The organism is Streptomyces sp. NPDC002795 (assembly GCF_042888725.1).
Taxonomy (GTDB): Bacteria; Actinomycetota; Actinomycetes; order Streptomycetales; family Streptomycetaceae; genus Streptomyces.
Window position 1 is genome coordinate 512339 of the sequence record NZ_JBIAQB010000004.1, and the last position, 57671, is coordinate 570009.

A 57671-nucleotide genomic window follows, 5' to 3' on the forward strand; every position below is an offset into this window, starting at 1 on the left:
GACGGCCGCACCGTCACCTTCGACGTACGCGAGGACGCCCGGTTCAGCGACGGCACCAGGCTGAACGCGGACGCCGTCGTCACCTCCCTGCTGCGCCACCGTGACCTGGCGGGCTCCGCCCGCGCCACCGAGCTGACCCCGCTGAAGTCGGCCGAGGCCACGGGTCCGTACAGCGTCAAGCTCACCCTGAAGCAGCCGTACGTGCCGCTGACCGCGGTGCTCGCCGACCGCTCCGGCATGGTGATGTCGCCGACCGCGCTCAAGAAGTACGGCAAGACCTTCACCAACCACCCGTCCTGCGTGGGCCCCTACCGGTTCGTCGAGCGCGTCGGAGGCGACCGCATCGTCGTCGCCAAGGACCCGAACTACTACGACGCCAAGGACGTCCACCTGGACAAGGTGATCTACAAGCCGATCCCCGACGGCAGTGTCCGCCTCGCCAACCTGCGCTCCGGCGACGTACAGATCGGCGACCAGATGGTCCCCGTCGACGTGAAGAGCGCGCTCACCGACAACAAGCTGCGGCTCTTCAACTCACCCTCGCTGGGCTACCAGGGCATCGGCATCAACGTCGGCAACGTCAAGGGCCTCGGTCAGGCGCCCGGCAAGGTCGACACCCCGATGGCGAAGGACGTCCGTGTCCGCGAGGCCTTCGAGCTGGCCATCGACCGCGACCTCATCAACAAGGTCGCGTTCCAGGGCATGTACGAGCCCGCCTGCGGCCCGATGTCCCCTGCGTCCGCGATCGCGCCCGGCGTCAAGTCCTCCGAGTGCCCGAAGCGTGATGTCCCCAAGGCCAAGCGGCTGCTGAAGGAGGCGGGGGTCAAGGGCCCCGTGCCCGTCGAACTGAAGATCAACACGACGCCCGAGTGGAGCCGCATCGGCCAGGTCATCCAGGCCATGGTCAAGGACGCCGGATTCGCCCTGAAGCTTCGGCCCACCGAGTACGCCACCATGCTTGAAGAGACCGACAACGGCCAGTACGAGGCCTTCCAGAGCGGCTGGTCCGGGCGCCTCGACCCGGACGGCAACATCGCGAGCTTCCTCCAGACCAAGGGCGCGATGAACGCCTACGGCCTGGGCGACCCCAAGATCGACGCTCTGATCAAGCGCGGCCGGACCGAGTCCGACCCCGCCGAACGCGACAAGATCTACGCCGAGCTGATCCGCAAGGTGAACGCCGAGCACACCCTGATCTACCTCTACCGCCAGAAGAACTACATCGTCACCGGGAAGGACGTCGCGGGCCTGCACGTCTACGGCGACGGCCTCGTCCGAGTCAAGAACGCGGGGTACGCCAAGTGACGACCGCTGAAGCAGTCCCCGAAAAGGCCACGCCGAAGAAGTCCGGGCTGTTCGCCGGGCATCCGATGGCCAAGTACGTCCTCACCCGCATCCGGCAGTCCGTCATCACGATGTTCCTCGTGTCGATCGTCGTGTTCGCCGGCATCCGCGCGCTGCCCGGTGACCCGGCGCTCGCGCTCGCCGGTGAGGAGCGCAGCCCGAAGGCGCTGGCCGCGATCCGTGCCAGTTACGGGCTCGACGACAACATCGTCGTCCAGTACGCCCGGTTCATCGGGCACGCGCTCCAGGGCGACCTGGGCAACTCCTCGCGCACCGGGCTCCCGGTCTCCGACGCCATCGCGCAGGCACTGCCCGTCACCCTCGAACTCGCCGCGCTGTCCCTGCTGTTGGCGATCGTGCTGGGCGTCGGCGCCGGTGTCGTCGCCGCCGTGCGGCGCGGCAAGACCGCCGAGTGGATCGCCAACGCCCTTGCCCTGCTCGGGCTTTCGGTGCCGACGTTCTGGCTCGGCATCGTCCTCGTCCTCGCCTTCGCGATCGCCGTGCCGGTCTTCGCGGCCTCCGGCTTCGTCCCCTTCGGCACCGACCCGATGGACAACCTGCGCCGCATGGTGCTGCCCGCGATCGTCCTCGGCTCCGGGCTCGCCGCCGTCGTCATGCGCCAGACCCGCGCCGCGATGCTCGACTCGCTCTCCGCGGACTACGTGCGCACGGCCCGCGCCAAGGGCCTCTCGCGCCGCGAGGTGATCGGCGGGCACGCGCTGCGCAACTCGCTCGTCACCGTCGTCACCGTGCTCGGCCTGCAACTCGGCCACCTGATCTCCGGCGCTGTCGTCACGGAGCAGATCTTCGTGCTCCCCGGCTTCGGCAAGCTCACCATCGACGCCGTCTTCACCCGTGACTACGCGACGCTGCAAGGCGTGGTGCTGTGCACGTCGTTCGCGTACATCTTCATCAACCTGCTGGTCGACGTGGCGTACTCGGTCATCGACCCGCGCATCCGGCTCGGAGGTGCCCGGTGACCACGCTGGCTCTCACAGGAATACGCGCCCGGGCCGCCGGGAACGCCAAGCTGCGCGCCCTGCGCAAGAACAAGCTCGCCATGACCGGCGCCGTCATCGCCGTGATCTTCGTACTCGCCGCGCTGTTCGCGCCGCTCGTCGCCCCGTACGACCCCGCGCGCGCCAACTTCGACGACGTGCTCGCCGCGCCGAGCTGGGCGCACTGGCTGGGCACCGACGACCTCGGGCGCGACCAGCTGTCCCGCGTCGTCTTCGGGGCCCGCGCCTCGATGCAGGTCGGCGTGCTCGCGGTCGTGCTCGCCTTCGTCGTCGGCGTCCCGCTCGGGCTGCTCGCCGGGTACTACGGCAAGGTCGCCGACAGCGTCGTGTCCCGCGTCACCGACACGATGCTCGCCTTCCCGTTCCTGGTGCTCGCCGTCGGCCTCGCCGCCGTCCTCGGCCCGTCGCTCACCAACGCGACCATCGCGATCGGCATCTCGCAGATCCCGGCCGTCATCCGCATCTCCCGCGCCGAGACGCTCCGCCTCAAGCACGTGGACTACGTGGCCGCGGCCATCGCCAACGGAGGCGGCGACGGCACCGTCCTGTTCCGGCACATCCTGCCCAACGCCACCTCGGCGCTGATCGTGCAGGCCACCGTGGGCATCCCCACCGCCATCATCGGCGAGGCCCTGCTCAGCTTCCTCGGCCTCGGTGTGCAGCCGCCCGAGCCGTCCCTCGGCGTGATGCTGTCGTCCGCCCAGGCCTTCCTCGCGCCCGCACCCTGGATGGCGGTGTTCCCCGGCCTCGCGGTCGTCGCCGCGACGCTGGCGTTCAACCTGCTAGGCGACGGCCTGCGCGACGTCCTCGACCCCCGTGGAGCGACCCGATGACCTCTGAACCCGTCCTCAGCGTCCGGGACCTGTCGGTGTCCTTCCGCTCCGACACCCGTACCGTGCACGCCGTCGACCAGGTCTCCTTCGACCTGCGCGCCGGTGAAGTGCTCGCCGTGGTGGGGGAGTCGGGCTGCGGCAAGTCCGTCACCTCCATGGCCGTCATGGGACTCCTCCCGCCCACCGCGCACATCACAGGATCCGTCCGGATCGGCGAGAAGGAACTCGCGGGCGCGGACGACAAGGCGTACGGGAAGATCCGCGGAAACGACATCGCGATGATCTTCCAGGAGCCCATGACGTCCCTGAACCCGGTGCTCACCATCGGGCGGCAGATCGGCGAAGTGCTCCGCCGCCACCAGGGCCTGAACAAGAAGCAGGCACGCGCGCGTGCCGTCGAACTCCTCGACCTCGTGGGCATCCCGGCCCCCGCCGAGCGCGTCGACGAGTACCCGCACCAGCTGTCCGGCGGCATGCGCCAGCGCGTCATGATCGCCATCGCGGTGGCCTGCGACCCCGCCGTCCTCATCGCCGACGAGCCGACGACCGCGCTCGACGTCACCGTGCAGGCGGGCATCCTGGAGGTGCTTCAGTCGCTGCGCGAGCGGCTCGGCACGGCCATCGTCCTCATCACGCACGACCTCGGCGTGGTGGCCGACACCGCCGACCGGGTGCTCGTCATGTACGCGGGCCGGCCCGTCGAACAGGCGCCGGTGCACGAGCTGTTCGCCGACCCCAAGCACCCGTACACCCGCGGGCTGCTCTCCGCCGTCCTCCGCCCCGGCGGCGAGGGCAAGCGGCGCCTCCCCGAGATCCCCGGGCTCGTGCCGAGCCTCGACTCGCAGCCCGACGCCTGTACGTTCGCGCCGCGCTGCGCCCGCGCCGACGACACCTGCACGTCGAGCCGTCCCGGCCTCAAGGCCGTCGTCGCCGACGCCGGGGCCGACGCCCCGCACCGCGCCGCCTGCTGGCACCCGCACACCCTCCAGGAGACCGCTTCATGAGCCCCGACAAGCCCGGTCAGAGCGCACCGGTCCTTGAACTCGTCGACCTGGAACGTCACTTCGCGGGCTCCTCCGGCACCGTGCGCGCCGCCGACGGCGTCACCCTGACCGTCGGACGCGGCGAGGTCGTCGGCCTCGTCGGCGAGTCCGGCAGCGGAAAGTCGACCGTCGGGCGCTGCGCCGTCCGCCTCGACGACCCCACCGGCGGCACCGTGCGCATCAACGGCACCGACGTGACCACCATGTCGCGGCGCGCCCTGCGGCCGCTGCGCAAGGACTTCCACCTGGTCTTCCAGGACCCGTCGTCCTCGCTCGACCCGCGGATGACCGTCGGCCAGATCGTCGCCGAGCCGCTCAAGCTGCACGGCATCGCGAAGGGCGAGGCGGCACGCGCGCGTGTGGCCGAACTCCTCGACCAAGTCGGGCTGCGCCCCGAGCACGCCGACCGGCACCCGCACGAACTCTCCGGCGGCCAGCGCCAGCGCATCTCCATCGCCCGCGCACTGTCCGTCGAGCCGGATCTGCTGATCGCCGACGAGCCGACCTCCGCGCTTGACGTGTCCGTGCAGGCCTCGGTCCTCAACCTCCTCGCCGACCTCCAGCGCGACCGCGGCTTCGGCTGCCTGTTCATCACGCACGACCTCGCGGCCGTCGAGTACCTCGCCGACCGGATCGCCGTCATGTACCTGGGCCAGATCGTCGAACAGGCGCCCACGCGCGAGCTGTTCGCGAACCCGAAGCACCCCTACACACAGGCGCTGCTCTCGGCCGCGCCCGTCCCGGACCCGACCACACAGCGCAGCCGCGAACGCATCGTCCTCAGCGGCGAGTTGCCCAGCCCGCTGGCACCTCCGGCCGGCTGTCGATTCCACACGCGCTGCCCGCTCGCCGTCGACCGCTGCCGCACCGAAGTCCCGGTGCTGCGCACGCTGGAAGGCGGCCGCGAGGTCTCCTGCCACCTCGTCGCCGAGGACGGCACCGCGCCGGACGCCGCTTCCGCGGCACCGGAGGCGCTGTCGGCAGCGTCTCGTACGATCCCCAACACCCGCACCGCCACCAGCTAGGAGCCTCCTTGTTCACCACCCGCCCGACCCTCCAGGGCACCTTCGGCATGGTGTCCTCCACGCACTACCTCGCCTCCCAGTCCGCGATGGCCGTCCTGGAGGACGGCGGCAACGCCTACGACGCCGCCGTCGCCGCGGGCTTCGTGCTGCACGTCGTCGAGCCGCACCTGAACGGGCCCGCAGGCGAGGTGCCGATCATCCTGGCGCCGACCGGGGGAGAGGTGCAGGTGCTGTGCGGGCAGGGCGGGGCCCCGGAGGGCGCCACCGTCGCGCACTACAAGTCCCTGGGCCTGGACCTCGTCCCCGGCACCGGACCGCTCGCGGCCGCCGTGCCCGGCGCGTTCGACGCCTGGATGCTCCTCCTGAAGGACCACGGCACCAAGACCCTCGCCGACGTCCTCAAGTACGCCATCGGGTACGCCGAGGACGGGCACGCGCCCGTGGAGCGCGTCGGCGAGACCGTCGAGACGGTGCGCGAGCTCTTCGAGACCGAGTGGCACTCGTCCGCCGAGGTCTACCTCGTCGACGGCAAGTCCCCCAAGCCCGGTGAGCTGCTGCGCAACCAGCAGCTCGCCGCCACCTGGAAGCGCCTCATAGCCGAGTCCGAGGAGGCAGGCGGCGCCGACCGCGTCGCCCAGATCGAGGCCGCCCGCAAGGTGTGGCGCACGGGCTTCATCGCCGAGGCGCTGGTCCGCCAGTCGCAGCGGCCCACGAAGGACACCAGCGGCGAGCGCCACGTCGGCACGCTGACCGCCGAGGACCTCGCCACCTGGTCGGCGACCTACGAGGCCCCGGCGACGTACGAGTGGAACGGCTGGACGCTGTGCAAGGCCGGTGGCTGGAGCCAGGGCCCCGCCTTCCTCCAGCAGCTCGCCCTGCTCCCGCCCGAGCTGCCCGCCTACGGGTCCGCCGACTACGTCCACCTGCTCGTCGAGGGCTGCAAGCTCGCCATGGCGGACCGTGAGGCCTGGTACGGCGACGCGGATCCTTCGGGTGTCCCCGTGGAGGCGCTGCTCTCCAGCGAGTACAACGCCGCGCGCCGCGCCCTGATCGACCCGGAGAAGGCCTCCCACGAGCTGCGTCCGGGCAGCCCGCTCGGCACCGAGCCGCGCTTGAGCACCCACGCCCACGCGGTCGCCGCAGGCGAGGAGGGCTTCGACGCCATGGGCGTCGCCGGGGCGGGCGAGCCCACCGTGCAGAAGTCGTCCTCGGACGAGGAGGTGTCCGCGAACGGCGCCACCCGCGGTGACACCTGCCACATCGACATCGTCGACCGCTGGGGCAACATGGTCGCCGCCACGCCCTCCGGCGGCTGGCTCCAGGCCAACCCGGTCGTCCCCGAGCTGGGCTTCCCGCTCGGCACCCGCCTCCAGATGGCCTGGCTGGAGGAGGGCCTGCCGAACTCGCTCACGCCCGGCAAGCGCCCCCGCACCACGCTCACCCCGTCCCTCGCCCTGAAGGACGGCGTCCCGGTACTGGCCTTCGGCACGCCCGGCGGCGACCAGCAGGACCAGTGGCAGGTGCACTTCTTCCTGGCGGTGGCGCTGCGCGGGGCGGTGCGCGGCGGGCTCGACCTGCAAGGCGCCATCGACGCCCCGAACTGGCACAACGACTCGTTCCCCGGCTCCTTCTTCCCGCGCGGCATGCGGCCGGGCTCTGTCACCGTCGAGTCCCGCGTCGGCGAGGAGGTCGTCGCCGAGCTGCGCCGCCGCGGTCACGACGTGACCGTCGGTGACGCCTGGTCCGAGGGCCGCCTGTGCGCCGTCGCCCGCGATCCGCGCACCGGCGTCCTGTCCGCGGCGGCGAACCCGCGCGGCATGCAGGGCTACGCGGTCGGTCGCTGACCCGTCACGGACGGTGGGCGGCACCCGGATGTCTTCGAGGTGTCGCCCGCCGTTCATCTGCCATGGGGGTGTTGTCAGTGGGCTGTGTTCTCATGGAGACATGATCGAAACGAAGACGGAAAGCATCGAAGACTTTCTGAACACGCACATCAACCACAAGCTCATGACCGGCGTCGAGGACATCGTCCGCGCCGCCGCTGCCGCCGAGATCACCCCGCGCTTCCGCCGGCTCGACGCCGCGGAGATCGAGGAGAAGAGCGCGCCGCACGACCTCGTGACGGTCGCCGACAAGCGCGCCGAGGAGTACCTCACCCGCGAGCTCGCCGCTCTCCTGCCCGGCTCCGTGGTCGTCGGCGAGGAAGCGGTCGCCGCGGACCCGGCCTCCTACGAGGCGATCCAGGGCAGCGCCCCGGTGTGGATCGTCGACCCGGTCGACGGCACCCGACAGTTCGTGCACGGCGACCCCGGCTTCTGCACCCTCGTCGCCCTCGCGCTCGACGGCGTGGTGCTCGCCTCCTGGACGTACGCGCCCGCGCTCGGCGAGATGGCCGTCGCGGTCCGCGGCCGGGGCGCGCGGCTCAACGGAGAGGTGCTGCACGCCGGACCCCCGGCGCCCGGCACCGACCTGCGGGTCGCGACCTCGCACCCCGACTTCACGACCGACGAGCAGAAGCGCTCCCTGCTCGGCCTGCGCACGGACGGCGTCGCGCCGCGCCCGTGCGGCTCCGCGGGCCTGGAGTACCTGGGCATCGCCCGCGGCACCGTCGACGCGATCGCGTTCGGCTGGGAGCTGGCCTGGGACCACGCGGCCGGGATCCTGCTGGTCGAGGAGGCCGGCGGCGCACACCTCACGCGTGACGGGATCCCGTTCTCGATCCGCGGCGGGAACGCGCTGCCGTTCACGGCCGCGCGGGACGCGGATGCCGCGCGGCGGGTGGCGGGATTGCTGGCGGCCTGACCCGCGCTCCTGCGCTGTCGGTGGCCCGGCATATCCTGTCCGGGCAGTGGCCATCGGCTGACAAAGGAGTCCGAAGGTGCCGTCGATGCTCGATGCCGTCGTGGTGGGTGCGGGGCCCAACGGGCTGACCGCAGCCGTTGAACTGGCCAGGCGCGGCTTCTCCGTTGCCGTGTTCGAGGCCGAGGACACGGTCGGCGGCGGCGCACGCACCGAGGAGCTGACGCTCCCCGGCTTCCGCCACGACCCGTGCTCGGCCTCGCACCCGCTGGGCATCAACTCCCCGGCGTTCAGGGACCTGCCCCTGGAGCGGTACGGCCTGGACTGGGTCCAGCACGAGCTGCCGATGGCGCACCCCTTCCCCGACGGCACGGCGGCGACGCTGTCCCGGTCCGTCGCCGAGACCGCCGCGTCCTTCGGCCCGCGCGACGCGGGCGCGTACCGCCGCCTGATCGAACCGCTGCTGCCGCACTGGGACACGCTGGTCAAGGACTTCATGTCACTGCCGCTCAGCGCGCTCCCCCGCGACCCGGTGACCCTCGCCCGGTTCGGCCTCGTCGGCCTGCCGCCGTCGACGTGGCTGATGCGCCGCTTCCGCGACGAGAAGGCCCCCGCCCTGCTCTCGGGCCTCGTCGCCCACGTCATCGCGCCGCTCGGCGGCTTCGCGACCTCCGCGATCGGCCTGGTCTTCGCACTCGCCGCACACGCGCGCGGGTGGCCCGTCGCACGCGGCGGCTCCCAGTCGATCTCCGACGCGCTCGCCGGGTACCTGAAGGACCTCGGCGGCGCCATCCACACCGACTACGAGGTGAAGCGGCTCGACGACCTGCCGCCGGCCCGCGCGTACATCTTCGACACGTCGCCGACGGCCGTCGCCAGGATCGCCGGACTCGGCCGCTATTACGACCGCTTCCGGTACGGGGCGAGCGTCTTCAAGGTCGACTACGCGCTCGACGGACCGGTGCCGTGGACCGCGAAGGAGGCACGCGTCGCGGGCACGGTGCAGGTCGGCCCGTACCGCTCGGACATCGCCAGGGCGCTGAACGCCGCGTCCCGCGAGGGCCGAGGACCCGAGGCGCCCTTCCTGATCACGGTCCAGCCGACCGTCGCCGACCCCACGCGCGCCCCCGAGGGCAAGCACACCTTCTGGGCGTACGGACACGTGCCGAACGGCTGGGACGGCGACCTCACCGACGCCATCGAGCGCCAACTGGAGCGCTTCGCACCGGGGTTCAGGGACCTGGTCCTCGCGCGCGCGACGGCGGGCCCACCCGAACTCGCGGTCCGCAACGCGAACTACGTGGGCGGCGACATCGCCTCCGGCGCGGCCAGCGGCCTCCAGCTGCTCCTGCGGCCCAAGCTCTCCCTCTCCCCGTACACGACCCCGCACCCCGCCGTATACATCTGCTCCTCCGCGTCCCCACCGGGCCCGGGAGTCCACGGCATGTCGGGCCACAACGCGGCGAAGGCGGTGTGGAGGAGACTGCGGGCCCACTAAAGCCCCTCCAATTCAAGCCCCGCCGGCGATTGAGGCGCGGGGTCCGGGGCAGAGCCCCGCGACCGCAACGACGGCCGACGTCCATGTCGAATTTCCGCCAGCCATCCGCCTCACCTTGCCCGATGCTAAAGACATGCACACCGACACAGACCGCTGCGTACGCGCCGTGCAGGCCAAGGACACCCGTTTCGACGGAGTCTTCTTCACCGCCGTGGTCACCACCCGCATCTACTGCCGTCCCGGCTGCCCGGTCGTGCCGCCCAAGCCCCGCAACATGCGGTTCTACCCCAGCGCCGCCGCCTGCCAGCAGGCCGGATTCCGGGCCTGCAAGCGGTGCCGCCCCGACACCACCCCCGGCTCCCCGGAGTGGAACGTACGGGCCGACCTCACGGCCCGCACGATGCGCCTCATCGGCGACGGCGTGGTGGACCGCGAGGGCGTCGCCGGGCTCGCCCGCCGCCTCGGCTACAGCGCCCGCCAGATCGAGCGGCAGCTCCTCGCGGAGCTGGGCGCGGGCCCTCTCGCCCTCGCCCGCGCGCAGCGCGCCCAGACGGCACGCCTGCTGATCGAGACCACTCAACTCCCGCTCTCCGACGTGGCGTTCGCGGCCGGCTTCGCCTCGATCCGCACCTTCAACGAGACCGTCCGAGAGGTCTACGCGCTGTCGCCGACGGAGCTGCGCACGCGCGTGCCCCAAGGGCGCACGGGCGCTGCGGGAGTGCTCACGCTGCGGCTGCCGTTCCGCAAACCCCTCAACCCCGACAACCTCTTCGGCCACCTCGCCGCCACCGCCGTACCCGGCGTGGAGGAGTGGCGCGACGGTGCGTACCGGCGCACCCTCCGGCTCCCGTACGGGCACGGCATCGTCGGCCTGACCCCCGGCGCCGAGCACATCGCCTGCCGCCTGATCCTCACTGACCAGCGCGACCTCGCCGTGGCCATCAGCCGATGCCGCCGCCTGCTCGACCTCGACGCGGACCCGGTGGCGGTCGACGACCAGCTCCGCACCGACCCGCTCCTCGCCCCGCTCGTCGACAAGGCGCCGGGCCGCCGCGTGCCGCGCACCGTCGACGAGGCCGAGTTCGCCGTACGCGCCGTCCTCGGCCAGCAGGTCTCCACGGCCGCGGCCCGCACCCACGCCGCCCGCCTGGTCCTCGCCCACGGCGAGCCGGTCGACGATCCCGAGGGCGGCCTCACCCACCTCTTCCCGTCCCCGGCGGCCCTGGCCCGCCTCGACCCGGAAGCGCTCGCGCTGCCCCGAAGCCGCCGCACGACCCTCACCACCCTCGTACGCCAACTGGCCGACGGAGGGCTGGCCTTGGGCCCGGAGTCCGACTGGGACGAGGTCCGCGCGCACCTCGCCGGGCTGCCCGGCTTCGGCCCCTGGACCGTCGAGGCGATCGCCATGCGCGCCCTCGGCGACCCCGACGCCTTCCTCCCCACCGACCTCGGAATGCGGCGCGCCGCACAGGAGTTGGGCCTGCCCCACACCCCCGCGGCGCTCACCGCGCGGGCCGCGGCCTGGCGCCCCTGGCGTGCGTACGCGACCCAGTATCTGTGGGCGACCGACTCCCACCCCATCAACTTCCTTCCCGCGTAAGGAATCCGGACCATGCAGCAGAAGCGGCACACCCTCATCGACAGCCCCTACGGCCCCCTCACCCTCGTGTCCACGGACGGCACACTCTCCGGCCTCTACATGACCGACCAGCGACACCGCCCGCCGCAGGAATCCTTCGGCGCCCGCGACGAGCGTCCCTTCGGTGCGGCCATCGACCAGCTGACCGCCTACTTCCAGGGCGAGTTGACGGAGTTCGACCTGCCGCTGCACCTCCACGGCACCCCGTTCCAGCGCTCCGTCTGGGCGGAGCTCCAGCGGATCCCGTACGGCGAGACCCGCACGTACGGGGAACTGGCCGAAGCCCTCGGAAACCCGAACGCCTCCCGGGCGGTGGGCCTCGCCAACGGCAAGAATCCCGTCGGCGTCATCGTCCCCTGCCACCGCGTCATCGGCGCGAACGGCGACCTCACCGGTTACGGCGGCGGCCTCGACCGCAAGCGGCAATTGCTGCACTTCGAGCGCACGCGCGCCGGATTCCGCGCGTCCTCTGGCGCCCCGACCCTGTTCGGCTAGCGTGCGCCCGCATGGGGCGATGCCTGAAGCAGCGGACCACCGGCACGCAGGAGATCCGCTGGGCCGACGAACCGGAGACCGCGCCCGCCGTCGCCTGGATCCACCTGGAGGTGGAGGGCCCGGTGGAGCGGATCCTGACCCTGTGGGCGGACGAGGCGCACAGCACGCCGTACGCGCGCGTCGAGGCGCTGTGCCCGACGCCGGGGCAGCCGATCACCTACCGCGTCCGCGCCCCCGACGGCGACGTGCTCGGCACGATCACCCGGGACCCGGCGCTGCGCGGGCGACGGCTGCGGACCCGCTGGAACGTACGGCCCGAAGGGCTGCCGGCCGCGGTGGGGCGCCAGGGACCGCTGTGGCTGTGGACGCTGTGGTGGGTGATCCTTCCCTTCCAGTCGGTGGTGGTGCTCCTCGGGCTGATCGGAGGCGCCTTCTCCGGCGCCGTCCCACCACCCCAGCGCATCACGTGGCGGGCACAGGGCACGACCGTACTGACCTACACGGACCGCAACGCGGGCTGCCACGTGGAGCTGCACGACCCGGCCCATGACCCGCGCCTGGTGGCCGGGCTGCTGGCGGTGCGGACGTACCACCGCTCGCCCGAGGCGTACCGCGCGCGGGCCCGCAGCCTGGAAACCCGAGATGCGTCAGAAACGCCCTAGGGCCTGTCTTCAAACTCCCGCCTGCCCGGCGACGCCGGGCAGGCGGGAGTTTGAAGACAGGCCCTAGCCCGGATACACCCCGTACGCCGGCAGCCCCGCCGTGTCGAACACGTGCACCGACAGGCCGCCCGCCGTGGAGCGCTGGCTCACCGGGCGCAGGCCCGCCGGGGTGCCGTGCTCCGGGAAGAGGCGGCGGCCCCGGCCCACCACGACGGGGGCGATGGCCAGGCGCAGCTGGTCGACGAGGCCCGCCGCGAGCAGCGACTGCGCGAGCCGTGAGCTGCCGTGGATCTGCAGTTCACGGCCCGGCTGCCGCTTCAGGGCGTCGACCTCGGCGGCGATGTTGCCGGTGAGGACCGTGGTCGGGTTCCAGTCGGCCTCGGTCAGGCTCTGGCTGGCGACGTACTTCGGCAGGCCGTTCATGACCGCCGCCATGGGGTGGTCGGTCATCGTCGGCCAGTCCCGGGCGAAGTTCTCGTAGGTCCGGCGCCCGAACAGCAGCCCGTCCGCCTGCCCGAGCCAGCCGTCGGCGATCTCCATGAACTCCTCGTCCACGTACGGCACGAACCAGCCGCCGCGCGTGAATCCGTCGCTGGTGTCCTCGTCAGGGGCGCCCGGCCCCTGCGACACACCGTCCAGCGTCAGGAACTCCTGCACCACGAGCTTCACTGAGCACCACTCCCTCGTCAGTCCTTGGCCTCCGCGTGCACCGGCTTCGGGATCAGCAGCGACGCGAACAGGGCCGCCACGATGAGCACGAGCCCCGCCACGACACCGGCACTGTAGCCGCCGACCGAGGTGCCGCCGGTGGGGGCGACCGAGTCCATCGCCGCGTACAGGACCACGAAGCTGAGGCCCGCGCCGAGGTTGAAGCAGCCCGCGTTGAGGCCCGGCAGGAAGCCGGGGTTCTCGGGCGGGGAGAGCACGATGCCGAGGCCGTTCAGCATGATGTTGGCCATGCCCGCGTAGGTGACGCCGAGCAGGATCGACACCGTCAGGAGCAGGCCCGCCGAGTCCGTCTGGAGCGTCAGCAGCGCGACGACCGTGGAGACCGCCGTGGCGATCAGGCCGGTGCGCAGGACGCGGCCGTAGCCGAACGTCGCCGAGAGCCGTCCCGAGATCGGGCCCATGGCCAGGCCCGCGAGCGCGTACGGGGTCAGCGTCCACCAGGTCGCGCCCTCGGCGCCGAGGCCGAGACCCACGGAGGTGTCCTGCGCGAAGCCCGGCAGCAGACCGTTCATGATCGCGAAGACGCCGGTCATGGTGAGCATCGTCGACAGCAGCAGCGACCAGGTGGCGCGGCGCTTCAGCAGGTGCGTGGTGACCAGTGGGTGCGCGGAACGGTTCTCGAACCGCCAGAACGCCCAGAACGCGAGCCCGGCCACGACGAGCAGCCCGATCGCGAGCGGCCAGTTCGCGGCGGCCAGCTTGCCCGCCTCGTTGAAGGCGATCAGGAGCGCGCCCACGGAGATCACCAGGAGCAGTACGCCCGGCCAGTCCATGGGCGGCCGCTCGGCCGCGCGGGACTCCGGGGCGCAGAGGCGTACGAGCACGGCCGAGAGGACCGCGAAGGCGGTCATGACCCAGAAGATCGACGCGTAGCCGTAGTGCTCGGCGAGCGAGCCGCCCGCGAACGAGTCGACGCCCGCGATGCCGCCGTTGACGGCGGTGACGACGCCCATGAGCGTGCCGTACCGCTTCGGGTCCGGGACCTCGACGCGGAGCATGATCAGGGCGAGCGGGATCGTCGGGCCCGACGCGCCCTGGATGACACGTCCCACGGCGAGCATCCCGACGGAGGTCGCGAGCGCGGAGATCACACACCCGACGGCCATCAGGACCATCATCGCGGTGAGCACCTTGCGGCGGCCGATCAGGTCGCCGAGGCGCGGCAGGAAGAGCGAGAACAGCGCGGCGGCCGTGAAGAACGCGGTCTGCGTGACACCGATCGCGGACGCGGTGGTGTCGAGCTCTTCCGCCATCGTGGCGAGCGCCGGGCTGAGCATCGAGGCGTTGAGCTGGAAGGCGAAGCTGGCCGCGAGCAGCGCGACCATGAGGGCGCCGATCCGGACCGGGCGCCTCGCGTCCGGGCCACCGGCCGAGGAGTCGGGGGAGGCGGCGACGTTCATGCTGCGGGCGCCCCGTTCCCTCCGGGCTCGCCGATGCGCTGGAGCGCGTCCACGACGAGGTTCCAGAACCGCTCGTGGTCCAGGTCGACGGCGACCTGGGTGTGGCAGTCCTCGGGCGCGGGCGCGCGCAGGTCGGTGACGGTCATGCCGAGCGTGAGGGAGCCGCGCAGCTCGATGTCGACGGGCGCCTTGCGGACGGTCATGACGCTCGGGTCGATGACGTACGCGACGGCGCAGGGGTCGTGCACGGGCGGGTGCTCGAAGCCCTGGTTCTCGCGGTAGGCCGCGCGGAAGAACTCGAGCAGTTCGAGCACGAATTGCGCGGGCTTCGTCCCGACGGCGGCGATCTTCTTCTCCACCTCGGGGGTCGCGAGGGCCTGGTGGGTGAGGTCGAGCCCGACCATGGTGACCGGCCACGGCTCGTTGAAGACGATGTGGGCGGCCTCGGGGTCGATCACGATGTTGAACTCGGCGACCGGGCTCCAGTTGCCCTCGTGGTAGCCGCCGCCCATGAGCACGACCTCGCGCACCCGTTCGACGATGCGCGGCTCCTTGCGGGCGGCGAGCGCGATGTTCGTGAGGCCCGCGGTCGGCACGATGGTGATCTCGCCGGGCTCGTGCGCCATGACCGTGTCGATGATCAGGTCCACCGCGTGCCGCTCGTCGAGTTCGAAGAGGGCGTCCTGGAGCGCGGGTCCGTCGAGGCCCGTGTCGCCGTGGATCTCGGGCGCGGTCTCGATCGTGCGGATCAGCGGCCGCGGGCAGCCCGCCGCGAACGGCACCCCGGTGATTCCGGCGATCGCCGCCACGGAGAGGGCGTTGCGCGTCACCTTCTCCAGGGTCTGGTTGCCGACGACGGTGGTCACGGCGACCAGCTCGACGTCGGGGTTGCCGTGCGCGAGCAGCATGGCGACTGCGTCGTCATGACCCGGGTCGCAATCGAGGATGATCTTCCTGGCCAACGGTACGAGCCCCTTTGCTCTGGTTACGAAAACTGTCCACGGAAACATCCCTCGCCGCCACACGAGATGTCAACGCGCGTAGATGCGTGGATGCTCACGTCGCGGCCGGCTTCTCGACCGGCCAGGTGTCCGATCAGGTGTCCGGCCAGGTGTCCGGCCACGCCACGTCGTCGATGGCGAGCCAGGGCGCGCGGGCCACGGCCGCCGGGGTGAGCCCGGTGAACTCCCTGACGTCGCGGTGCAGATGGGACTGGTCGACGTAGCCGCTCGCGGCGGCGACGTCGGCGGCCGGGCGCCCCGCGGCCAGCAGATGGGCGGCGTGGTCGAACCGCACGAGGCGGGCGGCGCGCTTGGGGGCGATGCCCAGCTGGGACCGGAATCGGGCGCACAGCCGCCCCCGGCTCCAGCCGACCTCGTCAGCGAGGCCTTCGACCCGCACCCGCCCCCGGCCGGCCAGCGTGCGCCGCCAGACGTGGGCGACCTCCGGATCGACGCGTCGGGAGGTGTCGAGGCGACGGCCGATGAGCTCCGTCGCGATCGCGAACCGCTCGTGCCACGAACCGGCGGCGCGCAGCCTGTCCTCGGCCCGCCCCGCGTGGCGCCCCCACACGTCGTCGAGGGACGCCAGGGTCCCGCTGAGCTCCGCCGCGGCGCCGAACACCGCGGTCGCCAGGGCCGGTTCGAGACGGATCTGGAGGCACGTGCCCACCCGGCCGGAGGCCCGGAGCTCGCCGGGGAGCAGCCCGATGACGGCGCTGCCGCGCCCGGCCTTGCCGTGGGCGTCGTAGACGATGCCGTCGCCCTCGCTCAGGTCGATGAGCAGCGTGACGGAGGGGTGCGCCACCATGCTGATGTCCATGGGCGCGGGGACCCGCTGGCTGAACCCGGCCATGCTGATCCCTGGCAGCCGAAGCGCCGGGGGCGGGACCGAGATGTCCATCGAGTCCCAGTCGGGCGGTGTCCCGATGGCTGTCCCGATCGGCGGCATATGGCGAGTCTAGAACTCTGCCTGCCGAGCCGTCCCTGCGAAGTCCAGCAGGAGTTCTCCCGTCGCCTCGGGCGCCTCCAGGAGGGGGAGATGTCCGACGCCGGGCAGCAGCTCCACGCGCGCGTGCGGCACCGTGCCGTAGTCCTGGGCGGACGCCGGGTCCCAGCGCGGGTCGGCGGCGCCGAAGACGGCCAGGACCGGGATGCCGAGCGGGGTGAGGCGCTCGGGCACGCTCCGCTCGGTGAGGTACGCGCTGTTCGCGCCCAGGACCGCCCGGAATGCTCCGTACGTGATGCCCTGCACCCCGGCGATCAGCTCGTCCGGGACGTCCAGGGGGCGGGCGGCCGTCGACCCGATGCCCCGGCGGACCATGGCGTCCGAGCGCATCGACCAGATGAGTCGGCCGAACGGCGGGCCCGTCAGGAAGCGCAGGATGAACGGCTGCGGAAGCAGCGCGTCCATGCGCGGGCCCGTACTGATCAGGGTCAGCGAACGCACCAGTTCTGGACGCCGCTCGGCGAGCGCGGTGGCGACGTAGCCCCCGCTGGAGTGCCCGGCCACGGCGACGTCACGCAGGCCGAGGTCGTCGAGCAGCCCGGCCAGCGCGGCCGCCTGCGCGGGCACTTCGTAGGACGGGGCGGGCGGGGAGTGGCCGCAGCCGGGCAGGTCGACCCGGATGACGTGGTGCTGGCCGGCGAGGGCCGGCAGCATCGGGATCCAGCAGCCGCCCGCGGCCCCCGATCCGTGGATGAGCAGGAGGGGCGGCGCCTGTGGCGGACCGTCGTGGACCACGTGCATCCCGTGCGAGAGTTCAACGTCGTACGCAGTCATACGGCGAGGGTGCACGGGCCGCGGGCTCCCGGTCTTGTAAAAATGTCGCCGCACCGGAGCCGGGCACGGCTACGGCAGGCCGCCCTGCGTCTCGGCCAACTCCACAGTCCGCGCGGCCAGTTCACTGATGCGGGCGCCGTCGAAGCCGAAGACGGCGCTGCGCAGCCGGTCCTCCAGGGGGTCGGTCCACTGCGGGGGGATCGCGGCGGCGCCGCACAGCACCCCCGCGAAGGAGCCGGCCGTCGCGCCGTTGGAGTCCGTGTCGAGGCCGCCGCGGACGGTCAGGGCGACGGTGCGGGTGAAGTCCCCGTCCCCGTACAGCAGCCCGGCGGTGAGCACCGCGGCGTTCGGGACCGTGTGGATCCAGCCGAGGCCCGCCGTCTCCCCGGCGACCGTGGACAGCGTCTCCTCCCAGGTCAGCCGCGAGTCGTGCAGGGAGGCCGTGCGGCGTACGACGCGGGCCAGGCGGCTGCTCGCGGGGATCACGCAGAGCGCGGCGTCGAGGGCGGCGCGCGGGGTCGGCGCGGTGAACGCGGCGGAGATCAGGGCGGCGGCCCACATCGCGCCGTACACGCCGTTGCCCGTGTGCGAGAGGACCGCGTCGCGGCGGGCCAGGGAGGCGGCGCGGCGCGGGGCGCCGGGGTTGGTCCAGCCGAAGACGTCCGCGCGGATCAGGGCGCCGATCCACTCCTGGTGGGGATTCTCGTACGTCGCCGTGAGCGGGGGCTTGAGGCCGTTCGCGAGGTTCCGGTAGGCCGCGCGCTCCGCCGTGAACGTCTGGAGGTAGGGCAGGCGCAGCAGCCACAACTCGCCCACCTGCTCCGTCGTGAACGCGAGGCCGTGGGTCTCCAGGAGGTGCAGGCCGAGTACCGCGTAGTCCACGTCGTCGTCGCGGCAGCTGCCGTGGATGCGGCCGCGCACGCACTGGCGCCATTCGGGGCGCAGCGCCGACGCCACCTCGTCCGAAGGCGGTTCGGGCAGATAGTCGGTCAGGGGCAGGGCCTCGGCCTGCCGCAGATAGCGGTCGATGCGCTCGCGCGTCCACACCTCGCCCTGCTCGACCGGCTTGCCGAGCATGTTGCCAGCGATCCGGCCGAGCCAGCCGCCGAGCACACGGTCGGCGAGGGCGCGGTCGGGGAGGTCGCTGAGCCCGGGGCTCGTAGGCGTCATGAGACCGGTGTACCCGCATTTGAAGATCAACGGTCGTGCTGGTTTGCGGCTCTTTGTACGCGTATTCCAGCGACGATCGCCGGTCCGCGGGCCGGACGGCCATGGGCAGCGGCCCCCTCCTGCGGTTAAGGTCGCAGCGGCGCGACTGCCTTGCCCGGAGCAAGGCGCAACAGCAAGGGGAGAGCAAGGTGGCGGACGCTGCACAGGCCGCGCGGCACGTGTTGATCGCGGCGGACAAGTTCAAGGGCTCGCTCACCGCCGTGCAGGTCGCACAGCGTGTGACGGCGGGTCTGCACCGGGTCGCGCCCGAGGTCACGGTGGAGTCCGTGCCGGTCGCGGACGGCGGCGACGGGACGGTGGCCGCGGCGGTCGCGGCCGGGTTCGAGCGCCGCGAGGTCCGGGTGACCGGGCCGCTGGGCGAGCCGGTCGTCGCCGCGTACGCGCTGCGCGAGGGCACGGCCGTCGTGGAGATGGCGGAGGCGTCCGGCCTTCAGCTGCTGCCCGAGGGCGAGTTCGCGCCGCTGACGGCGACGACGTACGGGTCCGGCGAGGTGATCACCGCCGCGCTCGACGCGGGGGCGCGCACGATCGTGTTCGGCGTGGGCGGCAGCGCCACGACGGACGGCGGCGCGGGCATGCTGTCCGCGCTCGGCGCGCGGCTGCTGGACGCGCAGGGTGCGCCGGTCGGTCCCGGCGGTGGCGCGCTCGCTGACCTGGCCTCGGCGGATCTCTCCGGGCTCGACGCGCGGCTCGCCGACGTCGAACTCGTCCTGGCGAGCGACGTCGACAATCCGCTCACCGGGCCGAAGGGCGCGCCCGCGATCTACGGGCCGCAGAAGGGCGCCACCCCCGAGGACGTCGCCGAGCTGGACGCGGCGCTCGCCCACTTCGCGAAGGTGCTCTCCGAGTCGGTGGGTCCGAAGGCGCTGGAGTACGCGGAGTCGCCGGGGGCCGGCGCCGCGGGCGGCATCGGGTACGGGGCGCTGGTCGGGCTCGGTGCGAGCTTCCGGCCCGGCATCGAGATCATGCTCGACGTCCTCGGCTTCGCGCCCGCGCTGGAGCGGGCCGAGCTCGTGATCACCGGCGAGGGCTCGCTGGACGAGCAGACGCTGCACGGCAAGGCGCCCGCGGGTGTCGCCGCGGCGGCACGGGCGGAGGGTGTCGAGGTCGTCGCCGTGTGCGGACGCCTCCAGCTGGCACCGGAGGTCCTCGGCCGGGCCGGTATCCGCCGGGCGTACGCGCTCACCGACCTGGAGCCGGACGTGGCGCGCTGCATCGCCGAGGCGGGACCGATCCTGGAGGACGTGGCCGCTCGCATCGCGGAGGACTTCTTGCGCTGAGCACACTCAAGCCCCGCCGGCGATTGAGGCTTTCCAGCCCCGCCGGCGTTTGAGGCGCGGGGTCCGGGGCGGAGCCCCGTGACGTGCAGGACAGGGCGGGGCTCGGCGACGTACGGCGTGCCCTGCCCCTCGCCGCGCCGCCCCGCGACACACGGCTCACCCCGGTGACAACCGGTACGCGTCCAGCGCCAACGTCATCTCCATCAGGTCCCGTGGCCGCGACAGGGAACGCGACGTCAACTGTTCCAGCCTGCGCAGGCGGTTGAAGACCGTGTTGCGGTGGCAGTACAGGCGGCCCGCCGCCCGCCCCGCCGACCCCTCGCACGCCAGCCACGCGTCCAGCGTCTCCAACAGGACCGCCCGGTCCGCCGGTTCCAGGGTCAGCAGCTCGCCGAAGACCCCCGACACCAGACGCTGCGCCAGGTCCGGCTGACTCACCACCAGGGCCGTCGGCATCCGCTCGTCCAGGCGGACCACGCCTGTCGTTTCCGGCGGGCAGGTGCGCAGCGCCAGTTCGGCCAGGCGGCGGGCGTGGCCCAGCTCGGCGAGGCCCTTGACGACGGGGCTGACCCCGCCGGGGCCCGGGCAGCGGCCGTCGAGCAGTGCCGCCAGATCGTCCAGCGTGCGGCCCGCACCCAGCGCCGCCACCCCCACCTCGCAGTCCGCCCGCATCCGCCACACGAACCGGAACCTCGGGTCCTGGATCCGCCGGTGGAACGCCTCGCGCCCGCCCTGCCGCTCCACCCGGAGCACGACGACGGCGTACGGGCCGTGCTCCGGCAGGTCGAGGCCCGCCGCCGCGCGCGCCGCGAGGCCAGGCGCCGGACGGCCGTCCAGGAGCGCGTCGAGCAGCGCCTGCGTCTGCTCGTCGGTACGGCGGCGCAGCTCCAACTCCGTTGCCCGGTACGCCTCGGAGGCCGCCTCGGCCTGCGCGTCCACCGCCGCCCACACCATCGTCGCCGAACGCATCAGCGCCTTCAGCCGGGCCGGTTCGCCGCCGGCGCTCTCCATCAGGGCGTCCCAGACGAGATAGCCCGCGTTGCGGTACGCGTGGATCAGAAGGTCCAGCGGCAGGCCTTGGCCCGCCCGGCGCCGGCCCGCGTCCTCGGCGTACTCCAGGTCCCTGCGCGGCGAGTCACGGGGCGCCGAGATCGTCTCGACGCCGATACGCATCGCCTGCTCCGCCTCCCGCCACTGGACGTCGTACGGCAGCACGCGCGCGTAGACGTCCGAGTGCGCGAAGAGCTGCCGCAGATGCTCGTCGACGAGCTCCGGAACCCGGTCGAGGAGCGTGCCGCAGGCCTCCTTCAGCAGCTTCCAGTCCAGGTCCGTGCGGTGCTTGCGTGCGCCCATCGCCCCTCCCCAACCACCTGTAAAGCGACGGCAAAGAACCCACCCGCTTGTGCGGAGGATGCCACCCGCCGCCCGTCCCCGGCAGGCCCCTGACACGGGGTCTTGTGCGCGAGCACAACCGGGGCGGGCGGGCGCTGGGCCCACGCAGCGATTCGCGGGCCGCCCGTGGACGGGCCGTCCGCGCGGTGCTGTCGTGAGCGCCACCGGTCCAGGGAGGGACGCACACAGTGACCGATGTGAGCAAGGCAAACGATCAACGGCTCGTCGTCGACGACGTATCCGTCGGCTACGGGCCCGTACGCGCCCTGCGCGGCGTGACCCTGGAGGTACCGCCGGGGTCCGTCGTCGCCGTGCTCGGCGGCAACGGAGCGGGCAAGACGACCCTGCTGCGCGCCGTGTCGCGCACCCTCGGCTTCCACGGCGGGACGGTGACGTCCGGCACGGTGGACTTCGGCGGGCGCCGGATCGGCGGTCTGTCCGCCGACCGCGTGGTGGCCGCCGGGGTCTGCCAAGTCCCGGAGGGGCGGCGGGTGTTCGCGCGGATGACCGTCGCGGACAATCTGCGGGCGGGCGCGCTCGGCTCGCACGGTTCGCGGGCCGAGAAGGCGGCCGCGCTGCGCCGCGTGCACGAACTCTTCCCCGTGCTCGCCGACCGGGCGCAGCAGCGGGCCGGGCTGCTGTCCGGCGGCGAGCAGCAGATGCTCGCCGTGGGCCGCGCCCTGATGGCCGCGCCGAAACTGCTGCTCCTGGACGAACCGTCACTGGGCCTCGCCCCGTTGATGGCCGCCCGGATCGCCGACACGATCCGCGAGATCAACGCCCGGGGCGACCGCCAGGTCTCCGTACTCCTCGTCGAACAGAACGCGGCGCTCGCGCTGCGGCTCGCCTCGTACGCGTACGTCCTGGAGGTCGGCGAGATCACCCTGCACGGCCCCGCCGACGAACTCGCGGGCTCCGACGAGGTGCGCCGCCGCTACCTGGGCGTCGTCGACGAGACGGCCGCTTCGGACGCCGAGGCCGCCACCGGCGGCGCCGCGCACACGCCGACGCTGAGCCGTTGGGGAGGCGCGCGATGACCACACCCGTCATGACGGACGTACCGCCCCTGCACGTACGGGACTTGACCGTACGGTTCGCGGGCCTCACCGCCCTCGACACCATCGGCCTCACCGTGGAACCGGGCACGGTGCACGCCGTCATCGGCCCGAACGGCGCGGGCAAGTCCACCACCTTCAACGTCCTCTCCGGCGTCTACCGGGCCACCTCGGGCACCGTCCACCTCGGCGACCGCGAACTCACAGGCCTGCCCCCGCACCGCATCGCCGAACTCGGCGTCGCCCGCACCTTCCAGAACCTCGCCCTGCCGCCGCACACCACCGTCGCCGACAGCCTGCTGCTCGGCCGGCACCGGCTGACCCGTGCGGGCTTCGTCGCCGCGGGGCTGCGGCTGCCCTCGGCGGTCCGCGAGGAGCGTGCCCACCGCGAACGGGTCCGCGAGATCGCCGAGTTCGTCGGGATTGCCGACCAACTCGCCACACCCACCGGCTCGTTGCCGTACGGCGCGCAGAAGCTCGCCGAACTCGCCCGCGCCCTGTGCATGGAGCCCAAGATCCTCCTTCTCGACGAACCCGTCGCCGGCATGACCGCCGATGAACGCCGCCGCACCGCAGCCGTCATCGCGGGCGTCCGCGACAGCCTCGGCATCTCGATCGTCCTGGTCGAACACGACATGGGAGTCGTCATGCGGCTCGCCGACGAGGTGACGGTCCTCGACTTCGGCCGCCGCATCGCGGGCGGCCCCCCGGAGCGGGTGCAGAACGATCCGGCGGTGGTCCAGGCGTACCTGGGCGCCCCCGAAGAGCCGGAGGCATCCGCATGACCACCTTCCTCGAACTCCTCATCAACGGCGTCTCGATGGGCTCCGTCTACGCCCTCATCGCGCTCGGCTTCGTCGTCATCTTCCGGGCCACCGAGGTCGTCAACTTCGCCCACGCGTCGCTGCTGCTCGCCGGTGGGTACGTCATCGCGTCGCTCCACGACGACATCGGTTTCTGGCCCGCGGTCGGCGTCGGCATCGCGGCCGCGGCGGTCGTCGGCTCCGCCGTCGAGTTCCTCGTGATGCGGCGCTACCGGGGCCGCGACCACAGCGTCCTCGCCATCGTCACCATCGGCGTCGACATCCTCCTGACCACCGAACTCACCCGGCGCCTCGGCACGGACGTGCTCGCCATGGGGGATCCGTGGGGCGATGCCGTGCTCACCGTCGGCGGGGTCTCCGTCGCGCACACCCGGATCGCCGCGTTCGCCGCGGCGGCCCTGCTCATCACCGCCTTCCTGCTCACGTTCCGCTACACCTCGTGGGGCGTCGCGATGCGCGCCGCCGCCGAGAGCAGCGAGACCGCCGCGCTGATGGGCGTACGGCTCGGGCGGGTGTCGCTCGGCGCGTGGGCGGTGGCGGGCGGGCTCGCCGCGGTCGCCGCGCTGTTCCTGACCGTCTTCCCGACGCCGGGCCTCGAACGGGCCACGTCACTGGCCGCGTTGAAGGCCTTCCCCGCCGCGATCCTCGGCGGCCTCGACTCCACCACCGGCGCGCTCGTCGGCGGCCTCATCGTCGGCGTCACCGAGTCCCTCGCCGCCGGCTACCAGAGCGAACTCGCCTTCATGGGCCGCGGCCTCGGCGACCTCGCGCCCTATCTCGTGATGACCGTGATCCTGCTGCTGCGGCCCTCGGGGCTCTTCGGTACGAAGGAGCTCGCCCGTGTCTGACGTACTCGCACCGGACGCCCCACCGGCCAAGTCCCGTACCACGTACGGCAGGTCACTGCGAACGCTGTTCTCACGCCGCCGTACGTACGTCATCGTGGCCTGCGCCCTCCTGCTGCTCGCCCTGCCGTTCTACCTGGAGCGCTTCTGGCTACAGGCAGGACTGTTCGCCATGGCCGCCGCCATCGGCGCCATCGGGCTCAACCTGCTGACCGGCGCGACCGGGCAACTCTCCATGGGGCACGCCTTCTTCCTCGCCGTCGGCGCCTACGGGTACTGCGTGTTCGCGGGCGAGCGCGGCGAGACGATCAACGGGCTCGGCCTCCCGCCATGGCTCGCCGCCGTGCTCGCGGTGCTCGTCGCGGGCGTCGCGGGCGGCCTGTTCAGCCCCATCGCGGGCCGCCTCAAGGGCGCGTACCTCGGCATCGCGACCCTCGCGCTGATCTTCATCGGGCAGCACGTCCTGTTCAACGCCCAGGACCTGACGGGCGGCGCGAACGGGCGCGACGTACCCGCCATGAGCCTGTTCGGCCTCACCTTCGACGAGAGTGAACTCGCCGTCGCGGGCGTGCCGTTCGGAGCCTCCGAGAAGCTCTGGTACCTGGGCCTGCTGCTCACGCTCGGCTGCGGACTCTTCGCCCGCGGAGTGCTGCGCGGACGGCCGGGCCGTGCCCTCAACGCGATCCGCGACCACCGGATCGCGGCCGGGGTGCTCGGCGTGCCGGTCGCCCGCTACCGCGGCTTCGTCTTCGTGCTCTCGTCGATGTACGCGGGGCTCGCGGGCGTGCTGCTCGCCCTGGTCTTCCAGCGCACCGTGCCCGACTACTTCGGCATCACGCTCTCCCTCGAATACCTCGCCATGATCGTCATCGGCGGCCTCGGATCCGTCTCCGGTGCCGTCGTCGGCGCGGCCTTCGTCTCGCTCCTGCCGCAACTGCTCACCCGCTACAGCGACGCCCTGCCCCTGGTCTCCGCCCCCGGCACCGGCGGCGTGGCCCCCGGCGAGGCGTCCCGCTATCTGTACGGCGCCGCCGTCGTGGCGGTCGTCCTTTTCCTACCCGGCGGCATTGTGCGGCTGACCGCCCAGCGCGCCAGGAAACACCCTCAGGAGGACGCATGAACCCAAGGAACGGCCGCACCCGCATGCTCACGGTGACCGCCGTGGCGACCCTGCTCGCGCTGACCGCCGCGTGCAGCTCCAAGGCCAAGGACGACGGGGACGGCGACAAGCAGAGCGCCGGCGGCGTCAAGACCGGCAAGGGCGTCACCGGCAAGACGATCAATCTCGGCGTCCTCACCGACATGACCGGCGTCTACGCGACGCTCGGCAAGAGCGTCACCCAGGCGCAGCAGCTGTACGTGAAGCAGTTCAACGCCGCGGGCGGCGCCTGCGGCTACAAGGCCAAGCTCACCGTGCGCGACCACGGCTACGACCCGCAGAAGGCCGTCGCCGGATACACGGAGCTGGCGCCCGACGTGCTCGGCTTCCCGCAGTTCCTCGGCTCGCCGTTCGTGGCCGCCGTCAAGCAGCGCATCGACGGCCAGGACAAGGCGGTCGTGCTGCCGCAGGCCTGGTCGGCGCATCTGCTCGGCAGCAAGTACGTGCGCGTCATCGGGTCGACGTACGACATCGAGACGATCAACGCGATCGACTTCCTGATGAAGGAGAAGGGCCTGAAGAAGGGCGACAAGCTCGGCCACGTCTACTTCGAGGGGGACTACGGCGAGAACGCGCTCCAGGGCTCGAAGCACATGGCGAAGGAGGCCGGGCTCACCGTCGTCGAGCAGAAGATCAAGCCGACCGACAACGATATGACCGCCCAGGTCACCGCCCTGAAGAAGGCCGGCGTCAAGGGCGTCGTGATCAGCGCGGGCCCGCGCCAGGCGGCCTCCCTCGTCGGCGTCGCCGCGGCGGCGAAGCTGAACGCGCCGATCATCGGCAACAACTCGGCGTACTCGCCCCAACTGCTCGGCACACAGGCGGCCCCGGCCCTGCTGAAGAACTACTGGGTCGCCTCACCGTCGCTGCCCATCGGCGCGGACACCCCGGAGGCGAAGAAGCTCGTCGCCGACTACAAGAAGGCGTATCCGAAGGACTCGCTCGACAACGGCGTCGTCGCGGGCTGGACCGCCGCGGCCGTGTTCGGCGAGGCACTGAAGAAGGCGTGCGAGGACAAGGACCTGACACGCGAGGGCGTCGACAAGGCTCTGCTGTCCCTCAGCGACTTCGAGAACGGCTTCGGCGTCACCCAGGACTTCAGTGATCCGAAGGCCCCGTCCTCACACGGATCGGTGATCCTTCAGCCCGACAAGTCGGCGGTCGGCGGCATGAAGGTCGTGCGTCAGCCGTCCGAGTCCGAGGAGGCCAAGGGCTTCACACCCAACGCGAGTTGACGCCAGTACGTGTCGGCGGGCGCCCGCAGCTCCCGCCACACGTCGACGAACAGCCGGGTCGCGGCGCGGCCCGGCCAGTCGCGCGGAAGCAGCACGTCCGGCAGCCGCGGATCCCGCTCGAACGTGACCCGCCAGGCGTGCACGAGCCGGGTGCGTGCCACGAAGGCGGCCTCAGGGGTCCGCTCTTCGGCGCTGCGGTCGAACCGCGCCAGAAACCCTTCATGAGCCCGCCGTACGTCCGCCAACTCCCAAGTGCGACGGACGAGTTCGGCGTTGTCCTCGGCCCGGCAGGTCAGCCACAGGGCGTGCGCCGCGAGCCCCTGCTCCCGCAGCAGCCCCTTGAGGGCGGGTACGCCGCCCGGGTCGGCCGCACACCACAGCCCGGGGCCCAGTGACCCGAAGCCCTCGAACGCCAACTGCTGCTCCACCAGGCCGCGTTCACGCCACACCTCGCTCGGCGGACGCAGCACCAGCTGCTGCCACTCGCCGCTCCACGGCGTCGCGTCCACGGCCCGCTCAAGCCGGTGCGTCCACGCGGTGAGTAGCCTGACGAGCCGGGGTTCGAGCACGAGCCGCGTATGCCGCCCGGCCCGCTCCGAGCGCAGCCAGCCCTCCTGTCCGAGCCGCCCGAGCGCGCGCCGCGCCGCCGCGTCACCGATCCCGCACGCGCCGAGCGCCCCCACGACGGTCCCCGCCGCCACCCGCTCGTCGCCCGCGTACCGCACGTACTCGCCGAGCACGGTCAGCGCGAGGGTGCGCGCGCTGGGCGAACCGTCACCGTGCCGCCGCGTCCGGGGCTGCTCCACCATCCCCTGCTCTCCCTGCTGTTGACCTCTGCCCCGCCTCGATATAGGACGTAAGCAGCGCAAGCCTCGACCTTATGTCCTACGTCCAGCACGGCGAAAGGCGTACGAGTGCAGCCACCACCCCAACTCCCCGCCCGGTTCGGCGCGTTCCTCGCCCCGTACCACGGGCTCGACGGCAGCCCGTCCCTCCGGATCCGCCAGGACCTCGACCTGGTCCGCGCCCTCGACGGGTTCGGCTACGACGAGGCGTGGATCGGCGAACACCACTCCGCCGGCTACGAGACGATCGCCTCGCCGGAGGTGTTCATCGCCGCGGCGGCCGAACTCACGCACCGCATCCGCCTCGGCACGGGCGTCAACTCCCTTCCGTACCACCACCCGCTGATGCTCGCGGACCGCCTGCTCCAGCTCGACCACCAGACCCGTGGGCGGGTCATGCTCGGCGCGGGACCCGGCCAGCTCGCCTCCGACGCCTTCATGATGGGCATCGACCCGATGAAGCAGCGCGCCATGATGGCCGACGCGCTCGACGCGATCGTCCGCCTGGTGCGCGGCGAGACGGTCACGGAGAAGACGGACTGGTACGAACTGGCGGAGGCTCGCTGCCAGTTGACTCCGTTCCGGCCTGGCGACGGCCTGGAGATGGCGGTGGCGTCGACGGTCTCCCCCTCGGGATCCGTCCAAGCGGGCAGGCACGGAATCGGCCTGCTCTCCCTCGCCGCCGGCGACCCGGCGGGCCTCGCGGCGCTGCGCGGGAACTGGGAGGCGTACGAGAAGTCCTGCGCGCGGCACGGCCACGTCGCGGACCGGGAGGCCTGGCGTGTCGTCGTCCCGATGCACCTCGCCGAGACCCGGGAACAGGCCCGCGAGGAGGCGGCCCACGGGGTCCGCCACCTCGTCCGCTACATCGAGGGCCTGTCGGGTGCGACGCTGCCGTGGGGCCGCGAACCCGCCGACGCCGTCGAGCAGTTCACCACGGAGGGCTTCCCGGTCTTCGGAGTCGCCACGATCGGCACACCGGACGACGCGATCGCCCGCGTCGAAGCGCTCGCGGAGGCCTCCGGCGGCTTCGGCACGCTGCTGATCCTCGACCTGCCGCTCGCGACGCCGCAGGCCAAGCGACGCTCGTACGAACTCTTCGCGGACCGCGTGACGGCGCACTGCACCGGGGCGAACGCGCGGCGCACGGCGTCGATGGAGTGGGCGCACGCCAACAGCGAGCGGTTCGTGGGGGCGATGCGGGCGGCGGTGCAGGCGGCGGTGGAGAGGGGCGCGTCGTGATGCGGGCCGCCGTGCTGCGTGACGGGCGCTTTCACGTCGCCGAAGACGTGCCCGAACCCGTACCGGGCCCCGGGCAGGTGCTCGCGGCGCCCCTCGCCGCCGGGATCTGCGGCTCCGACCTGTCCGCCGCCCGGCACACCGAGGACTTCCTCAAGGCCTCCCGGGACTCGGGGACGGAGTCCTTCCTCTTCGACCCCGGGAAGGACCTCGTCCTCGGCCACGAGCTGTGCGCGCGGGTGCTGAGCCCGGGGGAGTGGGAGGGGCGGGTCGTGGTCGGGCTGCCGTGGGCGCTCGACGCGGGCGGCACGGTGCGCACCATCGGGTACGCCACCGACTTCCCCGGCGGATTCGGCGAGCGCGTCGTCCTCCAGGAGGCCGCCCTGATCCCCGTACCGGAGCATGTGCCGCCGCACGTCGCGGCTCTCACCGAACCCCTCGCGGTCGGCTACGGCAACGTCGCGCGCGCCGATCCCGGGCCCGGGACGGGTGCCGTCGTGATCGGGTCGGGACCCATCGGCCTCGGTGCCCTCGCGGCACTCCTGGAGCGGGGTGTCGCGCCCGTCGTGGTGTCGGAACCGTCCCCGCGCAGACGGGAGTTGGCCCGCCGCTTCGGAGCGCACGTCGTGGTGGACCCCGCCGAAACGGACCCCTTCGAGGCATGGCGGGAGGCATCGGAGAAGGGGCAGCCGCTCAAGGTCCTGGAGTGCTCGGGCCGCGTCGGCATGTTCAACGACATCTTGCACAGGGCGCCCCGCGGGACACACGTCCTGCTGATCGGCGCGTGCATGACGGAGGACGTGTTCCGCCCGGTGGTGGGCCTCTACAAGGACATCACGGTCACGATGTGCATGGCGTACCCGCCGAAGGAGTTCGCGCGCACCCTGGACCGCATCGCGGACGGAACGGTGGACGCGGGCGCGCTCATCACCGGCGCGGTGGGCCTGGCCGGCGTCCCCACGGCCCTGACCACCTTGTACGCCCCCGACGACCACGTAAAGGTCCTGGTCCGCCCTGACCTCCCCGGCACGGGTCTGCACGCCGGCTGACCCGTCCGAATGCGGCCGATACGCATGCCATGACTCCGAAAACGTGTGGACCGACCACCCTCCGTCACGGGACACTCCGATGCCCGGCCCCACACCACGGCCGGGACACCCACACCCCTCCAACACCCAAGGGACGGGATCGGATTGACCTCATTACGCGAAGTGCCACCGAGTCGCGGCTCGGTACTGCTCGCACTCCGCTACTACGGACGGGAACTGGCCCGGGCACGCCGGTTCGCGGCCCCCGCGATGCTGTTGCCCGCGCTCGGCAACATCGGCCTCTTCTACCTCGCGCCGCTCGTCGTCGCCAAGCTCGTCGGCCACCTCGCCGACGGCGGCGAGCGCACCCTCGACGCGCTGCTGCCGTACGTCCTCACCTTCGCCGGTGTGCTGCTCGCCGCCGAGGTGCTGTGGCGCATCGGGTTCCACTGCATCAACCGGCTTGAGGCGGGCGCCATCTCGCGCCTGTACGTGATCGGCATGGACGAGCTGTACGCGAAGGACGCCACGTTCTTCCACGACAACTTCGCGGGCTCGCTCACCAAGCGCGTCCTGAGCTTCGCCTCCCGCTTCGAGGAGTTCGCCGACGTACTGATCTTCAACGTGATGGCCAGCTTCGTACCCATCGTGTTCGGATCGGTGGTGCTGTGGCGGTACGAGCCGTGGCTCGTCGTCGTGCTCCTGGCGATGATCGTGATCACCGGCCTGTGCGTGCGGCCCCTGATCCGGCGCCGCCAGAAGCTGGTCAACGCGCGCGAGGCTGCGTTCACCCACATGTCGGGGCACGTCGCCGACAGCCTGATGAACATGGAGACGGTCCGCGCCTTCGCCGCCGAGGAGCGCGAGGCCGCCGAGCACCGGGAGCGGGTCGCGGACGCGCGCGGCCACATCCTGCGCGCCTGGGACTACGGCAACCTGCGCGTGGACACCCTCGTCGCCCCGCTCTCCGTGCTGACCAACGCCCTCGGACTGCTGCTCGCCGTCGCCCTCGCGGGCAGCGGCCAGGGCGTCGAGGCGATCGTCGTCGCGTTCACGTACTTCACCAACGCGACGCGGATCATGTTCGAGTTCAACCAGATCTACCGCCGTCTGGAACGCGCCATGACGGAGGCGGCCCAGTTCACTGAGCTGCTGCGGGACAAGCCGAAGGTGCTCGACCCGGCCGAGCCCGAGGAACCGCGGGAGACCACGGCCGCCGCCGTCCGCTTCGAGCGGGTCGCGTACGCGCACACCGGCGCGGAGCCGCTGTTCACCGGGCTCGACCTGACCGTGCCCGGCGGCACGCGGCTCGGCCTGGTCGGCCGCTCGGGCGGCGGCAAGACGACGCTGACCAGGCTGCTGCTGCGGATGATGGACATCGACGGCGGCCGGATCCTGATCGACGGCCAGGACATCTCCAAGCTGCGCCAGGCCGACCTGCGGTCCCTGATCGCGTACGTCCCCCAGGAACCGGCCATGTTCCACCGCACCCTGCGCGAGAACATCGCCTTCGCCCGGCCGGGGGCGAGCGCGGCGGAGGTCCGGCGGGCGGCGGAGGCGGCGCACGTCACCGAGTTCGCCGACGCGCTGCCGGAGGGGTTCGACACGATGGTCGGAGAGCGCGGCATCAAGCTCTCCGGCGGCCAGCGCCAGCGGGTCGCGCTCGCCCGCGCGATCCTGCGGGACGCCCCCATCCTGCTCCTGGACGAGGCGACCAGCGCGCTCGACTCCGAGAGCGAGCTGCTGGTGCAGGAGGCGCTCTGGCGGCTCATGGAGGGCCGCACGGCGCTCGTCGTCGCCCACCGCCTGAGCACGGTGGCCGGCATGGACCGCCTGGTCGTCCTGGACCACGGTCGGATCGTCGAGCAGGGCAGCCACACCGACCTGCTGGCAGCCCACGGCACGTACGCGAAGCTGTGGCAGCACCAGTCGGGCGGCTTCCTGGAGGAGGTGGCCTGAGGCGAGCCGGATCATTCAAGCCCCGCCGGCGATTGAGGCGCGGGGTCCGGGGCAGAGCCCCGAGGGTGCAACCACGGCACCGCTGACACGCACAAAAAGCGGTGGGCCCGAGCCAAAAGGCTCGGGCCCACCGCCCACACGTTCCGCCGGGCTACGGCAACTGCGCGGCTCGCGCCTCACGCCGATTGCCCCGGAAGTTGTTCACCCGCCGCGCGGTGGCGAAGAGCGGGATCACGGCGCCGAGCACGACCTGCAGCGTGCAGCCCGTCGCCAGCAGCAGCTGACCGCCGGGCGCGTCGAACGCCCACGCCGCAAGGAGACCCATGCTCGCCACGATCCACCCCAGCATCGCCACGGCGAGCCGGCCCCGCGGCTTCGGGTACTCGACACGGCTGACCATGAGCCACGCCGTACCGATGATCGCGAGGAGCGTCGCCACGAAGGGCAGCTCCAGGAGCACGATCGAGACGACGGTCAGCGCGCCGAACGGCGACGGCATGCCCTGGAAGGTGCCGTCCTTCACGGTCACGCACGAGAACCGCGCAAGCCGCAGCACCACCGCCAGCAGCACCACGATGGCGCCCACCGCGGCGACTCTCTGGTGCGCGTCGTCGGCGACCATCCCGTAGACCAGCACGAAGTAAGCAGGCGCGAGGCCGAAGCTGATCAGGTCGGACAGGTTGTCCAGCTCCGCGCCCATCGGCGAGGAACGCAGCTTGCGCGCCACCAGACCGTCGAACAGGTCGAAGATCGCGGCGGCGAGCATCAGGATCACGGCGGTCGCGGCGGAGTGCCGCGCCATGCCGGAGTCCGAGCTGCCCTGGATGTGCGGGATCAGGATCCCGGTCGTCGTGAAGTAGACGGCCATGAAGCCGCACGTGGCGTTGCCCAGCGTGAGGGTGTCCGCTATCGACAGGCGGAGCGACAGCGGCATCTCTTCCGCGTCGTCCGCCACGTCGTCGTCCGCCCAGGCCGGAGTCTCGTGGTCAGTCACGGTCAATTCGGGTCACCCCAGCCACCGTCTTCTGGCCGACCTCGACGTCGGCCTCGACGCCCTCGGGAAGGTAGATGTCGACACGCGAACCGAAGCGGATCAAGCCGATCCGCTCGCCCTGCTCGACCTTCGTGCCCTGGGGGATGTAGGGCACGATGCGGCGGGCGACGGCGCCGGCGATCTGGACCATCTCGATGTCACCGAGCTCGGTGTCGAAGTGCCACACCACCCGCTCGTTGTTCTCGCTCTCCTTGTTGAAGGCGGGAACGAAACCACCGGGGATGTGCTCGACCGACGTGACCGTGCCCGCGAGCGGAGCGCGGTTCACGTGCACGTTCAGCGGGCTCATGAAGATCGCGACGCGGGTGCGACCGTCCTTCCACGGCATGATGCTCTGCACCACACCGTCGGCCGGGGAGATGACCCGGCCCTCGGCGATCTCGCGCTCCGGGTCGCGGAAGAACCACAGCATGCCGGCCGCCAGAGCGGTGGTCGGAACGGCGAGTGCTGCTGCCTTCTTGGAGCGACGCGAGCGGGCCAGGCTGAGGGCAGCCGTGGCGACGGTCGGGAGAAGCCACGGCGAGGCTCCGCGCGCAAGACGTCCCTTGAGGACGCCGTCGCGTGGTGCAGAGATTTGGCTGTGGGGCATGGATGACCTTCGTAGCGGATGAGGCCGCGCAGTTTACGGGGGGACGGCGGCTTTTCCGGGGATGCTATCGGTTGCGAGCCACAACTGGGCAAGCCAGGAAGCCACATCGGACGGCAGGCATCCCCCGGAGCGCGCCTACGGGGTGTGATCTTCTTCGCGAAGAAACACCCCGTAAACGGACATCTGGCCCAGGATCAGCCTTGGGATCGATACTCCTCGAGGAGTCGACGACCAATGATCATTTTCTGGATCTCGGCGGTACCTTCGCCGATCAGCAGCATCGGTGCCTCGCGGTAGAGACGCTCGATCTCGTACTCCTTCGAGAAGCCGTAGCCGCCGTGGATCCGGAACGCGTCCTCCACGACTTCCTTGCAGTATTCGGAGGCCAGGTACTTGGCCATCCCTGCCTCAAGGTCGTTTCGCTCCCCGGAGTCCTTTTTGCGTGCTGCATTGACCATCATCGCATGGGCGGCCTCGACCTTGGTGGCCATCTCGGCCAACTTGAACTGGATCGCCTGGTGCTGCGCGATGGGCTTTCCGAATGTGTGCCGTTGCTGCGCGTAATCGACACCCAGTTCAAATGCACGCTGTGCGACGCCACAGCCACGCGCCGCGACATTCACGCGCCCGACTTCCACGCCGTCCATCATTTGGTAAAAGCCCCGGCCGGTCTCCCCGCCCAGTACGCGATTGGCCGGAATGCGCAGGTCATCCATGATGAGTTCGGTCGTGTCGACGCCCTTGTACCCCATCTTGTCGATCTTCCCGGGAATGGTGAGGCCCGGACGGACCTCTCCGAAACCGGGCTCCTTCTCCACGAGGAAGGTCGTCATCGACTTGTGCGGCGCGGAGCCCTCCGGGTGACCTTCATCACTTCGCGTGAGAACCGCCACGAGCGTTGACGAACCGCCGTTCGTCAGCCACATCTTCTGGCCGTTCAGAAGGTAACTGTCGCCGTCCTTAACCGCCTTTGACGTGATGGCCGACACGTCGGAGCCAAGTCCCGGTTCGGACATGGAGAATGCGCCGCGCACCTCGCCGAGCGCCATACGGGGCAGGAAGTGATCCTTCTGCTCCTGCGTCCCGTGCTGCTTGAGCATGTAGGCGACGATGAAGTGGGTGTTGATGATGCCGGAGACCGACATCCAGCCGCGCGCGATCTCCTCCACGCACAGCGCGTACGTGAGCAGCGACTCGCCGAGGCCCCCGTACTCCTCGGGAATCATCAGCCCGAACAGGCCCAACTCCTTGAGCCCGTCGACGATCGCTTGCGGGTACTCGTCACGGTGCTCGAGTTCGGTCGCGACCGGGAGGATCTCTTTGTCGACGAAGTCCCTGACCGTGGCGAGGATTTCCCGCTGCACATCGGTCAGGCCGTGGGTCTGGGCGAGTCGGCTCATGGTTGCTTCTTCTCTCTCCCGCTTGTCTTTAGAAGGAAGGCGTGGGGCGGCCGGGCTGTTCGCCGCCGCGCTCCTTGATGTACGTCTCCGTGGGCACCATCACCTTGCGGCGGAAGACACAGACGACCGTGCCGTCCTGCTTGTAGCCCTTGGTCTCTACGTAGACGATGCCCCGGTCCGATTTCGACTTGGACGGAGTCTTGTCCAGGACCTTGGTCTCGCCGTAGATGGTGTCGCCGTGGAAGGTCGGTGCCACGTGCTTGAGCGACTCGACCTCCAGGTTGGCGATCGCCTTGCCCGACACGTCGGGGACGGACATCCCGAGGAGGAGCGAGTAGATGTAGTTCCCGACGACGACGTTCTTGCCGAAGTCCGTCGTCTTCTCCGCATAGTTCGTGTCCATGTGGAGCGGATGGTGGTTCATCGTCAGAAGACAGAAGAGGTGGTCGTCGTACTCGGTGACCGTCTTTCCGGGCCAGTGCTTGTAGACGTCCCCGACGGTGAACTCTTCGTAGGTGCGGCCGAACTGCATGGTGGTGTCACGCCTCCGGGATCTCGAACTTGGACGTGCGCTTCATGCCGGCCGCACGTCCCTTCCCGGAGATGACGAGTGCCATCTTCCGGCTGGCCTCGTCGATCATCTCGTCGCCGAGCATCGCGGAGCCCTTCTTGCCGCCGGCCTCGGACGTGCAGTAGTCGTACGCGTCCAGGATCAGCTCGGCGTGGTCGTAGTCCTCCTGGGAGGGCGAGAAGACCTCGTTGGCGGCCTCGACCTGGCCGGGGTGCAGGACCCACTTGCCGTCGAAGCCGAGCGCGGCGGCGCGGCCCGCGACCTCGCGGAAGCCGTCGACGTTCTTGATCTGCAGGTACGGGCCGTCGATCGCCTGGAGGTCGTTGGCACGGGCCGCCATCAGGATCTTCATCAGGATGTAGTGGTACGCGTCGGCGCCGTAGCCGGGCGGCTGCTCGCCGACGACCAAGGACTTCATGTTGATGGAGGCCATGAAGTCGGCCGGGCCGAAGATGATCGTCTCGGTGCGCGGCGAGGCCTCGGCGATCGCGTTGACGTTGTTGAGGCCCTGCGCGTTCTCGATCTGCGCCTCGATGCCGATCTTGCCGACCTCGAAGCCCATCGTCTTCTCGATCTGGGTGAGCAGAAGGTCGAGCGCGACGACCTGCTCGGCGCTCTGCACCTTCGGCAGCATGATGCAGTCGAGGTTCTGCCCCGCACCCTCGACGACGGTCACGACATCCCGGTACGTCCACTCGGTCGTCCAGTCGTTGACCCGCACGACGCGCGTCTTGCCCGTCCAGTCGCCCTCGTTGAGGAACTTCACGATGGTGTGCCGCGCCTCGGGCTTGGCGAGCGGCGCGCAGGCGTCCTCCAGGTCGAGGAAGACCTGGTCGGCGTCGAGGCCCTGGGCCTTCTCCAGGAAGCGGGGGTTGCTGCCGGGGACGGCGAGGCAGGAGCGGCGCGGCCGAAGGCGGTTGACAGGGCTGGTCATGCGGGGACCTCCAGTGGGTCGAGGTGGTTCGCTGTGCGGATCTCGTCGACGATACGGCCGATGATCTCCGTGATGCCGAAGTCCTTGGGGGTGAAGACGGCGGCCACACCCGCCCGCTTCAGGTCCTCGGCATCGGCGTTGGGGATGATGCCGCCGACGATCACGGGGATGTCGGTGGCGCCCGCCTCACTCAGGCGGGCGAGCACGTCGGGCACCAGCTCGGCGTGCGAGCCGGACAGGATCGACAGGCCTACGCAGTGCACGTCCTCGGCGAGCGCGGCGGACACGATCTGCTCCGGTGTGAGCCGGATGCCCTGGTAGACCACCTCGAACCCGGCGTCGCGGGCCCGCACGGCGATCTGCTCGGCGCCGTTGGAGTGCCCGTCCAGGCCCGGCTTGCCGACCAACAGGCGGAGCTTGCCGCCCAGTTCGTCGCCGGTGCGGCGGACCTTCTCGCGGACCTCCGCGAGCGGCGTGCCCTCCTCGGCGGTCACCGCGACCGGCGCCGACGAGACGCCCGTGGGGGCGCGGAACTCGCCGAACACCTCGCGCAGCGCCGCCGCCCACTCGCCGGTCGTGACCCCGGAGCGGGCGCATTCGAGGGTGGCCTCCATGAGGTTCTCCGTGCCCGCCGCGGCCTCCTTGAGGCGCTCAAGCGCCTGCCGGGTGGTCGGGTAGTGGAACGGATCGCCCATGCCCTGCCGGTCGGAGGACTCCTCACGCGTCGTACGCCAGTCACCGATGGCGCGGACGACCCTGGCCTCGACGTCGTGGTCCACCGTCATGATCGCGGTGTCCAGGTCGGCGGTGAGCGGGTTCGGCTCGGTCGACTCGTAGATGTTGACGCCGACGATCTTCTCCTCGCCGGCCTCGATCCGGGCCCGACGCTCGGCATGCGACGACACGAGGTGCGACTTCAGGTAGCCCGACTCGACGGCGGCCATGGCGCCGCCCATCTCCTGGATCCGGTCGATCTCGGCGAAGGACTCGGCGACCAGCTCGTCGACCTTCTTCTCGATGACGTGCGAGCCCGCGAAGATGTCCTCGTACTCAAGGAGGTCGCTCTCGTGGGCGAGGACCTGCTGGATGCGCAGGGACCACTGCTGGTCCCAGGGGCGGGGCAGGCCCAACGCCTCGTTCCAGGCCGGGAGTTGGACGGCGCGGGCGCGCGCGTCCTTGCTCAGCGTCACGGCCAGCATCTCCAGGACGATCCGCTGGACGTTGTTCTCGGGCTGCGCCTCGGTCAGGCCGAGCGAGTTGACCTGCACCCCGTACCGGAAGCGGCGCTGCTTCGCGTTCTCGATGCCGTACCGCTCGCGCGTGATCTGGTCCCAGATCCGCCCGAACGCCCGCATCTTGCACATCTCCTCGATGAACCGGACTCCCGCGTTCACGAAGAAGGAGATGCGGGCCACGACGTCCCCGAACTTCTCCTCGGGGACCTGCCCTGAGTCGCGTACGGCATCGAGAACCGCGATGGCGGTGGACATCGCGTAGGCGATCTCCTGGACCGGAGTGGCCCCCGCCTCCTGGAGGTGATAGCTGCAGATGTTGATCGGGTTCCACTTCGGCATGTTCGCCACCGTGTACGCGATCATGTCGGTGGTCAGACGGAGCGAGGGCCCCGGCGGGAACACGTGGGTGCCCCGCGACAGGTACTCCTTGACGATGTCGTTCTGCGTCGTGCCCTGGAGCGCGGCGAGATCCGCGCCCTGCTCCTCCGCGACGACCTGATAGAGCGCCAGGGTCCACATGGCGGTGGCGTTGATCGTCATCGAGGTGTTCATCTGCTCCAGGGGGATGTCCTGGAACAGCCGCCGCATGTCACCGAGATGGGACACCGGGACGCCGACGCGGCCGACCTCACCCCGCGCGAGGGTGTGGTCGGGGTCGTACCCGGTCTGGGTCGGCAGGTCGAAGGCGACCGACAGACCCGTCTGCCCCTTGGCGAGGTTGCGCCGGTACAGCTCGTTGGACGCCTCGGCCGTGGAGTGACCGGCGTACGTGCGCATCAGCCACGGCCGGTCCTTCTGGCGCTCAGTCATCTGCACTGTCTCCTACGGGAGTTCAGACGGAAGGTCAGACGTTCCGGAACCGGTTGATGGCGTCGATGTGCTGCGCCCGCTTCTCGTGGTCGCGCACGCCGAGGCCCTCCTCGGGGGCGAGCGCGAGGACGCCGACCTTGCCCTGGTGGAGGTTGCGGTGCACGTCGTAGGCGGCCTGCCCGGTGTCCTCCAGCGAGTAGACCTTCGACAGCGTCGGGTGGATCTTGCCCTTGGAGATCAGCCGGTTCGCCTCCCACGCCTCGCGGTAGTTGGCGAAGTGCGAGCCGATGATGCGCTTCAGCGACATCCACAGGTAGCGGTTGTCGTACTCGTGGTTGTAACCGGAGGTCGAGGCGCAGGTGACGATGGTGCCGCCCTTGCGCGTGACGTAGACGGAGGCGCCGAAGGTCTCGCGGCCCGGGTGCTCGAAGACGATGTCGACGTCCTCGCCGCCCGTCAGTTCACGGATCCGCTTGCCGAACCGCTTCCACTCGCGCGGGTCCTGGTTGTGCTCGTCCTTCCAGAACTTGTAGCCCTCGGCGCTGCGGTCGATGATCGCCTCGGCGCCCATGGCCCGGCAGATGTCGGCCTTCTGCTCGCTGCTGACGACGCAGATGGGGTTGGCGCCGCCGGCGAGCGCGAACTGCGTGGCGTAACTGCCGAGTCCGCCCGAGGCGCCCCAGATGAGGACGTTGTCGCCCTGCTTCATCCCGGCGCCGTTGCGCGACACGAGCTGGCGGTACGCGGTGGAGTTCACGAGGCCGGGAGCGGCGGCCTCCTCCCAGCTGAGGTGGTCCGGCTTCGGCATCAGCTGGTTGGACTTCACCAGTGCGACCTCGGCCAGGCCGCCGAAGTTGGTCTCGAAGCCCCAGATGCGCTGCTCGGGGTCGAGCATCGTGTCGTTGTGGCCGTCGCTCGACTCCAGCTCGACGCTGAGGCAGTGCGCGACGACCTCGTCGCCCGGGTGCCAGGCGTTGACGCCGGGTCCGGTGCGCAGCACGACGCCCGCGAGGTCGGAGCCGATGACGTGGTACGGCAGGTCGTGGCGCTTGGTGAGTTCGCTGAGGCGGCCGTAGCGCTCCAGGAAGCTGAAGGTGGACACCGGCTCGAAGATCGAGGTCCACACGGAGTTGTAGTTGACCGAGGAGGCCATCACGGCCACCAGGGCCTCGCCCGGGCCGAGTTCGGGCACCGGCACGTCGTCCAGGTGGATCGACTTGCGTGGGTCCTTCTCGCGGGTGTCGAGCCCGGCGAACATCTCCGCCTCGTCCTTGTGCACGGTGATCGCGCGGTAGGAGTCGGGGAGCGGCATGGCGGCGAAGTCGGCAGACGTGGCGGTCTGCGACTGAATCGCGTCCAGGATGTCCTTCACGGTGGTGCCTCCGGCGTTTCGCGTTTGAGGGGAACGCTGAGTCGGGATGTGGCTGATGGCTGCGGTGGTGCTGGTGGTGTGCCGTCGGTTCGGCGGGGGTGGTGCTCTGGCAGCGCTTGGTGTGGCGCGGAAGGTTGCCTGTGACGCAGGCGTCCGGGCGCGCGAATCACGGTCGTGCGTGCCTCGCGGGGACAGCCTCCGCACGGAAGTTCTCTGTGCGCCGGCCGCCCGGACACCTTCAAGGTATGACACGCCGTGACAGCGCACAAGGCACTGCGTGCCATTAGTTTCGCTCAGGTGAACTTTTTGCCGTGCAGGTGAGCGATGATCGATCAGGCGAGGTCAGGGGCGGGTTTCCGGCCCTGGAAGGGATCGATGATCGATCACCACGGTCGGCGGCGGTGTGGAACGGGTATGAAAAAGGCGCCCCACCTGGCACTGCGTGCCAGGTGGGGCGCCTTCGAGGTGGGCCGGACCCGCTACCGGTTCCTGAGCGCCTCTTCGATCGTGCGCATGACCTCCGGAAGCGGCGCGTCCGTGCGGGCCACCGTCACCAGGACCTCGCCGTTCCGCGAGACCTGCGCGGGGGCCGAGGGCGCGGCCGGGGTGCGGCCGGCGCCGATGCCGGTGCCGAACGTGCGGCGCACGATGGCGAAGGCGTGGTCGAGCTGGGTCTCGACGTCGCCCTGGCCGCCGGCCCGCAGCCAGCGGCGCAGCACGTGGTTGTGGGCCGTGACGACGGCGGAGGCGGCCACCTCGGCGAGCAACGGGTCGTCGTTGCCGTCGTGGTGGTCCTGCTCGTCGAAGTGGCCGAGGAGATAGCGGGTGAAGAGGCGCTCGTAGCGGGAGACCGAGGCGATCTCGGCCTGCCGCAGCGTCGGCACCTCGCGGGTGAGCCGGTAGCGCGCCACCGCCACCGAGGGGGAGCCCGCGTACATCTTCATGACTTCCTTGATGCCCCGGCACACCGTGTCCAGCGGGTGCTCCAGGGGCGGCGCCGCGTTCAGGACGGCCTCCGCGCGCACCAGGGTGTCGTCGTGGTCCGGGAAGATCGCCTCTTCCTTGGAACGGAAGTGCCGGAAGAACGTGCGCCGGGCGACCCCGGCGGTCGCGGCGATCTCGTCGACCGTCGTCGCCTCGTACCCCTTCGTGGCGAAGAGTTCCATCGCCGCCGCCGCGAGCTCACGGCGCATCTTGAGCCGCTGGGCGGCGGCCCGATTGCCCGCGGCGCTCTCCGGGGCGTCGGGCGTGGCGGAGGTACGAGAGGACTGGTCGGCCTTGGGCATGCCCCGAACGTACTGCATGTACGTGCCCGGTGGTGCCCCGGTCAGCGGGCCGCCCGGCTCCCCGAACAGCCCACCCCAACCGGATGCCGCCTCCCCGGACGAATCAGCGCTTGGCATATTCGCGGAAACCACGGCCCGTCTTGCGGCCGAGGCAGCCCGCGGCCACCAGGTGCTCCAGGAGCGGTGCGGGTGCGAGGCCCGGGTCGCGGAACTCGCGGTGCAGCACGCGCTCGATGGCGAGGGAGACGTCCAGGCCCACCACGTCGAGCAGTTCGAACGGGCCCATCGGGTAGCCGCCGCCGAGCTTCATCGCGGCGTCGATGTCGTCGAGCGTCGCGTAGTGCTCCTGGACCATCTTGATCGCGTTGTTCAGGTACGGGAAGAGCAGCGCGTTCACGATGAACCCGGCCCGGTCCCCGCAGTCCACGGGGTGCTTACGGATCTTCTGCGTCAGCTCGCGGACGGTGGCGTGCACCTCGTCGGACGTGAGCACCGTGCGCACGACCTCGACCAGCTTCATCGCCGGGGCCGGGTTGAAGAAGTGCATCCCGATGACGTCCTGCGGGCGCGAGGTCGCGCGGGCGCAGGCGACGACGGGCAGCGAGGAGGTCGTGGTCGCGAGGATCGCGCCCGGCTTGCAGACCTTGTCGAACGTCGCGAACAGCTGCCGCTTGACGTCGAGGTCCTCGGCGACGGCCTCCAGCGCCAGATCGACATCGGCGAACGCGTCGTAGGAACCGGCGGGGGAGACGCGCGCGAGCGCCTGCTCGGCGTTCTCGGCGGTCATCCGGCCCTTGTCGACGGAGCGCCGAAGCGACTTGCCGATACGGGACTTGGCCGCCTCCGCCTTCTCCTCGCTGCGGGCCGCGAGGACCACCTCGTACCCGGCCTTCGCGAACACCTCGGCGATCCCGGAGGCCATCGTCCCCGAGCCCGCGACACCGACGGAGCGGACGGTGCGGGAGGGGCCGGTGATCGCGTCGCTCAGCGGCGTGAGTGCGTCACGCACCACGACGGAGCTGCCCGGCGCCTCGTACGTGTAGAAGCCGCGGCCCGCCTTGCGCCCGGTCAGACCCGCCTCGCTGAGCTGCTTGAGGACCGGGGCCGGGGCGTGCAGCCGGTCGTGCGACTCGGCGTACATGGCGTCGAGCACGGTGCGCGCCGTGTCGACGCCGATCAGGTCGAGCAGCGCCAGCGGGCCCATCGGAAGGCCGCAGCCCAGCTTCATCGCGGCGTCGATGTCCTCGCGCGAGGCGTACTTGGCCTCGTACATGGCGGCGGCCTGGTTGAGGTAGCCGAAGAGCAGCCCGTCGGCGACGAAGCCGGGCCGGTCGCCGACCGCCACCGGGTCCTTGCCCAGCTCGATGGCGAGATCGGTGACCGTGGCGACGGCGGCCGGCGCGGTCAGCACGCTGGAGACCACCTCGACGAGCTTCATCGCCGGCGCCGGATTGAAGAAGTGCAGGCCGAGAACGCGCTCGGGCCGCGCCGAATCGGCGGCGAGCCGGGTCACCGAGAGCGCGTTGGTGCCGGTCGCGAGGACGGTGTCGGGGCGCACGATGCCGTCGAGCTCGCGGAACACCTGCTGCTTGATCTCGTACGACTCCGGGACGACCTCGATCACCAGGTCGGCCTCGGCCGCTGCCTGAAGGTCGGTGAACGTACGGAAGCGGGCGAGCAGGTCCGCCCGCTGCTGCTCGGTGAGGTGCTCGCGGCGCACCGCACGCGCCGTCGAGGCCTCCAGGGACGCCACGGCCTGGGCGGTGGCGGACTCGCTGATGTCGATGCCGACGACCTCGCGCCCGGCACGGGCCAGGACCTCGGCGATGCCGGTGCCCATGGTGCCGAGGCCGACGACGGCCACGGTAGAGATACGGGACAGGGGAGCGTCCATCTGGGAACTCCAGAGAATGAGGGTGAGGACTGCTGCGACTGATCCGCCGCACGCACGCGAGCCGACAGGCGCGGAATGCGCGCGGGTCGCCAACAGGCGTGAGCAGTGCGGGAGTTGAATCGAACCGGCGGCCCTGTCCCGGGGCCGAGCCGTACTGCGGTACACACGGGTACCGAACCGACTGACACTCACGACGGCTGCGTCACCAGGCCGCGCGAGCAGTGCTGCGGGAAGTATGCCCCGCTCACCTGAGCTTAACCAGCGAGTAACGAGCGCGCCAGTCCCCACTGTTGAAAGGTCGCTGTGATCTACGTCGCCGCAGGCCGTGCGCGTCTACCCTCGACGTCATGGACGAAGAGTCGCGAACGGTAACGGAACGCATTCGGAAGGAATCCGGCGGAACGCCCGCGTTCGAGCAGCTGGCCGCCACCCACGACAGGGATGAGCTGGCGGCGGTGCTGACCGCGCCGCAGCAGCCGCTGTGGGCGCGGGAGCTGGCGGCGTACCGGCTCGGCACAGCGGGTGACGGCCGCGCCTTCGAAGCCCTCGTCCTGCTGCTCAACCACCGTGACCCGCAGCGCTGCGCCGCGGCGGCGCGGGCGCTGGCCGCGCTGGGCGACCCGCGTACGGCGCGGGCGGCCGCGGCCCTGGCGACGAACGAGCTCCGCGTCGCCTACGCCCTGCACCCCGTCCGCCTCCTCACCCAGCTCCGCGCCCCGGAGTCCGCCCCGGCCCTGATCGCCACGCTCCGTCGCCGCCTCGTCCCGCACGACCCGTACCGCAAGGTGGCACTGGCCTGTGTGGAGGGCCTGGGCAGCCTCGCCGACCCGCGGGCCCGCGACGTACTGAAGGAGGCGGCCACGCACCAGCGCCTCGCGATGGCGGCGGAGGCGGCGCTGGCGAGACTGCCGCGGGGGTGAGGCGGGAGGCGTGTCGGGCGGCCGTCCTCACAGCAGGGTGAGCTGGGTCGGGGCCTCGGCGGTCGGCTCCTCCTCGCGTACGGGGATGCGGCGGGGCGCGGCCGCCCGGGACGGGCCGATGCCGAACTCCTCGGCCAGTTCGTGGACCTGGCGGGTCACGCGCCGCTGGTACCACTTCGGGGCGTAGGCGCCCTCCGCGTACAGCCGCTCGTAGCGCCGCACCAGGTGCGGGTGGTGCTGCGCCAGCCAGCCCATGAACCACTCGCGGGCGCCGGGGCGCAGGTGCAGGACCAGCGGGGTCACGGACGTCGCGCCCGCCTGGGCGATGGCGCGGACCGTCGCCCGCAGCTGGTCGGGGTGGTCGCCCAGGAAGGGGATCACCGGGGCCATCAGGACCCCGCAGTCGATGCCCGCGTCGGTGAGCGCGCGTACGACATCGAGGCGGCGCTCGGGCGCGGGCGTGCCCGGCTCGACGGTGCGCCACAGCTCCCGGTCCACGAAGCCGACCGACACCGAGATCCCGACGTCCGTCACCTCGGCCGCCTGGCGAAGCAGCGGCAGGTCGCGCAGGATCAGCGTGCCCTTCGTCAGGATCGAGAACGGGTTCGCGTAGTCGCGCAGCGCCTCGATGATGCCGGGCATCAACTGGTAGCGGCCTTCGGCTCGTTGATAGCAGTCGACGTTCGTGCCCATCGCGATGTGCTCGCCGTGCCAGCGGCGCGAGGCGAGATGGTGGCGCAGCAGCTGCGGCGCGTTCACCTTCACCACGATCTGGCTGTCGAAGCCGAGCCCGGTGTCGAGGTCGAGATAGCGGTGGGTGTTGCGGGCGAAGCAGTAGACGCACGCGTGAGTACAGCCACGGTACGGATTGACGGTCCACTCGAACGGCATCCGGGACGCCCCCGGCACCCGGTTCACGATCGACCGGGCCCTGATCTCGTGGAATGTGACGCCCGCGAACTCGGGGGTGTCGAAGGTGCGGCTCACGACCGCGTCCGCGCCGAACAGCGCGGCGTCCCGGGCTCGCCCGTGATCGGTGGGCTCGTCCGTGAGGTTCTCCCAGCGCATGACGCCTCCTCGATAGCACTGACCACAGAATAGAACACATGTTCCCTTGATCGTGCGAGCGGTCTGGGCCCGACGTGGGGCCGGGCCCCGATTTGGGCGGCCGGTACAGAGGGTGGTTGTCTTGACACCGCTCATGGGCCGGTCCAGGCGGCCCCTGAAGAACCAATTGCTGGAGGAAGAGTCATGGCGCAGGTCGAGGCCACCACGGAACGTGTCGTCGCCGCCAAGCCGGACGACGTCTTCGACGCCCTCGCCGACTACAGCGGCACGCGCGCGAAGATGCTCCCCGAGCAGTACAGCGAGTACGAGGTGCGCGAGGGTGGCGACGGCGAGGGCACGCTCGTGCACTGGAAGCTCCAGGCCACCAGCAAGCGCGTGCGCGACTGCCTGCTCGACGTGACCGAGCCGACCGACGGCGAGCTCGTCGAGAAGGACCGCAACTCCTCGATGGTCACGACGTGGCGCGTCACGCCCGCCGGCGACGGACAGTCCCGCGTCGTCGTCACGACCGTGTGGAACGGCGCGGGCGGCATCGGCGGCTTCTTCGAGAAGACCTTCGCCCCCAAGGGCCTCGGCCGCATCTACGACGCCGTGCTCGCGGGGCTCGCGACCGAAGTCGAGAAGTGACCCGCGTGCGCGCGTAGTTGTGACCCTCGCGCACTGATTCGCCGCTCACCGTTTCGAGTGGTTCTCGTTTTGCCGCCGTTGTACGCCGTAGGGCTCCTACCGGCGGATACGTCGATCCGGCCCACCTGGACAGCGACTCGTCGCGCTTGCCCCCAGTTGTCGCGTAATGCGAGAAATGGCCGCAAGGGCGACGAGGGGAGCTGCAGGTGGGCACGGTGACACTGGTGACCGATCCGGCCGGGGAGCCGGTGGCCCCGCCCGATCCCCGGTCCGATCTCCCGCAGGAGCCGCAACGGCCCGCGGAACCCGCCGAGTTGCCCGGCCACGGGCTCAGCCCGCGCCGCGTGCGCATGGTCTTCGTCAGCCTGATGCTGGCGCTGCTGCTCGCCGCCCTGGAGCAGATGATCGTCGCCACGGCGCTGCCCCGGATCGTCGGCGAACTGCACGGCCTGGACAAGATGTCCTGGGCGATCACCGCCTACCTGCTGACCTCGACCATCGGCCTGCCGATCTACGGAAAGCTCGGCGACCTCTTCGGCCGCAAGGGCGTCTTCCAGTTCGCGATCGTCGTCTTCGTCATCGGCTCCGCGCTCGCGGGCCGCGCGCAGACGATGGACCAACTCATCGCGTTCCGCGCCCTCCAGGGCGTCGGCGCGGGCGGTCTCATGATCGGTGTGCAGGCGATCATCGGTGACATCGTGCCGCCGCGCGAACGCGGCCGCTACATGGGCCTGATCGGAGCCGCGTTCGGCCTCGCCTCGGTCGCGGGCCCGCTGCTCGGCGGCTACTTCACCGACCACCTCTCCTGGCGCTGGTGCTTCTACATCAACGTCCCGTTCGGCCTGCTCACCCTCGCGGTCACGGCCGTCGTCCTCAAGCTCCCCAAGCCCACGAAGAAGCCCCGACTCGACGTCCTGGGCGCGCTGTTGCTGGCCACCGCCTCCACCTGCCTTGTCCTGCTGACCAGTTGGGGCGGGACCGAGTACGAGTGGGGCGACCGCGTCATCATCGGGCTCGGCGCGGGCGCCCTCGCCTCGACGCTCCTCTTCCTCCTCGCCGAGAGGTTCGCCGCCGAACCCCTCATCCCGCTGCGGCTGTTCCGCGACTCGGTGTTCAACATCAGTGGCCTCGTCGGCATGGTCGTCGGCGTCGCGCTGTTCGGCGCGGCGAGCTATCTGCCGACGTTCCTCCAGATGGTCGACGGAGCGTCCGCGACCGAGTCCGGTCTGCTGATGCTGCCCATGATGGGCGGGGTGGTCGTCGCCTCCATCGTCTCCGGCCAACTCATCAGCCACACGAGCCGATACAAGCTCTACCCGATCCTGGGCGGCGCGCTCTCGACGGCGGGCATGTACCTCCTCTCCCGCCTCGAAGCCGACACCCCCCGCCTCGAATACAGCATCCACATGGCGGTGTTGGGCGCGGGCATCGGCCTGATCATGCCCGTCCTCGTGCTCGCCGTGCAGAACTCCGTACGTCCCTCGGACCTCGGCACCGCCACCAGCGCCAACAACTACTTCCGGCAGATCGGCGGCAGCGTCGGCGCCGCGATCTTCGGCACGCTCTTCGCGAACCGGCTCGCCGACTCCCTCGCCGACCGGGTCCCCAGCGGCGGGCGCCTGCCCGACGCCGAGTCCATCACCCCGCAGCTCGTGCACGCGATGCCCGCGGCACTGCGCACCCCGTACATCGAGGCGTACGCCGACGCGATGCCCCGGATCTTCCTCTACTTGGTGCCGGTCCTCGTCCTGGGCCTGCTCCTCGCCTTCTTCCTCAAGGAGACCCCTCTCTTGTCCAGTTCAGCCGGCTCCGAGACCCGCGTCATTCCCTCGCAGGAGCGCACCACCGCGTACGCCGCCGGGGTCCCGGTCTGCGGGACCGTACGGCACTCCGACGGCACCCCCGTGCCGCGCGCCGCGCTCACCCTCATCGACATCGGCGGCTCCCAGATCGGCCGCGGCGCGAGCGGTGACGACGGCCGGTACGCGCTCGCGACCCCGGGCACCGGTTCGTACGTCCTGATCGCGGCGGCCGGTGGCCACCAGCCGCAGGCCGTGACGGTCACGGTCGGCGAGCGCCCGGTGGACCTGGACGTGGTCCTCGGCGGCGCGGGTCGCCTGGCCGGTTCGGTGCTCACGGCGGACGGAACCCCCGTCCGCGAAGCGATCGTGACGCTGACGAACGTGCACGGCGAGGTCGTGTCGACGACCCGCTCCGGCCGCGAAGGCACCTACGTCATCGCGGAGTTGGTGGCCGGCGAGTACACCCTGGCCGCCAGCGCCCCGGCGTTCCGGCCCGCCGCGCTCCCGGTGACGGTGATGGCCTCCCGCGAGACCCGCCAGGACGTGGAGCTCGCGGGAGGGGCGATGCTGCGGGGGACGGTGCGGGCGGGTGACGGCCGCCCGGTGGAGGACGCGCGGGTGACGCTGCTCGATGTCGCGGGCAACGTGGTGGACACCCTGACGACGGGCCCGGACGGCACGTTCCGCTTCGTCGACCTGGCCTCCGGCGAGTACACGGTGATCGCGGCGGGCTACCCCCCGGTCGCCACGGTCCTCCAGGTCCCCGGCGGCACCCGCACCGACCGCGACCTCCAACTGGGCCACGAGGACTGAGACGGGGACAAATCAAGCCCCGCCGGCGTTTGAGGCGCGGGGTCCGGGGCGGAGCCCCGGGGGCGGAGGACGGACAGCCGCAACGGGGAAGTCAAGGGGCGCACTCCAATTACCGCCAAGAAGCCCCCCGTTCCCCGGCGGAGCCGTACCGTGGAAAGAGGCGGCACCCACCCCCGGCGTGCCGGAGGGAAGGAACGCGGCGATGGACGGCACCGGTCAAGCCCCGCAGGGCCGCGTTCCGCTCGCCGTCGTCCTGGTCGACCACGCGGGCCGCGTCTCGCACTGGAGCAGCGGCGCCCGCCGCCTCTTCGGCCCGCCCAAGGAGGACGCGGTGGGCCGCCCCGCCGCCGATCTGCTGCCGGTCTCCGGCGCGCTCCCGCAACAGGGCCCCGCGCCGCACGACTTGGAGGAGTCGCTCGGCGGACAGCTGTCCTACCCGGCCGCGGGGCGGGCCCGCCTCGACACCAGCGCGGAGCCCCGCGACCGCATCGACGTCCTGTGGTGGGCGTACCCCCTGGTGGGCCCGGGCCCCGAGCGGCTGCTCGTGCTGGCCGCCGACGCCCGCAGGCTGGGCGGCGACGAGGGGCCGGAGGCCGAGCGCATAGCCCCAGCCTTCGCGCTGCACACGGACTTCCCGGCGGCGGACGAACTGGCGCGCAAGCTGCCCGAGATCCTGCCGAGCATGAGCGTCTCCGAGAGCGCGCGGATCGTGTCACAGGTGCTCGAACTCGGTTATCCGGTCCTGGAGTTCAGTCAGCACGACCGGATCCCCGTCACCCCGGACTGGGGCGTGTCCAGGCGCACCGAGCGCAAGGCGCGCCGCGCGGCTGCCGCCCGCGCCACCGCGCTGGGCGTGCCGTCCCCGCGCACACCGCTCGACGACGCAGAGGACGCCGAGGACGCGGAGGACATCGAATACGCGGCCGTGCGCGACCGTCTCGAATTCCTCAACGAGGTGAGCGGGCGCATCGGTTCGTCCCTCGACCTGTCCCGCACCATCGTCGAGGTCAGCCGCGCGGTGGTGCCGCGCTTCACCGACGTGGCGGGCACGTACCTGCGCGAACAGGTCGTCGCGGGCGAGGGCTTCCCGGAGGGCGCGCCCGACGCCACCACGATGTGGCACCGCGTCGCCCTGGAGCACACCGACGAACCGGGCCGGTGGGACGATGTCGTACCGGTGGGCGAGTCCATGCCCTTCCCGGTGCACACCCCGTTCTTCCAGTGCATGACCAGCGGCGACCCGGTCCTCGTGCCGTACATCTCGGAGGAGATGGGCAACGCGATCGCGTCGCAGTTCGAGAAGCGCGACATCCGGCCGCTGATCAACCACCGGTCGATGCTGGTGGTGCCGCTGAAGGCGCGCAATGTCGTCCTGGGGTTCATGATCCTGCTGCGCCACCAGGAGCGGCCCGTCTTCAACGACATGGACCGCGCGACCGGCGCCGAACTCGCCGCGCGAGCCGGCCTCGTACTCGACAACGCGCGCATGTACACCTACCAGGAGGCCGTCGCCGAGACGCTCCAGGACAGCATGCTGCCGCACATCGAGCCGCACATGCCGGGCTGTGACATCGCCACCCGCTATCTGCCGGGCACGCTCCTGGGGCGGGTCGGCGGCGACTGGTTCGACTCCATCAAGCTGCCGGGCGCGCGCACCGCGCTCGTCGTGGGCGACGTCATGGGGCACGGGCTCAACTCGGCTGCCATGATGGGCCAGTTACGGACCGCCGTGCAGACCATGGCGGCGCTCGACCTGCCGCCCGCCCAACTCCTGCGCAATCTCGACGACTTGGCGCAGCGCCTTGGCGACAACTACCTCGCGACGTGTCTGTACGCCGTCTACGACCCCATCGCGGGCGAGCTGCACATCGCCAACGCCGGGCACATCCCGCCGGTGCTCGTACGCGCCGCCGATGGCGGCAGCGAACTGCTCGAACTGCCCACGGGCGCGCCGATCGGCGTCGGTGGCGTGCCCTTCGAGTCCGTACGGGTCCCGGTCGCGCCCGGCGACCGCCTGGTGATGTGCACGGACGGCCTGGTGGAGGTGCGCGGCGAGGACATCGGTGTGGGGCTCGCGGCGCTCTGCGAGTCCGCCGCCCACCCGGCCGCGTCGATGGACGACGCCTGCGACACCATCATCCGCACGCTGGCGACGAGGGGCGGCCGCAAGGACGACGTGGCCCTGCTGCTCGCGCGGCTCAACGGGTTCGCGGGGGACGACGTCGCCCACTGGACCTTCGACCCGGAGCCCGCGGAGGTGCCACGCGCGCGTGGTCTCGTGCGCGATCAGCTCGCGCTGTGGGGCCTGCCGGGGATCTCGGACTCCGCGGAGCAGATCGTGGGCGAACTCGTCGCCAATGCCGTCTGCCATGCGCGCGGCGGCCCGGTGCAGCTGCGTCTGGTGCGCTCCGGGACGCTGCTGTGCGAGGTCGAGGACACCGAGCACGCCCTGCCGACGCTGCTGAACGCGGGTCCTGGCGACGAGTTCGGGCGGGGTCTGCGCGTGGTGGCGCGGCTCTCGCGCGCGTGGGGCACGAGCCGCACCGCGACGGGCAAGACCGTGTGGTTCGAACTTTCCGCGTCGTCCCGGTGAAGGTGCGTACGGCGTGCTTGTGGGGCGTGTCCCGGAGCGGTAGACCGATCTGACACTTCGGCTGCCGCACCCTGGGGAGGGTTCCATGAGCGTGAGCGAGCGCTACAAGGAAGCGTGGGAGAGTTTCTGGGAGGACGCCTCGCCCGAGCCGGGCGGTGTTTTCTGGGACTCCGAGCCCGCTCTGACGGCGGGGCTCCATCTCGCCCTGTTCGAGCCCGAGTTGGCGGCTCCCGGCCTGCCCATGGTGGACCTCGGCTGTGGCAACGGCACGCAGACCCGCTTCCTCGCCGACCGTTACCCGAGAGTCGTCGGCGCCGACCTGTCGGCGGCCGCCCTCGGCCGGGCCCGCGAGGCCGATCCCGCGGGACAGGCCGACTACCGGGAGCTCGACGCCACCGACAACGACCAAATGGGCTCGCTGCACGCCGAGTTGGGCGACGTCAATGTCTATATGCGGGGCGTGCTGCACCAGAGCGATCCCACCGACCGGCAGTTGCTCGTCGACGCGATCGCGGCGCTCGTCGGCGAGCGCGGACGCGGCTTCGTGGTCGAGCTGTCGGAGCGGGCGCGGCCGATCCTGGAGGCACTCGCGTCGGGACCGGCCGGGCCACCGCCCAAACTGGGCGAGGTGTTCTCGCACGGCATCGCGCCCGGCGAGGTATCGGACGAGGTGGTGCCCGAGTACATGACCTCGGCGGGCCTCACGGTCCTCGCCGCGGGTGAGCTGCCGCTCGTGACGACGGACTTCTCGGCCGACGGAGGGCGCATCGAGCTGCCGTCGACGTGGCTGGTGGTGGGCCGGGAGGACTGACCGCGTCGCGCCGGCAGCCGGTCGAGCCTGCCGCCACCGGCCCGTGCCGCAGGATCGTCGCTGGTGAGGGGGCCTGCTTATCCGGCCGGGGGTCCGGGGGTCGTCCCCCGGGGAGACACAGCCCACAGGGCTGGTGCGGTTCGTACGGATCCGCGTACGGTTCTGGCCATGAAGATCCTCATCAGCGCCGACATGGAGGGCGCCACGGGCGTTACGTGGCCCGCGGACGTCCTCCCCGGCACACCGCAGTGGGAGCGCTGCCGTTCCATGTTCACGTCGGACGTGAACGCGGCGGCGCTCGGCTTCTTCGACGGCGGCGCCGACGAGGTGCTGATCAACGAGGCGCACTGGACGATGCGCAATCTGCTGCTCGAACAGCTCGACGAGCGGGTGGAAATGCTCACCGGGCGGCACAAGTCGCTGTCCATGGTGGAGGGCGTCCAGCACGGCGACGTCGACGCCATCGCGTTCATCGGCTACCACGCGGGCGCCGGCATGGAGGGTGTGCTCGCGCACACCTACCTGGCGAACCAGATCACGGGCGTCTGGGTCAACGACGTACGGGCGAGCGAGGGCCTGCTGAACGCGCACGTGGTGGCCGAGTACGGGGTGCCCGTCGTCCTCGTCACCGGCGACGACCACGCGTGCGACGACGCGCTCGGGTACGCCCCCGAGGCCCGCAAGGTCGCCGTCAAGGACCATGTCTCCCGGTACGCGGCCGTGTGCCGCACCCCCGCGCGCACCGCCGCCGACATCCGGTCCGCCGCCAAGGACGCCGCGTCCATCGCGGTGCGCCACGAGCCGGTGCAGGCGGGCCCGTTCACGATCCAGGTGGAGTTCGACGCCGAGCACCTCGCGATGGCCTCGACCGTCGTGCCGGGCGTGCGCCAGGTCGGCGAGCGGAAGATCGCGTACACCCACGAGACCATGTACGAGGGCATCCGCACCTTCAAGGCGGTCACCACGATCGCCTCGGCCGCGGTGGAGGAACAGTATGGCTGAGCAGACCGTGAGCTCTCTCGGGACCGTGGACCAACAGGCGCTCGACGAGGTCGTCGCGTTCACCTCCGAGCTGATCCGCATCGACACCACGAACCGCGGCGGAGGCGACTGCCAGGAGCGGCCCGCCGCCGAGTACGCGGCCGAGAAGCTGTCCGAGGCCGGACTGAAGCCGACGATCCTGGAGCGCACCGCGGGCCGCGGCAACGTCGTCGCCCGCATCGAGGGCACCGACCCGACGGCCGACGCCCTGCTCGTCCACGGGCACCTGGACGTCGTGCCCGCCGAGGCGGCCGACTGGAGCGTGGACCCGTTCTCCGGGGAAGTGCGCGACGGCGTCGTGTGGGGCCGCGGCGCGGTCGACATGAAGAACATGGACGCGATGATCCTGGCGACCGTACGCCAGTGGGCGCGCGTCGGATTCCGGCCCCGGCGCGACATCGTCATCGCCTTCACCGCCGACGAGGAGGCCAGCGCCGAGGACGGCTCGGGCTTCCTCGCCGACCAGCACCCCGGCCTCTTCGAAGGCTGTACCGAAGGCATCAGCGAGTCCGGAGCCTTCACCTTCCACGACGGCAGCGGCAGGCAGCTGTACCCGATCGCGGCGGGCGAGCGCGGCACCGGCTGGCTGAAGCTCACCGCGCGCGGCAAGGCAGGACACGGCTCCAAGGTCAACAAGGCCAACGCGGTGGGCCGGCTCGCCGCCGCGGTCGCCCGCATCGACGCGCACGAGTGGCCGGTGCGCCTCACCCCGACGGTGCGCGCCGCGCTGACGGAGATGGCCGCGCTGTACGGCATCCGGGCCGACGTGGACGCGCCGGACTTCGACGTGGACGCGCTGCTCGCGGCGCTCGGCCCGGCCGCCGCCCTGGTCGAGCCGACGGTCCGCAACAGCGCCAACCCGACGATGCTGTCCGCCGGTTACAAGATCAACGTCATTCCGGGGGACGCCACGGCGCACGTCGACGGGCGCTATCTGCCGGGCGGCGAGGACGAGTTCAAGGCCACCCTCGACCAGCTCACCGGGCCCGACGTCGACTGGGAGTACCACCACCGCGAGGTCGCGCTCCAGGCGCCGGTCGACTCGCCCACGTACGCGCGGATGCGGGCGGCCGTCGAGGAGTTCGCGCCCGAGGGCCACGTCGTGCCGTACTGCATGTCGGGCGGCACCGACGCCAAGCAGTTCTCCCGGCTCGGCATCACCGGCTACGGCTTCGCCCCGCTCAAGCTGCCCGAGGGCTTCGACTACCAGGCACTGTTCCACGGCGTGGACGAGCGGGTTCCGGTGGAGGCGCTGCACTTCGGAGTGCGCGTGCTCGACAGATTCCTCCGCACGGCCTGAGCCACCCCGCACACATATCAGTGGAAACACCCGCAGGAACACGGACTAGGAAAAGATGGCGGACGCGAAGAACATGGGGGACACCGGACAAATGCGGGGCGGGGACGACATGCTGCACACGCGAGAGTACGGATCCTGGCCGTCGCCGATCGACGCCCGGCTGGCGGCGGCCCACGACGGGCAGCCCGAGTACGTCGGCTTCGTCGGCCCCGAGGCCTGGTGGACCGAACCCCGGCCCACCGAGTCGGGCCGCCGCGCCCTGGTGCGCCGCCTCGCCGACGGCACCGAGCGGTCGGTGCTGCCCGCGCCGTGGAACGTGCGCAGCCGCGTCATCGAGTACGGCGGCCGCCCCTGGGCCGGGGCCGAGCGCCCCGAGGACCCCCGCGGCGCCCTCGTCGTCTTCGTGAACTTCGCCGACCAGCGCCTGTACGCCTACGAGCCCGACGCCCCCGGCGCCGAGCCGCGCCCGCTCACCCCCGTCTCGGACATCGGTGGCGGACTGCGCTGGGTCGACCCGCAGCTGCACGTCGAGCGCGGCGAAGTGTGGTGCGTCCTGGAGGAGTTCACCGGCGAGGGCCCCGGCGACCTGCGACGTCTGGTCGCGGCCGTACCGCTCGACGGTTCGGCGGCCGGAGACCGGGCCGCGGTGCGCGAACTGACCGACGACGCCCACCGGTTCGTCACGACCGCCCGGCTCTCGCCCGACGGGCGGCGCGCCGCGTGGATCGCCTGGGACCACCCGCGGATGCCGTGGGACGGCACGGAACTGCTGCTCGCGGAGATCGCCGACGACGGCACCTTCGGCCCGCCGCAGACCGTCGCGGGCGGCGTCGAGGAATCCGTCTGCCAGGCCGAGTGGGCGCTCGACGGCGGCCTGCTGTTCTCCAGCGACCGCAGCGGCTGGTGGAACCTGTACCGGCTCGACCTGCCCAGCGGGCGGGAAGCCCCGCGCGGGGGAGCCCGGCCGCTGTGCGCCCGCGACGAGGAGTTCGGCGGGCCGATGTGGAAGCTCGGCCTGAGCTGGTTCAAGCCGCTGGAGGCCGGGCTGATCGCCGTCGTGCACGGCGTCGGCGCCACCGCGCTCGGCATCCTCGACCCGGAGACCGGCGAGGTCGTCGACACGGCCGGCCCCTGGACCGCGTGGTCGGCCACGCTCGCGGTGCACGGCAGCCGCGTCGTCGGCGTCGCCGCGAGCCCGCGCACCGCGCCCGAGGTCGTCGAGCTCGACACCGGCACCGGGCACACGCGCGTGATCGGCGCCGCGCACGACGACCCGGTCGACCCCGTGTACTACCCGGAACCGCAGATCCGCGTCTTCGCCGGCCCCGACGGGCGGGACGTCCACGCCCACATCTACCCGCCGCACAGCCCCACCCACGTGGCCGCCGACGACGAGCTCCCGCCGTACGTCGTGTGGGCGCACGGCGGCCCCACCAGCCACGCGCCCCTCGTACTCGACCTGGAAATCGCCTACTTCACCTCCCGCGGCATCGGCGTCGCCGAGGTCAACTACGGCGGCTCGACCGGGTACGGGCGGGAGTACCGCAACCGGCTGCGCGAGCAGTGGGGCGTCGTCGACGTCGAGGACTGCGCGGCCGTCGCGCTGGCCCTCGCCGAAGAGGGCACCGCCGACCGCGAGCGGCTCGCCATCCGCGGCGGCAGCGCCGGAGGCTGGACCAGCGCGGCCTCCCTGACCAGCACGGACGTCTACGCCTGCGGAACGATCAGCTATCCCATCCTCGACCTCGCCGGCTGGGCCGAGGGGGAGACCCACGACTTCGAGTCCCGGTACCTGGAGTCGCTCGTCGGCCCGCTCGCCGAGGTGCCCGCGCGCTACGCGGAGCGCTCGCCCGCCGAGCACGCCGACCGCCTCTCGGCGCCGTTCCTGATCCTCCAGGGCCTCGACGACGTGATCTGCCCGCCCGTCCAGTGCGAGCGGTTCCTGGAGCGGGTGGCGAGAGAGGGGCGCCGGGTGCCGCACGCGTACATCGCCTTCGAGGGCGAAGGCCACGGATTCCGCCGTGCGGACACGCTGGTGCGTGCCCTGGAGGCTGAACTCTCCCTGTACGCCCAGGTGTTCACGATCCAGGTGGGCGGCATCCCCACTCTTGAGCTGGCCAAGTGAGGCCACTGCGCCGCGCGGAGCGGCTGGCTCCGGGCGCGCGGGTCGCCGTGGTCGCCCCCAGCGGCCCGGTCCCTGAGGACGCGCTCCAGACCGGCCTGGACATCTTGCGAGGCTGGGACCTGGAACCGGTCGTGGCACCCCATGTCCTGGACACGCACGGGGAGTTCGACTACCTGGCGGGCGCGGACGCCGACCGTGCCGCGGACCTCCAGCGGGCCTGGTGCGACCCGGACGTGGACGCCGTCCTCTGCGCTCGCGGTGGCTACGGTGCGCAGCGGATGGTCGACCTCCTCGACTGGGAAGCGATGCGTGCGGCCCGGCCCAAGGTCTTCGTCGGCTACAGCGACATCACCGCGCTGCACGAGGCGTTCGCGGTACGGCTCGGGGTGGGCACGCTGCACGGGCCGATGGTCGCCACGGCCGACTTCCTCAAGAACCCGCGGGCCCAGGAACATCTGCGGGCGACGCTGTTCGAGCCCGAGACGGTGCGGGTGATCTCCGCGGGTGAGGGCCACGGTGTCCTGGTGCCCGGCACGGCGCGCGGTGTCACCCTCGGCGGCTGCCTGTCGCTGCTCGCGGCGGACCTCGGCACGGCGGGGGCGCGGGGCTCGGTGCGGGGTGGGCTGCTGTGCCTGGAGGACGTGGGCGAGGAGGCGTACCGGATCGACCGCTACCTGACCCAACTCCTGCGTGGGGGGCTGCTGGACGGTGTGGCCGGGATCCTGCTCGGCTCGTGGTCGGACTGCGAGCCGCTGCGCGGGCTTCTGGTGGATCGGTTGGGCGGGCTCGGGGTACCGGTGGCGGAGGAGTTCGGTTTCGGCCACTGCGAGGGGGCGTTGACGGTGCCGATGGGCGCGGCGGGTGAACTGGGCGCGGCCGCGGGAACGTTGACGCTCGACGTACCGGCTCTGACCTGACCCGTGGCCGTGGCCACCGGCCTGTTGCGCGGCACCGGGGTGCCGCCTTGCCCACCATGCCGCCCAAGGCGGCAGATTGCCCAAGGCTCGGTCGGCACTCTCAAGCCCCGCCGTCGGACGAGAGCCAGCGGGGTCCGGGGCGGAGCCCCGTGGCGTTGGACGGAGATTCACCCGGCAGGGTTCTTGCCCCTTGCTGACACGTGCCACACGATGGCTCCGGACTTACCGTTACCCGCCGGTAAGGCACACCGTGGAGGTAGCCGTGCTCAGATCCCGCCTCACGCTCGCCGCCGCCCTGGCCGCCGTATCCGCCGCGGCAACCCTGGCCGCACCCGCCAGTGCAGACACCACCCCCGCACCCGTCACCCCGACCCCCCTGAAGATCACCGTCCGCACCGCGGAGCGGACCTGCACCGTCGACGCCGACCTCTACCGCCCCGCCGGCGTCGACGCCGCGCACCCCGCCCCCGCCGTACTGACCACGAACGGCTTCGGCGGCAGCAAAGCGGACGGCTCCACCGACGCGAGCGCCAAGGCCTTCGCACAGCGTGGCTACGTCGCGCTCGCCTACTCGGGCCTCGGCTTCGGCAAGTCCGGCTGCCTGATCTCGCTCGACGACCCCCGTATCGACGGCAAGGCCGCCTCCGCCCTCGTCGACCTCCTCGCCGGCACCCGCGCCGCCGACGACGGCACGAAGATCGACTACGTCACCGCCGACAAGAAGGGCGACCCCCGCGTCGGCATGATCGGCGGTTCCTACGGCGGCGCCATCCAGCTGGCCACGGCCGCCGTCGACCACCGCGTCGACGCCCTCGTCCCACTGATCACCTGGAACGACCTCGCGTACTCCCTCGACCCGCAGAACGCGCAGGGCCCGGAGGCCGCCGACGTCCCCGGCGCCTTCAAGTGGCAGTGGACCAACGGGTTCTACCTCATGGGCGAAGGGCAGCCGCTGCTCTCGCCGTCCCTCGACCCGTCCCGGATCAACAAGCTCGGCTGTCTGCACTTCGTCGACGACGCCTGCGCCACCATCCGCACGCTCAACTCCGGCCGCTACCCGGCAGCAGAGACCCAGCGGCTCCTCTCCTACGCCCGCAGCGTGTCCCCGGTGTCGTACCTGAAGCAGGTGAAGGCGCCGACGCTGCTCGTGC

General features: G+C 71.4%; 48 protein-coding genes (2 of these 48 running past the window's edge). 30 read left to right on the forward strand and 18 right to left on the reverse strand.

Going from position 1 to position 57671, the window contains the following annotated elements; all coding sequences use genetic code 11:
* The 11 genes from ACFYWS_RS15445 to ACFYWS_RS15495 form a co-directional block, all read left to right on the forward strand.
* Positions 1-1305: the 3' portion of an ABC transporter substrate-binding protein gene (locus tag ACFYWS_RS15445; protein WP_389275357.1), read on the forward strand. 201 nt of this gene lie to the left of the window's left edge; the window shows 1305 of its 1506 coding nt (coding positions 202-1506); its start codon lies beyond the left edge, outside the window; the stop codon is at positions 1303-1305.
* Between the two features lie 65 nt (positions 1306-1370).
* Positions 1371-2324, forward strand: a complete 954-nt coding sequence (locus tag ACFYWS_RS15450; protein WP_389275713.1) for an ABC transporter permease — start codon at positions 1371-1373, stop codon at positions 2322-2324.
* A gap of 5 nt (positions 2325-2329) precedes the next feature.
* Positions 2330-3196 (forward strand): ABC transporter permease, encoded by an 867-nt coding sequence (locus ACFYWS_RS15455; RefSeq protein WP_389275716.1) that lies wholly within the window; start codon positions 2330-2332, stop codon positions 3194-3196.
* The gene (locus tag ACFYWS_RS15460; RefSeq protein ID WP_389275360.1) at positions 3193-4200 is read left to right on the forward strand and encodes an ABC transporter ATP-binding protein; all 1008 of its coding nucleotides are present in this window, start codon (positions 3193-3195) and stop codon (positions 4198-4200) included. Before ACFYWS_RS15455 ends, ACFYWS_RS15460 begins: the two co-directional genes overlap by 4 nt.
* Positions 4197-5264, forward strand: coding sequence for an ABC transporter ATP-binding protein (locus ACFYWS_RS15465; RefSeq protein ID WP_389275363.1), 1068 nt, complete (start codon positions 4197-4199; stop codon positions 5262-5264). Before ACFYWS_RS15460 ends, ACFYWS_RS15465 begins: the two co-directional genes overlap by 4 nt.
* Before the next feature lie 8 nt (positions 5265-5272).
* Entirely contained in the window at positions 5273-7108 is a 1836-nt protein-coding gene (locus tag ACFYWS_RS15470) for a gamma-glutamyltransferase family protein (protein WP_389275366.1), read from the forward strand.
* Between the two features lie 100 nt (positions 7109-7208).
* The gene (locus ACFYWS_RS15475; RefSeq protein ID WP_389275369.1) at positions 7209-8066 is read left to right on the forward strand and encodes an inositol monophosphatase family protein; all 858 of its coding nucleotides are present in this window, start codon (positions 7209-7211) and stop codon (positions 8064-8066) included.
* A gap of 85 nt (positions 8067-8151) precedes the next feature.
* Positions 8152-9561, forward strand: coding sequence for a phytoene desaturase family protein (locus ACFYWS_RS15480; RefSeq protein ID WP_389275719.1), 1410 nt, complete (start codon positions 8152-8154; stop codon positions 9559-9561).
* Between the two features lie 133 nt (positions 9562-9694).
* Positions 9695-11161, forward strand: a complete 1467-nt coding sequence (locus ACFYWS_RS15485) for an AlkA N-terminal domain-containing protein (RefSeq protein ID WP_389275372.1) — start codon at positions 9695-9697, stop codon at positions 11159-11161.
* 12 nt (positions 11162-11173) lie between these two features.
* Positions 11174-11695 (forward strand): methylated-DNA--[protein]-cysteine S-methyltransferase, encoded by a 522-nt coding sequence (locus ACFYWS_RS15490; RefSeq protein WP_389275375.1) that lies wholly within the window; start codon positions 11174-11176, stop codon positions 11693-11695.
* Between the two features lie 11 nt (positions 11696-11706).
* Positions 11707-12357 carry a hypothetical protein gene (locus ACFYWS_RS15495; RefSeq protein WP_389275378.1) on the forward strand — a complete coding sequence of 217 codons (651 nt, stop codon included), beginning with the start codon at positions 11707-11709 and terminating at the stop codon, positions 12355-12357.
* Positions 12358-12420: 63 nt separating this feature from the next.
* Here the strand turns inward: ACFYWS_RS15495 and ACFYWS_RS15500 are convergent, their stop codons facing one another.
* From ACFYWS_RS15500 to ACFYWS_RS15525, 6 genes are all read right to left on the reverse strand, one after another.
* Positions 12421-13026, reverse strand: a complete 606-nt coding sequence (locus ACFYWS_RS15500; RefSeq protein ID WP_389275381.1) for a dihydrofolate reductase family protein — start codon at positions 13024-13026, stop codon at positions 12421-12423.
* Positions 13027-13043: 17 nt separating this feature from the next.
* Positions 13044-14486 (reverse strand): MFS transporter, encoded by a 1443-nt coding sequence (locus ACFYWS_RS15505; RefSeq protein WP_389275384.1) that lies wholly within the window; start codon positions 14484-14486, stop codon positions 13044-13046.
* Positions 14483-15448, reverse strand: coding sequence for a nucleoside hydrolase (locus ACFYWS_RS15510; protein WP_389275387.1), 966 nt, complete (start codon positions 15446-15448; stop codon positions 14483-14485). Before ACFYWS_RS15510 ends, ACFYWS_RS15505 begins: the two co-directional genes overlap by 4 nt.
* Positions 15449-15581: 133 nt before the next feature.
* Complete coding sequence (locus ACFYWS_RS15515; protein WP_389275390.1) at positions 15582-16436, reverse strand: helix-turn-helix domain-containing protein; 855 nt, start codon at positions 16434-16436, stop codon at positions 15582-15584.
* Between the two features lie 9 nt (positions 16437-16445).
* Positions 16446-17267 (reverse strand): alpha/beta fold hydrolase, encoded by an 822-nt coding sequence (locus ACFYWS_RS15520; protein WP_389275393.1) that lies wholly within the window; start codon positions 17265-17267, stop codon positions 16446-16448.
* A gap of 69 nt (positions 17268-17336) precedes the next feature.
* Positions 17337-18437 (reverse strand): ADP-ribosylglycohydrolase family protein, encoded by a 1101-nt coding sequence (locus ACFYWS_RS15525; protein WP_389275396.1) that lies wholly within the window; start codon positions 18435-18437, stop codon positions 17337-17339.
* A gap of 188 nt (positions 18438-18625) precedes the next feature.
* Between ACFYWS_RS15525 and ACFYWS_RS15530 the strand changes: the two genes are divergently transcribed.
* Positions 18626-19777 (forward strand): glycerate kinase, encoded by a 1152-nt coding sequence (locus ACFYWS_RS15530; RefSeq protein WP_389275399.1) that lies wholly within the window; start codon positions 18626-18628, stop codon positions 19775-19777.
* A 156-nt stretch (positions 19778-19933) separates the two neighbouring features.
* Here ACFYWS_RS15530 and ACFYWS_RS15535 read toward each other — a convergent pair whose 3' ends face one another.
* Positions 19934-21130, reverse strand: a complete 1197-nt coding sequence (locus ACFYWS_RS15535; RefSeq protein WP_389275402.1) for a PucR family transcriptional regulator — start codon at positions 21128-21130, stop codon at positions 19934-19936.
* A 236-nt stretch (positions 21131-21366) separates the two neighbouring features.
* Between ACFYWS_RS15535 and ACFYWS_RS15540 the strand changes: the two genes are divergently transcribed.
* The 5 genes from ACFYWS_RS15540 to ACFYWS_RS15560 are packed head-to-tail and all read left to right on the forward strand — an operon-like array spanning position 21367 to position 26287.
* On the forward strand, positions 21367-22206 hold the full coding sequence (locus tag ACFYWS_RS15540; RefSeq protein WP_389275405.1) for an ABC transporter ATP-binding protein: 840 nt from the start codon (positions 21367-21369) through the stop codon (positions 22204-22206).
* 11 nt (positions 22207-22217) lie between these two features.
* A complete protein-coding gene (locus tag ACFYWS_RS15545; RefSeq protein ID WP_389275722.1) occupies positions 22218-23009 on the forward strand; it encodes an ABC transporter ATP-binding protein in 792 nt (263 codons plus the stop codon).
* Positions 23006-23896 carry a branched-chain amino acid ABC transporter permease gene (locus ACFYWS_RS15550; protein ID WP_389275408.1) on the forward strand — a complete coding sequence of 297 codons (891 nt, stop codon included), beginning with the start codon at positions 23006-23008 and terminating at the stop codon, positions 23894-23896. The genes ACFYWS_RS15545 and ACFYWS_RS15550 overlap by 4 nt, the downstream gene beginning before the upstream one ends.
* Complete coding sequence (locus ACFYWS_RS15555) at positions 23889-25013, forward strand: branched-chain amino acid ABC transporter permease (protein ID WP_389275411.1); 1125 nt, start codon at positions 23889-23891, stop codon at positions 25011-25013. Before ACFYWS_RS15550 ends, ACFYWS_RS15555 begins: the two co-directional genes overlap by 8 nt.
* Positions 25010-26287, forward strand: coding sequence for an ABC transporter substrate-binding protein (locus ACFYWS_RS15560; RefSeq protein ID WP_389275414.1), 1278 nt, complete (start codon positions 25010-25012; stop codon positions 26285-26287). The genes ACFYWS_RS15555 and ACFYWS_RS15560 overlap by 4 nt, the downstream gene beginning before the upstream one ends.
* Here ACFYWS_RS15560 and ACFYWS_RS15565 read toward each other — a convergent pair.
* Positions 26236-27096 carry a PaaX family transcriptional regulator C-terminal domain-containing protein gene (locus tag ACFYWS_RS15565; RefSeq protein ID WP_389275417.1) on the reverse strand — a complete coding sequence of 287 codons (861 nt, stop codon included), beginning with the start codon at positions 27094-27096 and terminating at the stop codon, positions 26236-26238. The genes ACFYWS_RS15560 and ACFYWS_RS15565 overlap by 52 nt on opposite strands.
* Positions 27097-27201: 105 nt before the next feature.
* On the opposite strand from ACFYWS_RS15565, the gene ACFYWS_RS15570 reads away from it, so the two are divergent.
* The 3 genes from ACFYWS_RS15570 (at position 27202) to ACFYWS_RS15580 (ending at position 31358) form a co-directional block, all read left to right on the forward strand.
* Positions 27202-28374, forward strand: a complete 1173-nt coding sequence (locus ACFYWS_RS15570; RefSeq protein ID WP_389275420.1) for an LLM class flavin-dependent oxidoreductase — start codon at positions 27202-27204, stop codon at positions 28372-28374.
* Positions 28374-29420, forward strand: coding sequence for a zinc-binding dehydrogenase (locus tag ACFYWS_RS15575; protein ID WP_389275423.1), 1047 nt, complete (start codon positions 28374-28376; stop codon positions 29418-29420). Before ACFYWS_RS15570 ends, ACFYWS_RS15575 begins: the two co-directional genes overlap by 1 nt.
* A gap of 162 nt (positions 29421-29582) precedes the next feature.
* Positions 29583-31358 (forward strand): ABC transporter ATP-binding protein, encoded by a 1776-nt coding sequence (locus tag ACFYWS_RS15580; RefSeq protein ID WP_389275426.1) that lies wholly within the window; start codon positions 29583-29585, stop codon positions 31356-31358.
* A 151-nt stretch (positions 31359-31509) separates the two neighbouring features.
* Here ACFYWS_RS15580 and pssA read toward each other — a convergent pair whose 3' ends face one another.
* From pssA to ACFYWS_RS15625, 9 genes are all read right to left on the reverse strand, one after another.
* Positions 31510-32292: a CDP-diacylglycerol--serine O-phosphatidyltransferase gene (pssA, locus tag ACFYWS_RS15585; RefSeq protein ID WP_326022429.1), complete on the reverse strand. Its 783-nt coding sequence runs from the start codon at positions 32290-32292 to the stop codon at positions 31510-31512.
* Positions 32293-32344: 52 nt separating this feature from the next.
* Complete coding sequence (locus tag ACFYWS_RS15590) at positions 32345-33001, reverse strand: phosphatidylserine decarboxylase (RefSeq protein ID WP_389275429.1); 657 nt, start codon at positions 32999-33001, stop codon at positions 32345-32347.
* Between the two features lie 194 nt (positions 33002-33195).
* Positions 33196-34401: an acyl-CoA dehydrogenase family protein gene (locus tag ACFYWS_RS15595; RefSeq protein ID WP_389275431.1), complete on the reverse strand. Its 1206-nt coding sequence runs from the start codon at positions 34399-34401 to the stop codon at positions 33196-33198.
* A gap of 28 nt (positions 34402-34429) precedes the next feature.
* Entirely contained in the window at positions 34430-34933 is a 504-nt protein-coding gene (locus ACFYWS_RS15600; RefSeq protein WP_389275434.1) for a MaoC family dehydratase, read from the reverse strand.
* A gap of 7 nt (positions 34934-34940) precedes the next feature.
* Positions 34941-35906 (reverse strand): HpcH/HpaI aldolase/citrate lyase family protein, encoded by a 966-nt coding sequence (locus ACFYWS_RS15605; RefSeq protein ID WP_389275437.1) that lies wholly within the window; start codon positions 35904-35906, stop codon positions 34941-34943.
* Positions 35903-37951, reverse strand: a complete 2049-nt coding sequence (locus tag ACFYWS_RS15610; RefSeq protein ID WP_389275440.1) for a protein meaA — start codon at positions 37949-37951, stop codon at positions 35903-35905. Before ACFYWS_RS15610 ends, ACFYWS_RS15605 begins: the two co-directional genes overlap by 4 nt.
* 34 nt (positions 37952-37985) lie before the next feature.
* Positions 37986-39323 carry a crotonyl-CoA carboxylase/reductase gene (gene ccrA / locus ACFYWS_RS15615; protein WP_389275442.1) on the reverse strand — a complete coding sequence of 446 codons (1338 nt, stop codon included), beginning with the start codon at positions 39321-39323 and terminating at the stop codon, positions 37986-37988.
* 479 nt (positions 39324-39802) lie between these two features.
* On the reverse strand, positions 39803-40627 hold the full coding sequence (locus ACFYWS_RS15620; protein ID WP_389275445.1) for a TetR family transcriptional regulator: 825 nt from the start codon (positions 40625-40627) through the stop codon (positions 39803-39805).
* Between the two features lie 85 nt (positions 40628-40712).
* The gene (locus ACFYWS_RS15625) at positions 40713-42503 is read right to left on the reverse strand and encodes a 3-hydroxyacyl-CoA dehydrogenase family protein (RefSeq protein ID WP_389275448.1); all 1791 of its coding nucleotides are present in this window, start codon (positions 42501-42503) and stop codon (positions 40713-40715) included.
* 347 nt (positions 42504-42850) lie between these two features.
* Here ACFYWS_RS15625 and ACFYWS_RS15630 point away from each other — a divergent pair, with 347 nt between their 5' ends.
* Positions 42851-43423 carry an adenylosuccinate lyase gene (locus tag ACFYWS_RS15630; protein WP_389275450.1) on the forward strand — a complete coding sequence of 191 codons (573 nt, stop codon included), beginning with the start codon at positions 42851-42853 and terminating at the stop codon, positions 43421-43423.
* Between the two features lie 27 nt (positions 43424-43450).
* On the opposite strand, the gene ACFYWS_RS15635 is transcribed toward ACFYWS_RS15630, so the two are convergent.
* A complete protein-coding gene (locus ACFYWS_RS15635) occupies positions 43451-44491 on the reverse strand; it encodes an Rv2578c family radical SAM protein (protein ID WP_389275453.1) in 1041 nt (346 codons plus the stop codon).
* Positions 44492-44674: 183 nt separating this feature from the next.
* On the opposite strand from ACFYWS_RS15635, the gene ACFYWS_RS15640 reads away from it, so the two are divergent.
* From ACFYWS_RS15640 to ACFYWS_RS15680, 9 genes are all read left to right on the forward strand, one after another.
* The gene (locus ACFYWS_RS15640) at positions 44675-45118 is read left to right on the forward strand and encodes an SRPBCC family protein (protein ID WP_389275456.1); all 444 of its coding nucleotides are present in this window, start codon (positions 44675-44677) and stop codon (positions 45116-45118) included.
* A 206-nt stretch (positions 45119-45324) separates the two neighbouring features.
* Complete coding sequence (locus tag ACFYWS_RS15645) at positions 45325-47733, forward strand: MFS transporter (protein ID WP_389275459.1); 2409 nt, start codon at positions 45325-45327, stop codon at positions 47731-47733.
* Positions 47734-47935: 202 nt separating this feature from the next.
* The gene (locus ACFYWS_RS15650) at positions 47936-50326 is read left to right on the forward strand and encodes a SpoIIE family protein phosphatase (RefSeq protein ID WP_389275462.1); all 2391 of its coding nucleotides are present in this window, start codon (positions 47936-47938) and stop codon (positions 50324-50326) included.
* Between the two features lie 85 nt (positions 50327-50411).
* On the forward strand, positions 50412-51137 hold the full coding sequence (locus ACFYWS_RS15655) for a class I SAM-dependent methyltransferase (protein ID WP_389275465.1): 726 nt from the start codon (positions 50412-50414) through the stop codon (positions 51135-51137).
* 168 nt (positions 51138-51305) lie between these two features.
* On the forward strand, positions 51306-52139 hold the full coding sequence (locus ACFYWS_RS15660) for a M55 family metallopeptidase (protein WP_389275469.1): 834 nt from the start codon (positions 51306-51308) through the stop codon (positions 52137-52139).
* A complete protein-coding gene (locus ACFYWS_RS15665) occupies positions 52132-53478 on the forward strand; it encodes a M20/M25/M40 family metallo-hydrolase (protein ID WP_389275472.1) in 1347 nt (448 codons plus the stop codon). The genes ACFYWS_RS15660 and ACFYWS_RS15665 overlap by 8 nt, the downstream gene beginning before the upstream one ends.
* Before the next feature lie 55 nt (positions 53479-53533).
* Positions 53534-55603, forward strand: coding sequence for a prolyl oligopeptidase family serine peptidase (locus ACFYWS_RS15670; RefSeq protein ID WP_389275475.1), 2070 nt, complete (start codon positions 53534-53536; stop codon positions 55601-55603).
* Entirely contained in the window at positions 55600-56520 is a 921-nt protein-coding gene (locus ACFYWS_RS15675) for an LD-carboxypeptidase (protein ID WP_389275478.1), read from the forward strand. Before ACFYWS_RS15670 ends, ACFYWS_RS15675 begins: the two co-directional genes overlap by 4 nt.
* A gap of 262 nt (positions 56521-56782) precedes the next feature.
* Positions 56783-57671 carry the 5' portion of a CocE/NonD family hydrolase gene (locus tag ACFYWS_RS15680; protein WP_389275481.1) on the forward strand. The gene runs 890 nt beyond the window's last position, so 889 of the gene's 1779 nt are visible here — the first part of the coding sequence; the start codon lies at positions 56783-56785; the stop codon falls past the right edge of the window.

Excerpts from the sequence above, each read along its gene's own strand:
- ACFYWS_RS15450 (WP_389275713.1), top strand. The coding sequence starts at position 1,371 with ATGGCCAAGTACGTCCTCACCCGCATCCGGCAGTCCGTCATCACGATG.
- ACFYWS_RS15460 (WP_389275360.1), top strand. The coding sequence starts at position 3,193 with ATGACCTCTGAACCCGTCCTCAGCGTCCGGGACCTGTCGGTGTCCTTC.
- ACFYWS_RS15465 (WP_389275363.1), top strand. The coding sequence starts at position 4,197 with ATGAGCCCCGACAAGCCCGGTCAGAGCGCACCGGTCCTTGAACTCGTC.
- ACFYWS_RS15475 (WP_389275369.1), top strand. The coding sequence starts at position 7,209 with ATGATCGAAACGAAGACGGAAAGCATCGAAGACTTTCTGAACACGCAC.
- ACFYWS_RS15480 (WP_389275719.1), top strand. The coding sequence starts at position 8,152 with ATGCTCGATGCCGTCGTGGTGGGTGCGGGGCCCAACGGGCTGACCGCA.
- ACFYWS_RS15485 (WP_389275372.1), top strand. The coding sequence starts at position 9,695 with ATGCACACCGACACAGACCGCTGCGTACGCGCCGTGCAGGCCAAGGAC.
- ACFYWS_RS15490 (WP_389275375.1), top strand. The coding sequence starts at position 11,174 with ATGCAGCAGAAGCGGCACACCCTCATCGACAGCCCCTACGGCCCCCTC.
- ACFYWS_RS15495 (WP_389275378.1), top strand. The coding sequence starts at position 11,707 with ATGGGGCGATGCCTGAAGCAGCGGACCACCGGCACGCAGGAGATCCGC.
- ACFYWS_RS15505 (WP_389275384.1), bottom strand. The coding sequence starts at position 14,486 with ATGAACGTCGCCGCCTCCCCCGACTCCTCGGCCGGTGGCCCGGACGCG.
- ACFYWS_RS15515 (WP_389275390.1), bottom strand. The coding sequence starts at position 16,436 with ATGCCGCCGATCGGGACAGCCATCGGGACACCGCCCGACTGGGACTCG.
- ACFYWS_RS15520 (WP_389275393.1), bottom strand. The coding sequence starts at position 17,267 with ATGACTGCGTACGACGTTGAACTCTCGCACGGGATGCACGTGGTCCAC.
- ACFYWS_RS15525 (WP_389275396.1), bottom strand. The coding sequence starts at position 18,437 with ATGACGCCTACGAGCCCCGGGCTCAGCGACCTCCCCGACCGCGCCCTC.
- ACFYWS_RS15535 (WP_389275402.1), bottom strand. The coding sequence starts at position 21,130 with ATGGGCGCACGCAAGCACCGCACGGACCTGGACTGGAAGCTGCTGAAG.
- ACFYWS_RS15545 (WP_389275722.1), top strand. The coding sequence starts at position 22,218 with ATGACGGACGTACCGCCCCTGCACGTACGGGACTTGACCGTACGGTTC.
- ACFYWS_RS15550 (WP_389275408.1), top strand. The coding sequence starts at position 23,006 with ATGACCACCTTCCTCGAACTCCTCATCAACGGCGTCTCGATGGGCTCC.
- ACFYWS_RS15560 (WP_389275414.1), top strand. The coding sequence starts at position 25,010 with ATGAACCCAAGGAACGGCCGCACCCGCATGCTCACGGTGACCGCCGTG.
- ACFYWS_RS15565 (WP_389275417.1), bottom strand. The coding sequence starts at position 27,096 with ATGGTGGAGCAGCCCCGGACGCGGCGGCACGGTGACGGTTCGCCCAGC.
- ACFYWS_RS15575 (WP_389275423.1), top strand. The coding sequence starts at position 28,374 with ATGCGGGCCGCCGTGCTGCGTGACGGGCGCTTTCACGTCGCCGAAGAC.
- pssA (WP_326022429.1), bottom strand. The coding sequence starts at position 32,292 with ATGCCGCTGTCGCTCCGCCTGTCGATAGCGGACACCCTCACGCTGGGC.
- ACFYWS_RS15590 (WP_389275429.1), bottom strand. The coding sequence starts at position 33,001 with ATGCCCCACAGCCAAATCTCTGCACCACGCGACGGCGTCCTCAAGGGA.
- ACFYWS_RS15595 (WP_389275431.1), bottom strand. The coding sequence starts at position 34,401 with ATGAGCCGACTCGCCCAGACCCACGGCCTGACCGATGTGCAGCGGGAA.
- ACFYWS_RS15600 (WP_389275434.1), bottom strand. The coding sequence starts at position 34,933 with ATGCAGTTCGGCCGCACCTACGAAGAGTTCACCGTCGGGGACGTCTAC.
- ACFYWS_RS15605 (WP_389275437.1), bottom strand. The coding sequence starts at position 35,906 with ATGACCAGCCCTGTCAACCGCCTTCGGCCGCGCCGCTCCTGCCTCGCC.
- ACFYWS_RS15610 (WP_389275440.1), bottom strand. The coding sequence starts at position 37,951 with ATGACTGAGCGCCAGAAGGACCGGCCGTGGCTGATGCGCACGTACGCC.
- ACFYWS_RS15620 (WP_389275445.1), bottom strand. The coding sequence starts at position 40,627 with ATGCAGTACGTTCGGGGCATGCCCAAGGCCGACCAGTCCTCTCGTACC.
- ACFYWS_RS15625 (WP_389275448.1), bottom strand. The coding sequence starts at position 42,503 with ATGGACGCTCCCCTGTCCCGTATCTCTACCGTGGCCGTCGTCGGCCTC.
- ACFYWS_RS15630 (WP_389275450.1), top strand. The coding sequence starts at position 42,851 with ATGGACGAAGAGTCGCGAACGGTAACGGAACGCATTCGGAAGGAATCC.
- ACFYWS_RS15635 (WP_389275453.1), bottom strand. The coding sequence starts at position 44,491 with ATGCGCTGGGAGAACCTCACGGACGAGCCCACCGATCACGGGCGAGCC.
- ACFYWS_RS15640 (WP_389275456.1), top strand. The coding sequence starts at position 44,675 with ATGGCGCAGGTCGAGGCCACCACGGAACGTGTCGTCGCCGCCAAGCCG.
- ACFYWS_RS15650 (WP_389275462.1), top strand. The coding sequence starts at position 47,936 with ATGGACGGCACCGGTCAAGCCCCGCAGGGCCGCGTTCCGCTCGCCGTC.
- ACFYWS_RS15655 (WP_389275465.1), top strand. The coding sequence starts at position 50,412 with ATGAGCGTGAGCGAGCGCTACAAGGAAGCGTGGGAGAGTTTCTGGGAG.
- ACFYWS_RS15660 (WP_389275469.1), top strand. The coding sequence starts at position 51,306 with ATGAAGATCCTCATCAGCGCCGACATGGAGGGCGCCACGGGCGTTACG.
- ACFYWS_RS15665 (WP_389275472.1), top strand. The coding sequence starts at position 52,132 with ATGGCTGAGCAGACCGTGAGCTCTCTCGGGACCGTGGACCAACAGGCG.
- ACFYWS_RS15670 (WP_389275475.1), top strand. The coding sequence starts at position 53,534 with ATGGCGGACGCGAAGAACATGGGGGACACCGGACAAATGCGGGGCGGG.